Genomic DNA, 45483 nt, shown 5'->3' on the forward strand with positions numbered 1-45483 from the left:
GCGCACTGATGGACGCTTCCGCCGCATCCTCAACCGAGTTCACCTACGAGCTGGCATCAGACGGCCTGGTCAAGTCGTACGCCGGTCGTCGCGTCGTGAACGGCGTCTGCATCGGCATGAACGCGGGTGAGGTCGTGGGCCTCCTCGGGCCGAACGGGGCCGGAAAGACCACCACCTTCTATATGATGGTGGGGCTCGTGAAGCCAGAGGAAGGTCGGGTGCTGCTGCGGGGGCACGATCTCTCTCAGGCCCCCTTGCATGAGCGCTCTCGCGAGGGCATCGGATATCTGCCGCAGGAGCCGTCGACCTTTCGTCGTCTCTCGGTGGAGGAGAACCTGCAGCTCATCTGGCAGATGCTGGGCCTCGACGAGGCCGAGATCGAGCGCCGCGTCTCGCGCCTGCTCGGCGATTTCGGGCTCGATGCGCTGCGCCGCCAGAACGTGGTCTCGCTCTCCGGCGGTGAGCGGCGGCGTCTCGAGATCGCCCGTGCCATGGCGACTGAACCCCGCTATCTCCTGCTCGACGAGCCCTTCACCGGTGTCGATCCCCTTCACGTGAGCGAGATCCAGGAAATCGTCCGCGAGCTCCAGCGCAAGGGCATCGGCATTCTCATCACCGACCACAATGCGTCGGCGCTGCTCGAGATCGTGCACCGGGTCTACATCATCAGCGAGGGGCAGATCCTCGTGCACGGCACACCCACCGAGGTGGTGGCGAATCCGCTCGCGCGCAAGTACTACCTGGGGGAGCGCTTCTACTTCCGCAACGAGGCCGACCCCGCGGCCCAGGCCCAGGAAGAGGAGCGGGCGGTGTCGTGAGGATTCTCGACCGCTACGTGGTCTCCGAGATGGCGGGGCCGTTCCTGTTCGGCGTGTGCACCTTCACGCTGCTCTTCATGTCGGTCGACACCTTCATGCGAGCCGCTCGCATGTTCTCCGATGGCACGCAGGGCCTCAAGGTTGCCGCCGTGTTCGTGCTGGCCAGCATTCCCGGCGTCCTGGCCTACGCCTTTCCGATGTCGTCGCTTCTCGCGTGCCTGATGGCGTTCGGACGCCTCTCGGCGGACTCCGAGGTCGTGGCGATGAAGGCGGGGGGCATCAGTCTCTACCGCATCGCCCGACCGGGTCTTGCGCTCACCGTCGTGCTCTCCATCGTGGCCTTCTACCTGATCGACCAGATCGCGCCTGAGGCCAACTACCAGGCCCACAACCTCGTGGCGAAGCAGCTCGTGGCGGAGAGCGGTCAGATGCAGAACCTCAAGGTGCAGGAGGTGGCGGCCGATGGCACCGACCGCGTGGTGCTGGCCCGCAGCTTCGATCTCGATCGCGGTCTTCTCTCGCAGCTGACGATCTTGTTCTACCGCAGCAATCTGCGCGTGCGCGTCATGTACGCCGAGGACGCGGTGTGGGAGAAGCAGTCTGACGGTCTGTACGGCTGGGTCATGCACAAGGTCAAGACCCAGGATCTCGACGCCAACCAGAGCGTCACCTACGACACGTTCTCCGAGCAGATGGTGGCCCCCATCGCCTCCACGCCGGCTCAGCTCGCCGTGAGGCCGCGCGGGCGCGACGAGATGACACGCGACATGCTGCTCGACAAGATTCGCTACGAGCGCTATATGGCCCAGATCGAGGCCGAAGAGGCCAGGGTCGCCGAGAGCAAGGGGCTCAAGAAGGGCGAGAACAAGGGCCTCAAAAAGGCCTGGTCGTACACGGTGGAGTATTACTCGCGTATCGCCATCCCATTCTCTTGTCTCGTCTTCGGGCTGTTCGGCATCCCGCTGGGATTGCAGCCGCACCGTACGAGCAAGTCCATCGGGCTGGGTCTGAGCATCATCTTCATCTTCATCTACTACCTGCTGATGACCACGAGCCGCTCCCTCGGAGAGAGCGGCATCCTTCCGCCGTTCGTGGCCGCCTGGTTGCCGAACGCGCTGTTCGCTGCCGTCGGCATGGTGCTCTTGGTGAGGGCCGGCAAGGTTTAGGAGCGCTGTGCGGTGGCTGTAGCCCTGCGAATCTTTCTCATCGTGGTCGTGGGCGCCGCCCTGAGTGGTCTGGTGGCGTATCTCGGCAATCAGCTCGGGCGCCAGGTGGGCCGTCGCAAGATGACGCTTGCGGGGCTTCGTCCGCGCTACACCTCGAACATCATCACCGTGGCCACGGGCGCGGTCATCTACCTCCTCACGCTGGGCATCCTCTCGGTGGCCTCGTCTGACGTGCGGCAGTTGCTCGTCGGCCTGCGCGAGCTCGAAGAGCAGCGATCGCAGCTCCAGCACCAGGTGAAGGGGCTCGATGAGAAGGTCAAGGCGGGTCCGGTCTCCTTGCCTTTCCAGCCTCTGGCCGTGGGCGTGATTCAGTGCGGGCTGTCTGCGGACGACATGCGGGCCCAGATCGACACGCTCCTGCAGCTAGCCAATGACAACTTCGTCGCGCGCAACAATCAGCTTGCGTCGAAGTGCGGTCTCGCGCCCTTGCCAGATGAGAAGAAGCTGGTGAAGTACGTGGCCGCCGACAAGGAGGGGATTCTCGACACCCTCCGCAAGGCCCCGAAGGGCTCCACGGTGGTATGCATCGTGCTCTCCGGCAAGGTCACGGCCTACTACGACGATGAGACCGTGGCGCAGTTCCTGTTCCGCCCGAACCCGGTGGTGTTCCGCAAGGATCAGGTCATCACCTCGGGGGTCATCGACGGCCGGGCCACCTCAGCGCAGGTGTACAAGCAGGTGTACGAGTTCATCTTCAAGGATCTCAACTACACGTGTCTCGAGCAGTATCACATGGTGCGCAATCCCCTCACGAACAAGCTCGATACCAGTATCGACGGCTTCATGATGCGACAGGCGGCCGATCAGATCGCGCGCATGAACAAGCCCATGCGCCTTCAGGTGGTGGCCAACAGCGAGATCCATCCGCTTGGACCGCTCGACGCGCGGCTGCTCGTGGTCAATCAGTGAGCACGCCGTCTGGCCCGGTGCTGGCCATCGATCCCGGGCGGGACAAGTGCGGCCTGGCCGTGGTCGACGCACGGGGAGCGCTGGTGTTTCGCGAGGTGTCTGCCACGCCAGAGCTGGAAGCCCGGGTCGAGGAGGCGCTTCGGAGGTTCTCTCCCGCGCGGGTCCTTATGGGCGACGGAACAAAGTCACGCGATCTGCGACCAAAGGTCATCGATGTGGTGGAACGGATTCAGGCGGGAACCGGGGTTGAGCTGGTGAGCGAGCGACACACGACGGAGCGTGCGCGCCTCGCCTACTGGCGCGACAACCCACCTCGTGGGCTCCTGCGGTGGCTGCCGCAGGGAATGCGGGTGCCACCCGAGCCGTATGACGACTATGCGGCCTGGTGCCTCGCGCTCGCCTGGATGGGTCTCGAGGCCCCGGATCGCTGAGGGCGATGGCGCTGGCCTTTACGTCAGGCAGGAAGCCGACTATCATGGAGGCGACGCGGTCGCGCGCCCAGACGAGAGATGGAGTGAGAGCATGCGCAACGCCCGATGGATGATGGTTCGCAGCCTTCTGCTGGCGCTCATGATGCTGGCGGGAGCCAGCGCAGGGGCGAGAGCGGCAAACATTCCCGTACTGGGATCCGTGGTCGAGCCGAACTCGGCACAAGGCGCCGTGGGGGTTCTTCCGGCCGAGGGCGTTACGGTGACCGTGGTGGGCACATCGCTCAGCGACACCACTGACGCGCGCGGCGCCTTCCAGTTCAAGGCGGTGCCGGAGGGCGAGATCACCCTCATGGCCTTCAAGCCCGGGTTCCAGCCGACCATCAAGAAGGTCACGTTGCGCGGCCCCATGCCCGGCCAGGTGCTCCTCTATCTGCTACCGGGAGGCAGCGTGAACATGGGAGGGCAGGAGCACATCGTGAAGGCCGACACGGTGTACGTGGCGTTCTCGGCGCCCGTGCCGACGGGGTCAAACGGCTCGACCGTGAACTCTCCCTTGTCCGGCTCGGCCACCACCAGCATCAGCTACATGGGCGCTGTCGCCAACGGTGCCGACCCGTTCACCTTTGGCGGCAACGTGCCCAACATGCCGACCGGTCCCAACCAGTTCTCCACCAACGTCAGCGTTGCGCCGAACCAGCTCATGGTCCTCGATCCGGAGAAGCCGCAGCAGACCGACTACGTCGAATCGGCGAGCCGGCTGTTCTGGCTGGCCTTCAGCGCCAGCGGCAACAAGCTCTTCGCCGCGTCAGATCAGAACGTCATCAACGTCTTCGACACCTCGAAGAACAACATCTTGCTGCAGCAGATCCCGGCCGGTGGTGTGGTCAACGATCTCGTACGCAGCGGCAACTTCGTGTACGCGTCGATCATGCGCGCCAACGGTGATGGCATCATGGTCATCGACCCCAGCCGCAACGCACCCACCCGCATCCTGCCCGTTCCCCCGCTGCCCACCGGAGGCATCGCCCACGCGTGGTCGGTTGCCGCCAGCAGCGACGGCAGCCGCATCTACGCGGCCATCGGGAACGAGCGTGACGGAGAGGTGGCCGCCATCGATTTCATCACCACCCATCCGGTGGCGGTGACCCGCGTGGGCGCCAACCCCATGGGCATCGCGCTCACCCCGGACAATCGCTATGTGCTCGTCGCCAACAGCAAGGCGGCCACGGTCACCGTTCTCGACGCCGCCACCCTGCAGCCGGTGGCGAACATCCCGGTGGGCATCACGCCTTTTCACATCGCTGTTCGGCCCGACTCCACGAAGGCCTACGTCACCTGCAGGGGCAGCAATGCCGTGCACGTCATCCATCTCTCGACCCTGCAGCCGGGGCCGGTGATTCCTGTGGGAACCAACCCGATGGGCATCGCGGTGACGGGCACGGGGAATCATGTGTACGTGGCCAATCAGGGGAGCGCCACGGTCTCGATCATCGATGGCGACACCGACACGTTCCTGCGCAACACCACCCCTCTGCCACGCAGCCGCCCCTACGGCATCGCCGTGAAGCCCTGAGAACAGGGGCTTCCTCGACCTGCCGGGCTCCGCTTCGCGCGGCGTCGCTCCAACAATAGGGAGCGCAGAGGAGACTTCAGGGTCGCGGAAAGAGGGAACGGCCCCTGCACTGCGAAAGGTGTTCGGCCGCTTCCCGCCCGATTCGCATTGCGTGGGAGCGGTCTCCGAGCGTCGACGGGTGGCTTTGCGGCCGTGCCTTTCGAACAAGGACAGGATGCGCGACGTCTCCCATGCGAGCGGCCGTCCCACCGGGCGCTCATCAACTCAGGCAAGGCAGGTAACCTTCCCGTGTCTCTACTCGCCGCGGTACGCAGCCTCTTCGACAGCAACGCCAAAGAGATCAAGAAGATCGAGAAGATCGTCAAGCAGATCAATGGCCATGAAGAGGCCATCAAGCGACTCACCGATGAGGGGCTGAAGGCAAAGACCGACGAGTTCCGCGGGCGCCTGCAGAAGGAGAGCGATCTCGAGGTCATCCTGCCGGAAGCGTTTGCGGTGGTGCGCGAGGCGTCTCTGCGGGCTATCGGGCTGCGTCACTACGACGTGCAGATGATCGGCGGCATCGTGTTGCACCAGGGGCGTATCTCCGAGATGCGCACGGGAGAGGGCAAGACCCTCGTGGGAACGTCACCCACCTACCTGAACGCGTTGCTGGGCAAGGGCGTGCACGTGGTCACGGTCAACGACTACCTGGCCAAGCGAGACGCCCGCTGGATGGGGCCCATCTATCACTTCCTCGGCCTCACGGTGGGGGTCATCCAGCACGACACGGCCTACCTCTACGACCCCGAGTGGGAGGTCGATGACGAGACGGTCAACCATCTTCGTCCCGTGCATCGGCGTGAGGCCTACGCGGCAGACATCACGTACGGCACCAACAACGAGTTCGGGTTCGACTACCTGCGCGACAACATGGTCATGCGTCTCGAGGATTGCGTGCAGCGGCCGCTCTGGTACGCCATCGTCGACGAGGTCGACTCCATTCTCATCGACGAGGCGCGTACGCCCCTCATCATCTCTGGCATGGGACGCAAGTCCACCGACCTGTACGATAAGTTCTCCAAGATCGCCCTCAAGCTCAAGGCCGAGGTCGATTACGAGGTTGACGAGAAGGCGCACAGCGTGCCGCTCACCGAGGCGGGTGTGGCCCACGTCGAGGAGATCCTCGGCATCCAGAAGCCCGACTCCCTGTACGATGACGACAACATCGAGTTCGTGCACCACGTAAACCAGGCGCTGCGCGCCAAGGAGCTCTACAAGCTCGACGACGAGTACGTCATCAAAGAGGGTGAGATCGTCATCGTCGACGAGTTCACCGGCCGTCTCATGTTCGGACGTCGCTATTCTGATGGCCTGCATCAGGCCATCGAGGCCAAGGAAGGCGTGAAGGTCCGCCAGGAAGACCAGACCCTGGCCACCATCACGTTCCAGAACTACTTCCGCCTCTACCACAAGCTTGCCGGCATGACCGGCACGGCGGCCACCGAGGAGCGCGAGTTCCGCGACATCTACAACCTCGACGTGGTGATCATTCCGACGAATCGCAGCATCAGCCGAAAAGATCTTCCAGATCAGGTCTACAAGAACCAGCAGGCCAAGCTCAATGCGGTCATCGCAGACATCGAGGAGTGTCACAAGCGGGGGCAGCCCGTTCTCGTGGGAACGCGCTCCATCGAGAAATCCGAGGAGCTCGGGCTGCATCTCAAGCGTCGCGGCATCCCGCACAACGTCCTGAACGCGAAGTACCACGAGAAGGAAGCCACCATCATCGCGCAGGCGGGGCACAAAGGCGGGCGGGCCGCGGCGTCGACATCATCCTCGGTGGAAACCCGCCGGATCAAGCAGAGGCCGTGGAGGTCCGTACCGCGGGAGGGCTGCACATCATCGGCACCGAGCGTCACGAGTCGCGTCGCATCGACAACCAGCTGCGCGGTCGTGCCGGGCGACAGGGCGATCCGGGAACAACGCGCTTCTACATCGCACTCGATGACGAGCTCATGCGCCTCTTCGGCTCAGACCGCATTGCGGGCTGGATGGATCGTCTCGGGGTCGAGGAGGACGTGCCCATCGAGCACGGCCTGATCACGCGGGGCATCGAGAATGCCCAGAGCAAGGTCGAGTCGCGTCACTACGACATGCGCAAGAGCGTTCTCGAGTATGATGACGTGATGAACAAGCAGCGCGAGGTCATCTACACCGAGCGCCTGCGCATCTTGAAGGGGGAAGACCTGCGCCCGCACGTCGAGGAGATGCTCGACGAGCTGTTCGCGGAGCTGGTCGACACCTACGCACCAGAAAACGCGGGGCGCGACGAGTACGACATCGAGGGCCTGGCCCGCGCTGTGCGCGAGTTCTTCCCGCTCGAGGCGGAAGACGTCGAAGAGCTGCGTGACCTCGATCGCGAGGCGCTGCGCGAGACCGTTGTCGACTGGGCGCACGAGGCCTATGAGCAGCGCGAGGAAGAGCTCGGGGGCGACCTCCTGCGCGAGCTCGAGCGCATGGCGCTACTGCACACCATCGATGACAAGTGGATCGACCATCTGCAGTCGATGGACATGCTGCGCGAAGGCATCGGGCTTCGCGCGTATGGCCAGAAAGATCCTCGCCTCGAGTACATCGCCGAGGCGTTCAACGAGTTCGAGGGCCTCAAGCAGCGCATCCGGGAAGACACCATCAACTTCCTCTTCCGGGTGCGCGTTCACGAGGGCGCCGAGGCGCCTCAGATGCACGCCCCCCAGGTCCAGATCACCGGAACCAACCGAGATGATGAAAGCGGCGCTACCCCTGTGCGTCGTCCGAACTCGAAGGTGGGCCGAAACGACGCGTGCCCGTGTGGCAGCGGCAAGAAGTTCAAGAAGTGCCACGGCAGGGCCTGACCTGCGGCGTCCGGCAGATGGCGTGCGGCACCCGACCCAGATTCACACCCTTGGAGGCAGGTCATGATCACGGCGAACGATGTGGAACGAATGCACGAGCAGCTCAAGGCGCGGCTGGTCCGCGTCAAGGAGTATCTTTGACCTGACGGCACTCGCGCAGCGGGCCGATCAGCTCGAGCAGCAGATGGGCGCGCCCGATCTGTGGGACAACCCGGATCGAGCCCGCACGCTCACCAAGGAGCTCGATACCACGCGCCAGACATTGAAGCGCTGGCGCTCGCTCGATGACCGGCTTGATGATCTGCAGGCCTACGCTGAGCTGCTCGGGGAGGGGGAGGCCATCGATCAGGCCGAGCTCGACGAGCACGTACGTCTGCTCGAGGCCGATGTCGACGCGGCTGAGGTGTCGACATTGCTCACCGAGCAGTACGACAATCACGACGCGATCCTCTCCATCCATGCTGGCGCCGGTGGCACCGACGCGCAGGACTGGGCGCAGATGCTCATGCGCATGTACCTGCGGTGGCTCGAGCGCGGCGGATTCACCGCGGAGGTCGTCGATGAGTCGGAGGGCGAGGAGGCCGGCATCAAGTCGGCCACCATCATGGTGAGCGGTGGGGTCTCTTCATTCGGCTACCTGAAGTCAGAGAAGGGCGTGCATCGCCTGGTCAGGCTCTCGCCGTTCGATTCGGCCCACCGGCGCCACACCGCGTTTGCCCAGGTCGACGTGATGCCCGACATCGATGACACCATCAAGGTCGAGATCTCTCCGGATGACCTGAAGGTCGATGTGTATCGATCGAGCGGCGCGGGGGGGCAGCACGTGAACAAGACCGAGTCTGCGGTGCGCCTCACCCACCTGCCCACGGGGATCATCGTGGCCTGTCAGAACGAGCGCAGCCAGCATGCCAACAGAGATACGGCCATGCGCATCCTGAAGGCGCGCCTGTTCGAGCACGAGCGACAGGAGCAGGAGAAGAAGCTGGCCGCCATCCGAGGCGAGCATCGTGACATCGCGTTTGGCAGCCAGATCCGGTCGTACGTCCTGCACCCCTACTCGTTGGTGAAGGACCTGCGATCCGGGTACGAGACCGGGAACGTGCAGGCGGTTCTCGACGGTGACCTCGACCCCATCATCAAATCCTATCTAGAGGCTCGGGTTCTGCAGAAGATGGCGGGCGACGCCACCGATGTCGCGTGAGGCGCCGGCGATTCGGCGCGAGAAAGGCTGTGGTTCGATGACCTCAGAGACCCATCCCCTGGTGAGGCCGTGCATCCTCGACTGCCGCCCGTATGTGGCGGGGCGTCCGCGCAAGAGCGTGCAGGAGATGCTCGGGCGTGATGACGTCATCAAGCTGGCCTCCAACGAGAATCCACTGGGGCCCTCACCGCTGGCGCTCGAGGCCGTCACGCGCGCTGCGCGCGAGATGCACTACTACCCGGACGACGCCAGCACCGAGCTGCGCGAGCGCCTCTCGACGTACTGGGGCCTACCCCCCCAGAGCTTCCTCGTGGGGAACGGATCGATGCAGATACTCGAGCTGATCTGCAAGACCTTCGTGAACGATGGCGAGGAGGTCATCTCCGGACACCCTTCCTTCCGGGTGTTCGATGGCCTGGTGCGGGCGGCCGGAGGGCACTGGCGGGGCGTGCCGCTGCGTGACCACGTCCACGATCTCGAGGCGATGTCGGCAGCCATCGGGCACGCCACTAAGATCGTCATCGTGTGCAATCCGAACAATCCCACCGGCACGGTCGTCGCGCCGTCGGCGCTGCGCGATTTCGTGGCGGGGTTCCCGTCTGATCGCCTGCTCGTGCTCGACGAGGCCTACGCAGAGTACTGCGAGGAAGGGGCCATTCCCGACTTCCGCGAGCTGCTCGAGATGTGTCCGAACCTCCTCGTGCTGCGCAGCTTCTCGAAGGCATATGGTCTCGCGGGGGCACGCTGCGGATACGCAGTGGGTTCGATTGCCCTCATCAATCTGCTCGAGCGGGCGCGCATGCCGTTCGTGGCGAACGCGCTGGCACTTGCTGGCGCCCAGGCCGCGCTCGACGACGTCGACTTCCTCGAGCGCTCGCGCAGGAACAACCAGGAAGGCCTTGCCCGTATGCGCGATGGGCTGCGCGCACTCGGCCTCCAGGCGCTCGAGACCCAGACGAACTTCCTGGCCGTGCGGGTGGGATCCAATGATCTTCGCTACTTCGAGGAGATGCTGCAGGAAGGTGTCATCGTCTTCCCTGGCACGAACACCGATTTCCGAGGGTGGGTTCGCGTGACCGTGGGAACACCGCCCCAGGTTGAGCGCTTCCTTCAGGCCACTGCCCGGGTTCTCGAGCGGGCGCGCCACGAGATCGAAGCCGAGCCCGCCCTCCAGGGCTGAGCAGCCAGATCTGGGCACGGTCGGCAGGTTTTTCGACAGCCCCCTTGCGCCGGAAGTTGGAAACGATTACAATGGGGCGACTGTTCGAGTCAGGTGTCTGATGGTGGCTCTGAAATGCCTCTGCACACCTGTTCACATCTGAGCAACAAAAATCCGGTGCATCCATGAAGGAACCGGTTTTCTTGCGAAGAAGGAGTTCGAACAGGTGTAGAAAAATTCAATCTTTCCGGCCGAGACTGAATGGTGCGACGGCACCTCACAGTCGAACGCCGAGGGCGACGGGTCGCAGATGCGCCGTCGACCCAGCTCCAGGGGTGAACGTCTTCTTCAACAACGTGGTGGCTTGAAAGAGAACAGCGAGGCGTCGGGCGCAGAGCGTGCCTGAGGCCTCTTGATGCTTCTCTGTCCACGTGAGAGGCCGTGAAACACCGGAAGGTTCCCAAGGGTTACAGAGTCCTGAGGTTTGTCGGTGCCGTGTGGTGCCGGCAGGAGAGGAGGTAGATACAGATGTGCAATCGGTTCGTTGAGGAAACAAGCATGCTCTGCGGGTCCCGCGCGCACGGACGGTCGACCTCTCCTCCACATCAAGGCCCTGCCTGTCAGGGCCAAAAAAACGGAGGAAGAACATGAGACGCATCTCATGGCTGGTGCTTGCACTGGCAATGGTCGTTTCCATGTTCCGTCCCGCCATGTCCGCACCCATGTTTCCGGATGTTCCGGATATGTGGGCGAAGGACGCAGTAGCTGCGCTCGCGGCGAAGGGTATCCTCGAGGGATATCCGGACGGCACCTTCAAGGGTGACCGTGCGGCCACCCGATACGAGGTTGCCATGATCGTTGCGCGCCTGCTGGCGAAGATGGAGCAGGAGCACGCCACATTCGCAACCAAGGCAGATCTCGACGAGCTTCGTCGTCTCGTCAACCAGCTCAAGGATGAGCTCGATGCGCTGGGCGTTCGCGTCCAGAACCTCGAAGACAACGTTGCGCGCCTCGATAAGCGCGTGACCGAGCTCGAGCGCATCACCTTCTACGGCAGCCTCGACACCCGCTTCGTGTCGATGCGCATGCAGAACAACGGCATCTCCACCGGAACCAACGGTTCCGTTGGTGGCGTGACCGTTGCCACGCCCGGCGGCGTCGCGTTCACCGCGGGCGCTGGCGGTGTGGTCAGCAGCCCTCTCGCTTCCGCGGCGACCGCGGGTCAGAGCACCACGTTCAGCAACCTCGCGAGCAACCTCGTTCCCGCGGGCTTCATCGTGAACGGTGGCTCTGGTCTCCCGGCCAACCCGCTGGGTCCTGGCGCGACGGCTCCCCCGAACACCCTGGCTGTGCCTCCGGTGTCGACGGGTCTGCCCAGCGTCGTCATGACGGGCGTCGGCTCCCCCGCCGCCTTCATCGCTGGTAATGCCCCTGGTCTGCCTGCGCGCGTCGCTGGCCGCCCCGTGGTCATCAACCAGTTCGCCCCGAACACGGGCAGCTTCAACAACAGCGTCAACCCCAGCTACAACGTTGTGGTCGGCTCTGCCCTCGGTCTCGGCACTTCCAACCCGTTCACCGGCACCACCGGTGCGGCTGGCGTGCTGCCGACCGTTCCCTCTGTGCTCCCCACGTTCGAGTTCCGCACGGGCCGTCCGTGGACCCAGGGCACTGGCTACAGCGGCCAGGGCATCCTCGGCGTGCGCATCAAGCTGAACCCCGACATGGACGCGGGCGCTGAGTTCGCCTCGTACGTGAGCGCGGGTGACGCGATTGTCGACGCGTTCTATGGCGTGTCGGCCGCTCGTCAGATGAACGTGTTCGCAAGCAACCAGTCTCTCGCCGGTCTCGATGCTGGCCAGGGTGCGGCTCACACCCCCTGGACCCGCATGGTCATCGACAACTTCTGGTTCCTGCACAAGCCCAGCAACATCAAGGTGCAGCTCGGCTCGTTTGGCGATACCCACATGGATGGCATCGTCTACACGCCTGAGTTCAACCCGAACTACTTCGGACCGCGCAACCTTGACAACTACGGCTTCCGCGTTTCGGGCCGCCACCACCTCCTCGCTCCTTTCGAGTGGGAAGTGTTCGGCTCGCAGGTCGCCGACGGCAACCAGCTCACCACCGCCTTCCCTGGCGTCGTGGCTGCCACAGGTGCCACCCCCTACCGCCCCTTCCTCTGGGGTGTTGACGGCAAGTGGACTTTCGGCCAGGAGGGCAACCAGGGCCGCTTCAAGTTCAACCTGCTCCGCATCTGGGACGACAGCGCTGCTGGCGCCGCCACCACCGTTGGCTCCATCGTGGGCGTGAACGGTGTGACCCTCGACTGGGCCAACCCGAACGGCTACTTCGCCGCTCAGGTCTCGCCCCAGTTCACCAACAACGCCACCGGCGTTACCCTCAACCCGAATGGCAGCCGCGTGGCTGGCATCGGCTCCACCTCTGACGTGCGTCCCATCATCCCGATCATCGCGGGCAATGGTGGCGGCCTCGCCAACGGTACCGGCCAGGTGACCCTGCCGGTGTACGGCATCGACACCACCGCCTCTGGCGTGTTCGGTGCGACGCAGGTGCCTGTCGTCAGCGCTCTCAACACCGCCGCCAACGGTGGTGCCGCGGGTGCTGCCATCGGTGGTCTCCCCGCGTCCAGCTTCGGACCGCAGTCCATGTTCACCTGGGGTCTCTCGGGTGGCTGGGACTACACCTGGAACAACGACGTGAAGATGCGCTTCGGCGTGGAGTATGGCAACTCGAGCTACAAGCCGAGCGCCAACTCGCCCTACAACGCTCCGAACGGTTCGGCCTACCGCATCGGTCTCGGCTTCACGCTGTTCAGCGACTTCGACGTTGACACCGAGTACATCGATGTCAACCCGTACTACAACCCGTACGTTCTGCAGTACCCGAACGTGAACGGCGTGAGCCAGGCCTTCTGGCGCCTGCCGAGCCTGTCGTGGTTCCCGCAGATGTACCCGGTCAGTGACAAGGACCAGTTCCCGAACAACCGCATGGGCGTCCGCCTGAACTTCAAGTGGAACCCGGTTGATCCGAAGGACGGCAAGCACAAGACCGTGTTCTACGGTGAGTACGGCAACATGGCCCAGGATCAGACCTCGCTCCAGCAGGTTCGCTACAGCCCCGGCAGCATTGCCATGGGTAGCCTCCTGCCTGGTTCCGGCCCTGGCACTGGCGTCCCCTCGATCTATGACCCGAACGGTACGATCCCGAACGGCTTCGTGCTGGGTCAGAACCCTGGTTACATCGACACCGTCTTCACGGGCTACCACCCGACTTCGTTCGCTGGTTACACGGGCAGCCTTGCGCCGTCCACCGTCAACCAGTTCGCGACGCCGCTGGAGAACGTCCGTGGCCGTGTCACCAACTGGGGCATCGGTGCGAACTACCGGTTCGACAACCTGGGTGGCCTGGGCATCCACGCCGCCTACAAGGACTGGCAGTTCACCCGCCCCTCGGGCCTGACGCCTCAGTTCGGCGGTTCCGAGAACAACATCGACCTCCACAACAGCGGCGGTCTCGTTGCTCTGAACTACCCGATCAACGAGCGCTTCAGCGTCAAGGGCGGTTACTCGTGGGCTACCGTGAAGGGTCACTACGATCCGACCGGTATCTACCGTAACTTCGCTCTCGACACCGCAAGCACCACGTTCCAGACGCTCAACACCGATCAGACGAGCCCGTTCATCGGCTTCGACTATGACGTGGCCAAGAACGTCAACTGGAACATGACTGCGAAGTGGCTCGACAACCACGACAACCTGGGCACCTTCAGCACGCCCACCTTCTTCATGGCTCGCAACCCCTTCAGCTGGACTGGCTTCATGCTCACGTCCCAGGTGAAGGTCAGCTTCTAAACCAGAAGCAGGCCTGAAGGCGGGGCCCCCGGCGCAAGCCGGGGGCCCTTTGCATTTGCCGGGAAAGATCTCCGTGCGCGAAACTTTTTTCACGCACGGAGGACCAATTCCAGCATGACATCGATGCAGCTCGCCATCACACAAGGGGTCAGCCCATTCCCTCTTGAATCCCTCCCCGTCAGACCCCACGCCGCGAAGCCCAGGCTCGAGGCGGTGGCGCCCATACAGGGGAGGCGACCCGTGGACGAAGACCTGGCGCTGGTCGAGCGCTTCAAGATGGGTGAATCAGCCGCGTTCGAGCAACTTGTCAGCAAGTATCAGCGAAGCGTCTTGAACCTGGTCTACCGCTTCACCGGAGATGCCTCTCGGGCGGAAGATCTCGCGCAAGAGGTCTTTGTTCGCCTGTACCGGGCACTCGACGGGTTCGAGGCCAAGGCGCGCTTCTTCACCTACCTGTACAAGATCACGCTGAATCTCTGCCTCAAGGACCGTGAGCGGGAGCAGCGGCGGAGAACCCAGAGCCTCGATGAACGCGGCGGAGATGACCTGCAGCGCGTGCGCGAGGTGGCAGATCCCAAGGGGTCGGCGGAAGATCTGGCCGAGCGTCGCGACACCGCGCGCATCGTGCGAGAAGCCGTGCAGTCGCTGCCCGATGAGCAGCGCACGGCGGTCATCCTGCATCGCTTTCATGGGTTGTCGTACGAAGAGCTGGCCGATGTGCTCGAGATCTCCCTGCCCGCTGTGAAGTCGCGTCTCCATCGCGCAAAGCTGGCCCTCAAGGAGAGGCTTGCGAGCTATGTTACTGGTGAAGGTGAAGTGAGTCGTCATGCGCTGTGAGGAAGCCCTCGAGCATCTGCTCGAGGAAGAACGGCTGGTTTCAGCTGATGCGACGGGGGCGCTCGCCGCCCATCTCGATGCGTGTGCGCAGTGCCGTCAGGCGCGACAAGAGATCGAAGGGGCGTGGTCGTTGCTTGGTGCGTGGTCTGCGCCCGAGCCACAGGCTGGGTTTGCCGACCGCGTCATGGCGCGGGTTCGTGATGAAGATGTCTGTGCGGCTGTGCAAGAAGCGCTGATCGAGCGCAACGGTGACCTCGTTGATCTCGCGCACCGCGACCATCTCGAGGCGTGCGCGGAATGTCAGGGAGAGGCCAGCGCGATGCGCGCCACCTGGCAGTCTCTGGGGGAGTGGGCTGATGTTGCGCCCTCTCCTGATTTTGTGAGGTCGGTGATCACCCGTGCCCGGGGGGGTGATGTGCCGCGGCAAGGTCAGCGCGCATTGCGGCCCTGGCACCGCGCGCGTGCCGTTGCCAGCATTGCGGCGTTGCTTGCCATCGTGCTGGGGGTCTTCGCCTGGCTGGGACCCGCGCACCGCGATCGCGGAATGTCGACGTCGGCTGGACGAGGCTCGGGGGCCGTGGCAGCGGTCGATTCCCCAGACCTCACCTCGGAGGGCGATGATCTACTAGAGGCGTTGCGACCGCCCGCGCCCAGCGGGGAAGCCGACGACGCGATTGAAGAGGTGCTCTCCGCCTCGTTCGTGGCGGCGCGCTGAACGTCAGCGTCTTTGGTGCTGTGCGTCGTCTGTGCTGACGCCAACCCCTTTGATCAAGGGCCAGTAAAGACGTCTACCGGCGTGACCCCCAGATCGAGTGCTGGCTTCTCCTCGAGCCCAGGCAGGCTGCGTATCCCCAGCTTGTTGTCGCCCTCGAGGGCGATATAGAGCTTGCTCTGGTCGGGTGAGAGTGCGAGGCCATAGGGGCGCGCCCCCACCGGGGTGGCGAGCGGCTCCGCGCTCAGATCGTCGCGCGAGAAGGTGACCACCGAGCTGTCCTCGACACAGGCAACGTAGACCTTCCCACTCTCTGCTGCAACCACGTCGTAGGCACCGTCTCCGACCTTGACCGTGGAGACCAGGGCGAGGGTGGTGGCATCGAGCACCGAGACGTCGTTGCCGTCGAATGAGCTGACATACAGAAATCGGCCACCCGGATCGACTGCAAGGCCGAAGGCCCCGGGGGGGACCTGGGCGCGCGCAGCTTCCTGGCCGCTGTCCGGCGCGCAGGCAATCACCAAGTTGTCCTTGTGGGCCAGCACGTACAGCCGCTTCTCGTCGCATGAGAGAGCCACGAGGGCAGGCTGATGGCCGGAGGGAAACGTGACCACGGTCTTGCGGCTCTCGAGATCGAGAACGGTGACGCTGTCGCTGCCCTTGTTGGCCACATAGAGGCGCTTCCCATCGCGGCTCATGACCATTCCCGCGGGCTCACGCCCGGTGTTCAGCCGACCCACCGGGATACCGGTGGTCTGGAAGACCCGAACGTAGTCCTGGGTCTTCGCTGAAGCGTAGAGATAGAGCCCATCAGGAGAGAGGGCGACGCCGCCGGCCCCGTGCTCGACGGGGAACTTTTCGGCAGGCGTGTCATCACTGGTGCGGATGGCTACCACGTAGCTGTCCTTGTCGCTGACGTACACGCGCGGACCCTCCGGGCGTGCGGGTCTCTCCCCTGTCGGTGCCGGTGAGGGGGGAGCCATGCTCTGCTGCAACCACTGGCAGCCGCTGCTGCCCAACGCCATCAGGAGGGAGAGAACGAGAAGAGGGAACCTCGACATGAGGTTCCCCCTTACGACGCACTGCAGGTGATCCCTGCGCCCTGTTCGGGTGTGTGGCTCAGCGGATGATGAACTCGTCATTTCCGCCGAGCGCCATGCCCGGTGAGAACGACGGTGGCGCAGCGGTGTTGGTGTTGGCGGTCTCGAGCGTCACCTGCACCTTGATGTGGTTCTTGATCGAGACATCTTGCGCCACGATCTGGGAGTTCGTCTCCACCTCGGACCGAACGAGGCGGCCTTCCTTGTAGGCGAAGTACGTGGTTCCCGTAGCCGAGATGCGCTGCTCCACCTTGTCTTGCAGCGGGATGCTCGACTCCGGGCAGGAGACCTTGATCTCGGCGCACTCGTAACCGTTGGTGCGCGTGAATCCCCACAGCGAGTAGTGGTAGGTGAGCTTGACCTCCTTGTGGCCCGTCACCTTGCCATCGGCGTCGGTGATGGGGACGGGGATCGCGCTGTCACCCGTCCAGGTCTCTCCCTGCTTCACGGGCTTGGTGGGGAAGGGAGGCTGGGAGAACGGGAGGTCCATGTTGGTCTGGATGACCTCACCGCTTCGCTTCATCCTCATCGACACGGTCTTGCCCGTGGGGTCTTGCCCGGGCTCGAAGGGCACATTCTCCTGATCACGCTTCAGAGAGACAGACTGGATTGTGACGTCGACAGCCGTGGTGCCGTCTGGGCTCACCTCGGTGGCCTTCTGCAGCATCACCATCTCCATGAGCGAGGAACCGCTGGCGGTCTGCTCGCCTTCGCGGAGCATCTGCTCTGATTCGACGACCGTGCGGTACTGCAGCTGCTCACCCGGCTGCATCTTGTACTCGAGTGTGATGGCGTCTCCCGAGGCCATGAAGGTGATCCTCCTCAACCTGCACGTCTCGTGTTGGGCGTGCTACCGATAGGAGGCCGTTCTTCTAAGCCCTTGCGATTCCTCCTGCCAGTCAGCAGCGGCCGCGCTCTCGCCCCTGTCAGGCAGGGAGGAGAAAGCGCCGCGACGGCACGAACACGAGGAGACGCGGCCGCCGGTGGCATCGGAGGCCCAGCAGGGAAGAAGGCGGTCCATGCTCGGAACCCGTTACATCGGGCGGTACAAGGTCATCGAGGAGATTGGCCGTGGTGGCATGGGCATCGTCTACCGGGGGGAAGATCCTCGGCTCGAGCGCCCCGTCGCCATCAAGGTGCTTCCGCCTCGAAAGACCTCCGGCAAAGCCCTCGAGCGCTTCAAGCGCGAGGCACGCGTCTGCGCCCGCCTCGACCATCCGTATGTCCTCAAGATCTACGACTACGGCGAAGAAGAGCAGACCTATCACATTGTGATGGAGTTCGTCGAGGGCGTCACGCTTCGTGACGTCATCGGCGATGAGCCGGTCGTCGCAGACATCGATCTGGTTGAGATGTCACGCATCTTCGGGCAGATCTGTCAGGCACTCGAATACGCCCACGCGCTCGGCATCACGCACCGCGACATCAAGCCCGAGAACATCATGGTGACCACGACCACCGGGCGCTGGGAGCCGGCAACGTCGAAGGTCAAGGTCATGGACTTCGGGCTCGCTGTGCTCGAGGGGCGTCACGACCTCACCGACCCTGACGCCATCATGGGAACCATTGCGTATTTCTCTCCTGAGCAGGCCAAGGGCGAGGTCGCCGACCATCGCGCCGACATCTACAGCCTCGGCTGCATGTTCTTCGAGATGCTGACCGGCCAGCTTCCCTTCGAGGCCACGAACCCGGCCGAGATGATCCGCTGTCATCAGGAGACGCCCCCCCCGTCGCCACGCAGCATAAACCCTCGCGTCTCTCCGACGCTCGAGCGCATCGCGCTGCGCTGCCTGCGCAAGTCACCCGATGATCGGTATCCGTCCGTGCGCGAGATCCGCGATGATCTCGACGCCTTTCGCGCCGAGCTGAACATCCCACCCCAGGCCTTCTGGGGGGTGATGGGAATTCCGTCTGACCCAGGCCCGTCACCAGGACGGCGACAGGGCGACATCATGATGACGGCGGCCGATGCATCTCCCGACCCCTTTGCGCGCCGTCGCTTGCCAGGCCACGCCCCCTCCGCGCCGACGCCCGACGAGCCTTCCTCCGACGATTCTCTGCACGCCGATCAGGAACCCGACGACGCAGGGACGGCCCGTCGCCTCCAAGAGATGTGGCGACAGGGGCAGGCGGCCACCGCGCGTTCCCCTCAGGCGCCGATTGACGTGCCTCCCCTGGCGAGTCCCTTCACGGTGGGCATGCCGTCAGATCTGGCCAGTCGGTTGCGCTCCCCGGCCAGTCCCAACCCCGCTGCCGAGAAGACAGACGCGGGACGGCCGCCAGCGCAGGGGTGGGTTCCTCCGCTCTCCGGCAGTCCTCCCGGGCGAATGGCGCCATCGTTCCCATCTCCCGCCAACCCGGTCGAGGGGGCACGCGTCATCGCCGGGCCTGTTTCTGGTGCTGGGCCGCTGGCAAGTCCAGAGTGGATGAGCGAGGCGCAGCGCTCGCCCGATGCGGCATTGAACCGCTACGAGCAGTACATGGCGCGACTTCGTCACGATGACGACGGCACCACGGGAAGACCGGGCGACCTGCCCCCGAGCATCTGCGCCTGTGGGATGGAGAATCCCGGAGACAAGAAGTACTGCGGCGAGTGCGGCAGCCTTCTGGCCCCCTCGAAGTTCCTGCAGTCGCGAGAGGCACGCGCGCACATCGAGCTCGGGTTGCGTCATCTCGAGCACGGTCAGCTCCAGGAGGCCTATCAGGAGTTCTCGGAGGCGCTGGCGCGAGATCCCAATCACGCCGACGCGCACAAGCACCTGGGGCGGACCTGGGCTCGCATGGGCGATCCGGTGCGGGCTGAGGAAGAGCTCCGCCTCGCCGCGTCGCTGAATCCGCGCGACGCCGACATCCAGATCGAGCTCGCCCACGTCCTGCGTCTTGCGGGCCGCAAGAGCGACGCGGTCGAGGCGCTCCAGGAAGCCGTGCGCCTTCGCCCTTCCGACGCAGGCGCACGCTGCCAGCTTGCCTTCCTGCACGCGCATCGCGGAAACCTCGTGAAGGCCATCGAGGAGTATCGCACCGCTCTTGCCTACGATGAGAGCAATGTCGAGGCGCGCCTGCAGCTCGGCATCATCTACGGAGCCCAGAACTACGTCAAGGAGGCCATCGCGGAGTTCGAGTGGGTCGTGCATCTCGACGCGGAGAACGCGAGCGCCTGGCAGTGGCTGGGAAAGCTGTACGCCCGCGTCAATCGCGTCGGCGAGGCCGAGAAGGCCTTTCAGGCGGCCCTCGGCATCTCTCCCGACGATGCCGACGTGCACGCCGATCTGGGGGTTCTCTACGAGAGCACGCGGCGCGAGCAGCTCGCGGTGCAGGAGCTGCGGCAGGCCATTGCCCTCGAACAGGGGCACAACGGCGCGCGCCAGCGGCTTGCGCAGCTCTACATTCGCAGACAGCAGCCCCAGCAGGCCATCAAGGAGCTCGAGGAGCTCGCGGCCTATCATCCAACCGACAGCCGGGTGCATCAGCAGCTGGGAGAGCTCTATCTCGAGCAGGGCGATCTGAATCGGGCACTCAGCCACTTCGAACGAACCGTCTCGCTCGACCCGGCCAGTGCCGAGATGCACAACCGGCTCGGCCAGCTGTACTTCAAGAAGGACTACAACACGCTCACCGTTCAGGAATATCGTCGCGCGGTGGAGCTCGATCCCTACAATCCGTCGTATCACGAAGATCTCGGCATGGCCTACTACGTGAACGGCAATCGCGAGCTCGCAATCCAGGAGATCAAGAAGGCGTCGATCCTCGACGCGCGCAACGTCGACTACTTCAAGGCTCTCGGTCTCCTCAGCGTCGAGGAGGGGCGTTTCGACGAAGCCATACAGGCCCTCAAGCGCGCTCTCGAGCTCAACCCCAGGGACGCGCAGACCCACGTGCTGCTGGGGCGTGTCTACGGGCAGCAGAAGCTGCTCAACTGGGCGCTCCTCGAGTTCCAGAAGGCCATCGAGTACGAGCCGGGCAACCTCCTGATGCACGTCTACCTTGCCCGCACCTATTCCGGTCTGGGACGCGCCGATGACGCCGTGCACGCGTTCCGCAAAGCCATCTCGCTCATGCACCAGGAGAACGAGACCCCGGAGAGCCGACGCGCGCTGGGGCGTTCGTACCAGGATCTGGGGAAGGCCTACCTCGATTCAGGCAACGTGCAGGCAGCTCGCGAGATGCTCGAGTCAGCCCTGCTGCTGCTGCCGGCAGACGCACGGGGCATGCATCTGATGGGCATGGCGATGGCCGCGCAGAAGAGCTGGAAGCGCGCGCTCGAGCATCTTTCCGACGCACTCGAGCGTGAACCGCACAATCCGGACATCTTGTCTGACATCGGACAGGTCTATGAGCAGATCGGGGAGCCGGAGAAGGCGTTGAAGGCCCTCCGCTCCGCGGTCAGCCTGTCTCCGCGGAAGGCCTCGCTGTATGAGCGAATGAGCAGCGTGCTCAGCGGTCAAGGGCGCTACGACGAGGCGCGTGACGTGATTCGCAAGGCCATGCTGCTCGACGCGCGCAGAACCGATGTCTACCACAACCTGCTCGGCCGCGTGTATGCGCGAGAGGGACAGTGGCAGAAGGCGGCCGCCGAGAACGAGCAGGCCAGGGCATCCAACCCCTATGTGGCCGCGTACACCCTCGACCTGGCGCGCGCGCTGTCGCAGCTGGGGCGTGCGAGCGACGCCGTGAACGAGCTTCGACGCGCGCTCTCGACGCTGTCGCTCTCTGATGCGGAGGCAAAGGAGCTTCAGGGCGAGCTCGACCGGCTGCGTACCGTCGGCTGACCGTCGATGACGTCAGCCTCAACTTCCGACGTCTATGCCGACGTCGTTGTCACCGTACCCAGCCGCGGCGTTGATCGGGCCTTCACCTACCGTGTCCCGGCGTCGCTCTCCACCCAGGTCGTCAGCGGGGTCATCGTGCGGGTGCCGTTTCACGGGCGCGAGCTGAGCGGCTGGGTGGTGGCGGTGCATGCGTTCCCACCGCCCGCGCTGGAGGCCAGCAGCATTCGTGACATCGTCGGGGTTACGGGAGGGCAGGGCTTGCTGCCGCCCGATCTCCAGGATGTGGCCCAGTGGATGCAGTCGTTCTACGGTTGCCTGCTCGTGGAGGCCTTTCAGGCCATGGTGCCCGAGCCGGTGCGTGCGGCGCTAGGAGCGAAGCGCGCCCGCGGAGAGGCAGGGCGGATACGGGTGGCTACCCTCGCTCCGAACTTTGCGATCTCGGCATTTGAGCAGCTGGCGCAGCGCCTGGGAGGGGACGAGCGACAGGCCCGTCGCCTCGTCGAGACCCTTCAGGCGCGGGGGGCTGTCCCGCCTGCGGAGCTGCTGGCGCTTGCGCACGCGCGGCGCGAGATCTTGAAGCGCCTGCACGATGAAGGGTTCGTTCGCTGGCGCGTTCAGCCCCCTCCATCGCCCGGAGACGATCGGCGCAGCGCTGCTGCGACGCTGGGGGGCGCCGCCGTGGAGACGCTCAGTCCGCATCAGTGCAAGGCCGTGGAGACCATCGTTGGCCAGGCCGAGACGGGGCGCGCGCGGGTCGTACTTCTGCACGGTGTGACGGGCAGCGGCAAGACCGAGGTGTATCTGAACGTTCTGGAATCCGTCATCGCGCGGGGGCGACAGGGCCTGGTGCTGGTGCCAGAGATCTCCCTGACGCCGCAGGCGGTCGATCGCTATCGTCGCCGTCTGGGCGATCGGGTTGCGGTCATGCACTCCGGCCTCACGCCCTCCGAGCGGGTTGAGGCGTGGTGGAGCCTCAAGGAGGGTCGCATGGCCGTGGGGCTCGGCGCGCGATCGTGTGTGTTCGCGCCCATGTCTGATCTGGGCGTGGTCATCGTTGACGAGGAGCATGAGGCGTCGTACAAGCAAGAGCAGTCGCCTCGCTACCATGCCCGTCAGGTGGCCATACGACGGGCCATCGCGAGTGGCGCGACCGTGGTTCTCGGGAGCGCGACCCCCTCGCTCGAATCGTACTACTGGGCGGAGCAGGGCAAGTACGCGCTGGTCGAGATGCCGACGCGTGTAGAGGAGCGTCCGCTGCCCACAGTCGAGGTGGTGAGCCTGCAGCGTCGCAGGCGCGATGGCAGCGTGCGGGCACTTGGGTACGTGCTGCGCGAGCGCATGGCCGAGACCCTGGCCCGTGGCGAGCAGGTGATGCTGCTGCACAACCGGCGGGGGTTTGCATCGTTCCTGATCTGCACGGCCTGCGGCCATCTCCCGCGGTGCCCGCGATGCGAGATCAGCTTCACGTTCCATGCCTCCCCCGCGCGGATGGTCTGCCACTACTGCCTCTACGAGACATCGCCACCGTCATCGTGCCAGGGGTGTGGGGGCTTTGAGATGACCCATCAGGGGGCCGGAACCCAGCGGGTCGAGGAGGAGGTGATGGAGGCGTTTCCTGGGGTCCCCCTGCTGCGCATGGATCGGGACACCACGCGTCAGATGTCTGATCATCGCCGCCTGCTCGAGCAGTTCGCGAACCGTGAGGCGCAGATCCTCATCGGTACGCAGATGATTGCCAAGGGGCACGACTTCCCGGACGTCACGCTTGTGGGCGTCGTGCTTGCCGACACCGGTCTTGCGCTTCCGGACTTTCGCGCCGCGGAGCGCACGTTCAGCCTCCTGACGCAGGTCGCGGGCAGAGCGGGACGTGGTCGTGTGCCAGGGCGGGTGGTGATCCAGACCTACAATCCGGAGCACTATGCCATCCGCCACGCGGCGGCCCAGGGATACGGCGGGTTCTACGCAGAGGAGCTGGCCGCTCGCAAGGAGCTCGAGTACCCCCCGTTCACGCATCTCATCAACGTGATCTTGAGCGGGGAGAGCGGCGCCGACGTGGAGCGGGCCGCCCAGGCCATGGGATCACGGATGCGCGCCCAGGTCGCCGCAATGCCCTGCGTGCTGCTCGGCCCGGCCCCGTGCGCGCTCCCGCGGATTCACCGCAAATCACGGTGGCATCTGGTGTTCAAGTGCCGTCAGGTGCAGGAGATCATGCCGCTCATTCGAACCTATCTCCGAGAAAATGCGTCGGCAGGCGTCTCTGCGGCCGTCGACGCCGACCCCATGTCGATGCTTTGAACGCTGATGCGTCAGCCCGCCTTTCGTGTAGCGCTGCGCCCGACTCATCGACCATGGCGTCCACGGAAGGAGACATCATGCGGAACGGTTTTCGTCTGGGGGTATGCGCGTTCGCGCTCTTGATGCTGACGGCCGGGAGTGCGCCCAGGCCGGCGTTGGCGCAGTCGACGACATTGTTTGTTCGCAAGGCCGAGCTACAGAGCGTCGTGCGCGCAGGCAAGCTCTATGCGCCGGCAGCCGATCTGCTGCGTGCCATGGGCCTTCAGTGGACGGTTGACGGAACCACCGTGCGGCTGTCGGCCGGCAAGGCGGGGGGAGCGGCGCTGAGCGCCAAGGCGACCTCGTTCACATTTGCGTTCCCGAGCGGGAAGGTGCTCACCTCTGAGGTTGTGGCCATCAAAGGAGAGGCCTGGGTGCCGGTTCGCTCCCTGGCCGAGATGGCGGGTGGAACCTATGTGGCTGCTCCAGGGGCCGGCATCGTGCAGGTGGTGCTCACGAACAGTGCCATCAGCCAGAAAGATCTCGATCGAGCGGTTCGTGACTCGAAGTCGCAGCCGGGCGTGAGCGCGCCTTCGCTCGTACCCACAGGCAGCGGATCGACGTCCGGAAAGGGCGACGCCGCAGACAGCAAGGCCGAGGGCGGTGCAAAGACCGCCGATGCCGGCGCCAAGAAGTCTGACGGGAGCGCGGAAGACGAGAAAGACCCCATCGAGGTTGTGAGCGTCGACTACATGAACCCCATCATCCCCGGCAGCAAGGTGCCCGCTGAGGTGCGGGGTTCGGCGACCATCAAGAACTCTGCTGACAAGCGCGTCACCAACGTGAAGTTCACCGTGGAGATCCGCGACCTCGGAGACAACCCCGTGGTGAGCCTTCCCACGAAGTACATCTCGGCGCTCGAGCCAGGCGAGACTGCATCGCAAGACTTCATGTGGTATAATTACTACAACCAGCAGATCAACGTCAAAGCCAAGGTGGAGCACGATCCGCTGCCCAAGAAGAAAGAGCAGAAGGCAGACGCCAAGACGGGCGCCGACGCAAGGTCCGGCGGCGACGCCAGGTCCGGCGGCGACGCCAAGTCCGGCGGCGACGCCAAGACCGGCGGCGACGCCAAGACCGGTGGCGACGCCAAGTCCGGCGGCGACGCCAAGAACGGCGGCGACGCCAAGACCGGCGGCGCCAGGTCAGGCACCACCACGGGCCAGTAGCGGCAGGCTGCTCCAGAGAGGACCCCATCGAACATGGCCAGACTCCCCCTCACCTACGACGGCAACCCCGTCCTGCGCAAGAAGGCGGCTCCGGTGCGCGTCGTAGATTCGCTCCTGGCGCAGCTGCTCGACGACATGGTGGAGACCATGCACGCCAACAACGGTGTGGGTCTCGCGGCCCCTCAGGTGGGCATCTCGAAGCGCGTCATCGTGGCCGACATCTACGATGGCGATCCGCCGCTCAAGCTCGTCAACCCCCGCATCGTCGAGCGCTCTGGTCACATCAACGGCCTCGAGGGCTGCCTGAGCATCCCCAACGTCTATGGCGATGTCGAGCGCGCCGAGAAGGTCACCGTGAAGGCGGTCAACGAGAAGGGGAAGTCGGTGACCATCGAGGCAAGTGGGCTGCTGGCCCGGGTCTTCCAGCACGAGATCGATCACCTCGATGGCAAGCTGTTCACCGATTTCGCCACGAACATCCGAGAGGTCACGCCAGAGGAGCTCGAAGAGGCCGAGGCCGAGGGGCGTTACGAACCGGCGCTCGACGGCATCTAGCCGATGCGGGTTGTCTTCATGGGGTCGGCACCCATTGCCGTCCCCTCCCTCGTGCATCTGCATCAGCACCACGATCTGAGGGCTGTGGTCACCCAGCCCGACAAGCCCAAGGGCCGCAAGCGAGAGCTCACCCCCACGGCTGTCAAGCAGGAGGCCCTGGCGCGCGGCCTTGAGGTTCTCGAGCCGCGCAAGCTGCGCGCCCCGGAGTTCGTTGATCGCCTGCGCGCCCTCGATCCAGAGGTCATCGTGGTGATGGCCTACGGGCGACTCGTCCCGCCTGAGGTTCTGTATCTGCCGCCCCACGGCTGCATCAATCTGCACGGGTCCATCCTTCCGGAGCATCGAGGCCCATGCCCCATCGAGCGCGGGCTCTTGCGAGGAGATCCGGAGACCGGCATCACCACCTTCTACATGGCCGAAGGGTTCGACACCGGCGACATCATCCTGACCCGTCCGATGCCCATCGGTGAGGACGACACGGGGGGGGCGCTGCGAGAGAAGCTCGCGCTGCTCGCGGCGGAGGTTCTCGAAGACACCCTGCGGGGCATCTCCGCGGGCACGGCGCCGCGGATACCGCAAGATCTGACGCAGGGGTGTCACGCCCCCATCATCACCCGTGACGAGGCTCGCATCGACTGGTCGGCCACGGCTTCGTTCATCGATAGACTTGTACGCGCGTGCGAGCCCGAGCCTGGCGCCCACACGGTCTTTCGGGGGCAGCCCCTCAAGGTGCGGCGGGCCCGTCCGCTCGCGTGTGCTGTCACCGCGCCGCCAGGAACCGTGGTGACCGCAGATCGCGAGCATGGCCTTCAGGTTGCGGTTGGACAGGGTGGCGCTGTCGCGCTGCTCGAGGTCCAGCCGTCCGGAAAGCGTTGGATGAGCGGTCCAGAGTTCGTCGCGGGCTATCGTCCTCAAACAGGTGAACGGATGGGTGAAGTGGTTCCCACCGTTGAGACGGGAGTGCAAACATGACAGTCCATCCCTCGATCCTGCGGGTCCTCTGCCTGGGAGGTGTGGCGATGATGCTGGCCGTCGTGCCCGCCGCGTCGGCAGCGCCTGCTTCACCTTCTTCACCCTCCCCCGCGTCGGGGGCTTCCGCCAAGGCGGTGAAGGCCAGCGCCAGCGATGTCAAAGCCGCCACCGGCGTCATCACAGAGCTCTACAACGCCTATGTGTCGCGCGATCTCGATCGCATCATGGCGCTCGAACGCGAGAGCATTGAGGCTTCGGCGCGCGCGTACGAGAGCAAGGGCAAGGGAAAGGCCGAAGATGTGCGCGATGCCTTGCGAGGGGTCACTGAGGAGGTCATCAAGCACAAGGACTTCAAGATGAAGCCTCTCAACCTCACCGATGCCGAGTTCGAGCGCGTGGGCGATGCAGTCGTGGTGAGCAGCGTCATTCCCATCATCGCGTCGGAGCTGGTGGAGGTCGGTGAGCCTGGCGCGGGCAAGAAGGCGCGCCTGCGAATCGGGAAGTTCGTCTTTCGGCAGATGGACACCCACTGGACCATCGTGCGGATGGATCTGTTCTGATGCTGCCAGCAGGCAAGGCGAATCTCAAGGATCTCCTGCCCGCGGAGCTGGAGGCCTGGTTTGAGTCTCTGGGCGAGAAGCCGTTTCGTGCCCGCCAGATCGTGAAGTGGCTCTACCAGAAATACGAGCACGACTTCCTGTCCATGACCGACCTGTCGAGGGCGTTGCGCGAACGTCTCACCGAGCTTGCCTTCGTGCCCCAGCTCGAGCTCGTCTCGTATCAGCGCGCCGCGGCGGGCGACACCGAGAAGTTCCTCTTCCGCCTGCCCGATGGAAACGCCGTGGAGAGCGTGCTCATGCACTTCGATGAGCATCTGGGGCCCGGCAGGGCCACGTTGTGCATCTCCACGCAGGTAGGCTGCGCCATGGGATGCGTCTTCTGCGCGTCCGGTCAGGCGGGGGTGCTGCGCAACCTCGCGACCTGGGAGATCGTCGATCAGGTGCTGCAGGTGCAGAAGTTCATCGCCCCTCGTGATGAGCGCATTGCCAACCTCGTGTACATGGGCATCGGTGAACCGCTCGCAAACTACACCGCGACGCTGCGCAGCCTCAAGCTGGTCAATCACGAGGAAGGCCTCCAGATCGGCATGCGCCACATCGCCGTCTCCACGTCGGGGCTGGTTCCCGGCATCGATCGGCTGGCGCGTGAGAAGCTGCCCATCCGCCTCGCCATCTCCCTTCACTCGCCCCACGAGTCGCTGCGCTCCGAGCTCATGCCCATCAACGAGGTCTATCCGCTGGCTTCGCTCATGGCGTCGTGCCGAGCCTATCAAGAGGCCACGAAACGGCGCATCACGTTCGAGTACTGCCTCATCAGGGACGTCAACGATTCTGACGAAGACGCCCACGCAGTAGGCGCGCTCCTCGACGGCATCCACAGCCTGGTGAACATCATCCCGCTTAACCCGGTCGACGGCTACGAGGGCAAGCGCCCAGGCGCGATGCGCGTCGCGTCGTTCCAGCGCATCGTCGAGGGCTACGGCATCAAGACCACGGTGCGTCAGACCATGGGCGATGACATCGACGCCGCCTGTGGCCAGCTGCGGCGCACGGCCTCGACGGTGCTATCGGGACGCACGCTGTCGGCGGCGCGTCGCAAGCCGCTTCGGGCCAGAGGCGACGTGGCGGCGTCTCCCTCGTCTACGGCGCTCCAGCCATGAGCGAGGACGCCATCGCGGCCCGTCTCGCACGCGGCCACGAGAAGGGGCGCGCGATGCTGGGGCATCGCTGGGAGCGCGTGGTCGAGGCGCTCGAGGCGGCCAGTCCCGATCTGGCGCGCTACGTCGTGGAGTTCGCCTACGGTGAGGTGTACCCGAGGCCAGGCCTCGACATCCGATCGCGCGAGATGGTGTCGATCACGTGCCTCACGTTGCAGGGTCTGCGGCCGCAGCTCAAGACCCATCTCATTGCCGCACTCGAATCCGGAGTGAGCGAAGCCGAGCTTGTGGAGCTCTTCATCCACCTCGCCCTCTATGCCGGCTTTCCCACCGCGCTCTTCGGCATGCAGACCGCCCGAGAGGTGTTCGAGGAGCGCCGCGGTCGCGCCTGAAGGGGCGTGATCAGCCCTGTGCGCCGCTCGCGGGGCGCAGCGTTGCCGCGAACACGCGCATGAGCTCGTCCGGGCGGGTGGCCCGCGCGGCGGCGATCTCCGCCTTCTGCGCGCCGGCGTTCACGCGAAGGAACAGCTCGAGGCGGTCTTGCGCAAAGAGCTTGGTGGAGATCCAGTAGTTCGCAAGCGACAGGTCGAGAGAGCCCGGGATGATGTCGGGGCTCTCGTTGCGCACGTAGGTCTTGAGCTCGAGGAAGCCGGTGTCCGATCCTTCGATGGCTGTGCCGGGAATCGCGCCGCCCAGGGCTTTCGAGAGCCGGCCGAGCAGGCGCTCGGCATTGGCGCCTTCGCAGCGCTCGACGAAGGCGGCGCTGTAGGCCTCGACGTGCTGCACCGGCAGGAGGAGCCCGAGCTGCATGGTGTCATCGTCATCGGTGGTCAGGCGGAAGATGGTCCAGGCGGCGGGTACGGGAGAGTCCCACTGGGCTTCGGAGAGCGGGCGTCTCTCGAGAAGCTCGGCCCGCAGCGAGAGCACAGGCAGGGCGGGGCGCGAGAAGGCGGATTCGAGGGTCTCTTCGGTGGGCTCGGTGGACGGTGGAGGCGTGCCCTGCGGCCGCAGGCGGGAACGTGAGCGGGTGCGGCGCTGGAGCACTGTGGCGATGGCGCCGACGATCATGAGCGCGAGGGCAATCCCCAGCACGGTGAGGATGCGCCAGTCGACGCCGATACGAGCCAGTTCGAGTGTGAGACGGTCTGCTTCCACCGCGCGAGCCTCCGTGACGGGATTCGTCTACCCCCTGAGCAGCGGGCCGAGATGCGCCGCAGCAGGCGTGAGGCGAAAAAAATCTCGACGCGGGGGAGGAATTCCGACCGCATTCGTCTTATTCTACTCGCCATTGCCTGGACGGGGGCGGCGCCCGATCAGTGTTCCCATCCCGCCAGCAACACTCCTTCCCACCCACGCGCGCGTGAAACGGAAAGGTCGACAAGCGTAGCGCCGACAGCGCCACAGAACGGCCTCCCCCCCAGAGCGCAGCACGGTGGAGATCTCCTGGAGGAAAACCTCTTGAGCCAGTCCAGAAATTTCTACTTCACGTCGGAATCCGTGACAGAAGGGCATCCGGACAAGGTCGCCGACCAGATCTCAGATGCCATCCTCGACGCCATCCTCGAGCAAGACCCGCGCGGGCGCGTCGCCTGCGAGGTTCTCGTGCACACGGGCTGCATCCACGTCGCGGGGCAGATCACCACGAACTGCTACGTCGACCTCGCCCGCGTGGCCCGCAAGACGGTGCGCGAGATCGGCTACACCAGCACGAACTACGGCCTCGAGGCCGATACCTGCGCCGTTCTCGTCTCCATCGACGAGCAGTCGGCTGACATCGCGATGGGCGTCGATCGCGCCCTCGAGTCGCGGTCGGCCAAGATGACCGACGCCGAGGTCGAGGCGCTGGGCGCTGGCGACCAGGGAATGATGTTCGGCTACGCGTGCAACGAGACCGAGGAGATGATGCCGATGCCCATCACCCTCGCGCAGCGTCTCGCCCGTCGCCTCGCCGAGGTGCGTCACAACGCCACGCTGCCGTACCTGCGTCCCGACGGCAAGAGCCAGGTGACCGTGAAGTACGAGAACGGCAAGCCCGTTGCCATCGAGAACATCGTCATCAGCACCCAGCACTCCGAAGACTGGACGCTGGAACAGATCCGCGCCGACATCCTCGAGCACGTGATCAAGCCCGTCGTTCCGCAGGGCATGCTCCCGGCCGATGACAAGATCTACGTGAACCCCACCGGCCGCTTCGTGGTGGGTGGTCCGCAGGGTGACAGCGGTCTCACCGGTCGCAAGATCATCGTCGACACCTACGGCGGCATGGCCCGTCATGGTGGCGGCGCCTTCTCCGGCAAGGATCCCACAAAGGTCGACCGCAGCGCAGCCTACGCGGCTCGCTACGTCGCCAAGAACATCGTGGCCGCTGGGCTCGCCGAGCGCTGCGAGATCGCACTGGCGTACGCCATCGGCGTGGCGCAGCCGCTCAACATCGAGGTGGAGACCTTTGGCACCGCCAAGGTCGACGAGGCCCGCATCGTCGAGCTCGTGCGCAAGAACTTCGACCTGCGTCCGGGCGCCATCATCCGCGACCTCGATCTGCGTCGTCCGATCTACAAGGCCACCGCGGCCTACGGTCACTTCGGCCGTCTCGACCTCGACCTCCCGTGGGAGCGCACCGACCGCGCCGAGACCCTGCGCCAGCAGGCGGGCGTGGCCCACAGCCTCGCGCACTGACGGCGAGGCGAACGCCTCCCCCCGGGTGCGCTCTGGTCCTCGCGGTGCCCAGATCAATTGGCTTCGAGGGGTCTGGTCGGGCCATCACGCATGGCACGTCCAGGCCGTCTTGAAGCCACTGGCATGAAGGCATCGCGAGGACTTTTTCTTTGCCCTACGAGACCGTAGAGATTCCCCGGCCGACAGAGGTCGACGACCACGAGGTCATGCGCGCCGTCGACCGCATGGCGGTCTTCGGCTACCTGGGGCAGATGGTGAACGTGGGCATCCCCCTCGCGCGCGCGCTCGACTCCATCGCCGAGCAGTACCCAGACGGGCATACCCGCGCCGTGCTCTCGCGCCTCGGCCTCGAGCTCCGACACGGGGCGGCGCTCTCCACCGCGATGCGCCGCTTCCCCGGCTCGTTCTCTGCGCTTCACGTCGGCGTCATCGCCGCGGGGGAGACGAGCGGTCGACTGGCGCCCTGCCTGCAACGGCTCGCGCGTCATGAAGAGCGCTGGTTCTCGCTGACGCGACAGGTTCGCGCGATGATGGTGTACCCGCTCTTCGTCTTCGGTGCCGCCCTGGTTCTGATCACCGGTCTGGCTCAGGTTCTGGTGAGCGGTGTGGCGCCCATCGTGGCTGACGCGAAGATCAAGATGAACCCGCTCTCGAGGCTGGTGTTCTGGGTTGCAGGGGGGCTTCGAAATCCAGCGGCGTGGGCGCTCGTTCTTGCAGGAGGGATTGTTCTGGGGGTTGCGCTCGCGCGATGGCGTCGAAGTCCGGGAGGACAGCGCGCACTGGAGCGGCTGGTTCTGCGTCTCCCGCTGGTGGGCGAGATCACGCGCAAGATCGAGGCCGCCCGGGTGTGTGAGTCGCTGGCCACCTTGCACGAGAGCGGCGTGGCCATCTCGCGGGCGCTCATCATGACCGCGAACGCCTGCGAGACAGAGGCGTGTCGCCAGGCGCTGCTCGACGTGGAGAGCCGCGTGGTGAACGGGATGACTCTCTCGGAGGCGTTTGAGCGAAGTGGATTCTTCCACATCTCCGTGGCGCACATGGTGGCGGTGGGAGAGACTTCGGGCAAGCTCACGTCGATGCTGATCCGCTCCGCGGGCTACCACGATCTCGAGGTGCGGACGGCTCTCGAGCAGTTTGCCGCGGCGCTCGAGCCCATGATGATCTCAGGACTGGGCGTTCTCGTGGCCGTCATCATCCTGCTTGCGTTTGCGCCCCTCTATCAGCTCGTGTCTGGTCTCAGCTGAGCATAGAGGGCCAGTCGGGCTCTCTGGCAAACATGTGCAATCTGAGAGGGAGGCCCCCATGACAGACCGGAGAGCCGACCATGAGCTGCTTGCAGAGCTCGACTCGGGTGAGATCACGGTTCAGTCGGCGCCACCTGTGTCGCAGAGCAGTGAGCAGCGCCTCACCGCACTCGTCCAGCTGGGGCGCATCATCAATTCCATTCTCGATCTCGATCAGATCCTCGAGATCCTCATCGACCAGCTCGTCACGCTGCTGAACGCGGAACGCGGCTTCATCATGCTGGTCGACCCTGACAGTCGCGGCTTGAGCTTTCGCGCGGCGCGCAACGTCGACCGCTTCACCCTCGACGAGCCCGAGTTCCAGATCAGCCGCAGCATCGTCGACCAGGTCTATGCCACGCAACGCCCGGTGCTCTCGTTCAACGCCGCCGACGATCCACGATATTGCAACAGCCCGAGCATCGCCGTCTTCGGGTTGCGCGCCGTGATCTGTGCGCCCGTGCGGGTCAAAGCGCGGGTCATCGGGGTCATCTACCTCGACAACCGTCTCAAGAACGGGGCTTTTCTCGAGGGTGACCTCGATTTTGTCACCGCCTTTGCAGACCAGGCTGCCATTGCGATCGACAACGCGAATCTCGACGCCGAGAAGCGTCGCATCCGTGATCTCTTCGAAGGATATGTCTCCCGACAGGTTCTCGACGACATCTTGAAGCGAAACGATGTCGAGCTGGCGGGGCAGCGCTGTGTGGTCACCGTGATGTTCTGTGATATCAGGGGGTTCACCACGCTGGCAGAGGTTCTCGGCCCCGCGGCCCTCGTGTCGCGTCTCAACCAGTTCTACCAGGAGATGGGCGAGATCATCTTCAAGCACGGCGGCATTCTCTTCACCTACATGGGAGACGCCATCATGGCGGTGTTCGGCGCGCCAACCCGTCACGACGACGACGCCCTGCACGCCATCAAAGCGGCGCTCGACATGTGCAAGCGCATGGATCAGCTTGCGGCGCAGTGGAAGGCAAAGGGGGAGCCCTCGTTCCAGATCGGCATCGGGCTGTGCACGGGTGAGGTCATCGCGGGTGACGTGGGCTTCGCCAAGAAGCGGGAGTACACGGTCATCGGAGACACGGTGAACGTTGCGGCGCGCATGGAGAAGCTGAACAAGGAGTTCGGCTCGCGCATCGTCATGAGCACCTCGACGCAGGAGGCCGTGGGGCACGGCCTTCCTGTCGAGCTCCTGGGGCGGGTCGAGGTGCGGGGCAAGGCCGAGCCGATGGATGTCTGGAGCGTGCCGGGCTTCGGCGCGCGCACGAGGCGCTAGGCGCGCGGCATCAGCGCACCTCGTCCCAGGCGGTGCACACGGCGCTGCCGTAGCCGTGCACCGATTTCATGTAGGTGGCGTCGTAGATCATGTGCACTGAGCGCAGCACGAGGCTCCCCTTGTCTTGATTGCCACAGATGACACCGCCTCGTATGGTGAGCCCGGAAGCGCTGGCCTCGTTGTGGTCGGCGTTCTTGTCGCTGATGATGGTGAGGCTGTTCTTGGCGATGATCAGGCCGCGATAGTCTCCTCGGGCGCGGAGAACCACGTCTCGCGCGAGAATCACCATGCCCTGGTCGCGGGCGTCGAGATGCCCGCCAGAGAGCGAGAGCACGCCATTCACCACGAGCACCGAGTTGCTGCCCTCGATGGAGGCCGTCTTGTCGGTCGACAGATCGCTTGCGAGATCGAGGTCGCCGTTGACGTACAACATGGCGTTGCGCAGCTGTATCGCGCCTTTGGTCTGGACGACGCCGTAGCGCTGAGGGGATGGTGTTGGCGCAGGGCTTCCGGCCGTGACACTGGGAGAGGTCGGTATCCCTGAGCTGCTGCGCTGCGCGTCGTTCAGCTTGAAGACCTGACGGTTGCCGAGGCTGCCGTAGTAGACATAGCGCGTGCCTCCTCCATACTGCAGCGGGGGAGACGAGGGCTGATCCGGGGACAGGGAGAGCGTACCGCAGAGAAACCCGAAGGTGCTCACCTCGGCGTGCGCCTGGGTGCCTTGCGTGCCGAACCGATTCTCGAGGCCGTTCTCTCCCCCCATCTCCTTGAGCACCTCGGGCGGGATCTTCAGGGGCTTGATCGCAGTGAAGCCAGCCGGCGGCTCGAGGGCCAGGAGATCTGCAAGTGGCGCGGAGAGCGCCGGCGGGGGGAGATCGCCGAACGTGGCGTCGTCGGCCGGATTATGGGTCTCATCGAGCCCCGGCGGCATGGCCGTCTGGGTCTCTCCCTGATAGATGTTTCCGCTGTAGACGTTCACCCCCATGTTGGGCTTCGTGCTGCCATCAGAGGGTGTTCCTGTCCAGATGACGCTGCCGCCCAGGCTCTTCAGCATGTCTACGTACGCCGCGGGGAGGTACACATCTCCCTTGAGCGTGTTGCCCGTCTCGCTCACCGGTGTTGCGGCGCCCTGCGGAGCGCCGCCTGCGGCGGGTGAGGCGTCTGACGAGATCGTTGTCTGGCCCACGCTGATGCTGGCCTCACCGGAGCTCGAGGAAGGTCCAGCCCCCCCGAGTCCTGGGAGCCCTCCAGAAGAGGTCGGGCCCCCGCCCGAGGACCTGGCCGTCGATAGCGGGGGGCCAACACTGATCGGGGACATGACCGTGGCGTTGCACTCCGGCTCGGCACGCAGGATAGCCAGAATCGGGCTCAGGGCCTTCTCGATCTCGGCGTTCGTTCCGGTGCCCAGCAGCATCTGCGCAGCAGGCGCCTTGGGAAGACGTCGGCCCCCGCTGACGTCGACGCGGGTCAGCCCAAAGCCACCGCCTCCCTCCTGTGTCGAGCCGAGGGTTCCGATTGCGCCCTCGACTGTCGAGGGGTTCACGACGGTGGCGTCGCCTTCCGGGCTGCCACAGATCACGATGGCGCCGCGCGGCGTGAATGCCGCGAAGGGCCACAGGCGCGAGATGATTGCGCGGTAGTGGCGCTCGATGCCATCGACGTTCACCGTCATCAGCAGCTCCACGCTGAACGGCGGCACTGACCGCTTGGAGGTGCTGCGATCGAGCCAGCCCGCCTTGGGGTACTCGCTCAACGAGTTGTCGGTGGAGTGCCACGGTCTCCCCGCGTCGAACGTGACCGTCACCTTTCCCTTCATCTCAGGGGACTCGGTGTTCGGAATGCCCTCACCGCTCTCGTACAGCGAGGTGAGGTCGAGGTTGGTGCCCTCGTTTCGCGAGAGGTCGAGGCCGCTCCCTCGCGATTTTGCGCTGGCCAGATCGAAGGCGACCATGAAGTGCTGGGTTGCCGCCTGCGCCAGCATGCCCGCGCGGCTTGTCCCCAGGTAGCCCCGGGACATGTTCAGGCTCACCACGCAGAGGTCACCCAGGGCAAACCCTATCACCACCAGCAGCGCGAGCACCAGCAAGACCAGGAGCAACGCCCCTCCCCGGGGCGTGCGTGGGCGGCGTGGTGTGCGGGAGCGATGCGAGACAAGGATGCGGAGGCGTGCGATCATGGCGAAGCCCCTGCTGCCGGCGCGGTCGGACTGGCCTGTGGGCTGGGAGAGGCGCTGGCCGTGCTGGGATCGAGCGCGTCGAGCACGGGGGTCACCGTGGTCTCGAGCGCGCAGCGCATCGACGTGTCGCTGACCGTGACCGCGATGTGGTAGCCCTTCGAGAGTCGCTCGACGCGCAGCGAGGAGACGTTGCGCCCGATGCGTCGCTGCTCTCCCAGCCAGGTCGGCATTGCGGTACCCCCCTCGAGCGCGGCGGTGACCGTCGGGGGGAGTATCGGACTGCCTGCGGAGGCGGCTTCGCCGCTCCCGCCGAGGGCGGGTGCGTCGGCTTTGAAACGGGCCTGCCAGAGCTCGTGACGGGTCTCGTCGATGAAGTAGGCAACGGCTGAGGGGCCTTCGGCCGGCGCGCCAGAGGGCCCTGGCGCGGGGGGGCTTCCCGTGGTGTCTGCGGTCTCGATGACGGCCAGGCCGTCGATGGGGATCTCCGCGCCGTCGTCGGTGCGATGCACCCGCGGGAAGATCACGATGCCTCGCGAGCGCCCACGCGAGATGCTGTGAGAGAGGGCGTGCATCGAGAGAAGCGCGTTCCCCTGCAGGTCGCCCTTGACCTGGCTGCGTCGCCAGGCGGCCAGACCCGGCCGCAGGGCCATGGCGACGATGGCGGTGAGCAGGCCGAGAATGGAGCAGGTCACGAGAACCTCGATGAGCGTCATGCCGCGCCTCATCGCTTGCGCGCGTCCGGCATGCGTGTGGCGAGACGCACGGGAGCGGGTTGCCCACGCCACTCGACGGTGACGATCACGTCGTGCAGGCGGCCGTCGGTCTGTGGAGCAACCTGGGTCTCGCGTAGAACCGTGAACTCGGTGTCGTTGAGCGTCACGGTGAACCTGTCGAGGAACGCGGTCTGCTCGAGGCCGTTTCGACTCGTCTCCATGACTTCGAGGGCGTAGGCCGTGGCGGTCTGCAGGTCTTCGGCTTTCTTCAGGCTGAGCACGCCAGATGGGATGAGGCTCACAACGACGAGCAGCCCCGCCACGAGAAGGGCGGTGGAGATGATGACCTCGATGAGCGTGAAGCCTCTCGGCCGCGCGTGCTCTCTTCCTCTCGGCATCGGCCGCGAGCCTACTCCGGGTCGTTCTTCAATGCGGTCTGTCCTCCGCTCAGCTCTGCCAGGTAGTCGTCTGTGCTGTCGATGATCTCGGCGATCATGCCCGCGATGACCAGGAAGAGCTCTTGAGGGACCTCGGTGGACAGCCAGTCGTAGCGATAGACGATGCGGTCGTCTTCCAGGCCGAACGAGCCGAGCAGAAGGCTCGAGTTGGCTTTGAGAAGGGCATCGCTGATGAGTCGCGGGTCTTCGAGCGAGGTGACGACGTTGCTGCGGAAGCGGATGATGTGGATGGGCGCGCGGCCGAGCTGGAGCTCTTCATTGATGATGAGGATGAGTGCGCTGCCCTTTGAGAAGCACGGGATGCCGCGCACCACGTCTGCTTTGTAGCCAGCGTCCTTGAGCCATTGGATGAAGGTTCGGGTGAAGGCGCGGGCCTGTGGTGACTTCTCGGTGAGAACTTCTGTGCAGTGCCGGCAGTACACGGAGTCTGGCGAGTTCATGGTCTTGCACGTGGCGCAGGTCACAAGCGCCAGCTCGGGCAGCGGTGTACCGCACTTCCGGCACGTGGGTGCGTTGAGATCGAGGGCAGCGTCACAGATGGGGCAGCAGCACGACTCGTTCTGGTGCGCGGACACGTGGCGGGCCTCCTGCGCAGGGTGGGGTGGAGGAAGATTCGCGCCACCTGGAGCCTCTCCCTGTGTGCGCGCAGATGTTGCTTGCGTGCGTTCCAGCGGCGCGCCGGGGGTCAGGGACGGCGGGTCGAGACGCCATCGCCTCGGCCCCGGGAAGCGGGGAACTTCAGCGCAAGGGCGTCTGCGAGATTGTCGGCGATCTTCTGTCGCACAGTTGGATCGGCAAGCTTCTGGGCCTCGGCCGTGTTGCTGATGAAGGCCGTCTCGACCAACACGGCGGGCATGGTGGTGTGGCGCAGCACGTAGAACCGGTTTCGGATCAGGCCGTGGTTGGAGAACCCGGTTCCGTTCTGCAGGGAGCCCTCCAGCGCGTGGGCGAGGATGAGATCAGCGGTCTTGAACCAGTGGTACGACGTGCCCGTGCGGGCAGAGGTGGGGGCTGAGTTGCAGTGTATGCTCACGAAGAGGTCGGCGTTTCGGCTGTTTGCAACGGCGACCCGCGCGCCGAGCTCAACGCCGTCTGGGGAGTGCGCGTAGGAGACATCGCGGTCATCGTCTCGGGTCATGGCCACACGAAATCCCCGTCGCTCGAGGGCGGCCTTGAGGCGCAGCGAGATGTCGAGCGTCACGTCCTTCTCTTGCAGTTGCAGGGAGCGATTGATCGCGCCGGGATCGGAGATGAGCCCCTGGCCGGTGGGAACCTCGGTGAGATCACCGCCGCAGGTGGCGGTCAGGGGAAGGAGCGCGACGGGCGCAACGCGCACCGCAAGACGTGTCTCGTCTCCGCCGATCTCGAACCCCGTTCCGTCTCTCAGCGTGACGCGGATGCGGGCAAAGGGGAAGGTGCTCGTGCGCAGGTCTTCGGTCTCGACGCTGGCGATCTGGCTGTCGAGGCGCACACTCGATGCGCCCACGGCGGCGTTCGGCACGTCGATGGTGAGCAGCCGGTGCTCCGCGTCGAAGCGCCAGACCTTGCGCACGGGGGCAGACGCGTCGAGCATGACGTAGAGGTCGCCCACGCCCTTGAAGTGCCGGATGTTTGTGAGCGTGACGGGCGCCTGGTTGGCGGGCGCCGTGAATGCGGGAACCACCCGCACCGACATCTGGTTCGGGAGGATGCGCCCGCTGCACTCCGTCTTCCACTGCTCGGGCACGGTGACCGAGACCGTCAGGGGGTCTGACGTCGTGCCGGTCCCCGAGGCGCATACAGAGATGTCGCCGAAGTCGAACGTTCGCTTATCGAGGCCCCACTCCACGTCTGTCATCGAGATGACCGTGGTGCGACCGGTGGTTTCCACCCGCGTGCTGTCGAGGGGGCCGCTGGCCTTCAGATGGACCTCGCGATCGGCGACGCTGCTCAGGTCGACCTTGCCGAGGCGGGCCACGAAGCGGTAGCCGCTCCCATTGTCGAGCGCCCGCAGGCGGAACGACAGCAGCTCGGCCAGGGCACGCAGGGAGATGGCGTTCACGGCGTCGCGGACGACCAGGATGGGCAGGTGCCAGCGCGTCTCCTGGCCGTCGACAAGCCCCTGGCGCGAACCGAGCGCCCAGTGGATGTAGCGGCCGTTTCCATAGATCGTGGCCTTGCGCGGGGACTCATCGGTCCAGCGGATGGTGAGGCCCTGTAGCGTCATGAACTGGTTCAGCCCGGGATCATCGAGACTGACATAGCACTCGCCGTCAGCCGCGTCGATGACAACGAGCTCGAACCGCTGTCCCGCGTACTCGAGGGGGAGATGGCCGTTTGCCGACGGCTGCAGCGGTCCCTGGGATGGCTGCGTCGAAGTGGCTTCTGGACGCGCGTGGGCGCACAGGGGCGGTAGCAGCATCATCGCGAGCATCACGAAGACGGCGAGGCGGAGGGGGTGCTTGCGTCTCACGGGCATCTCTCCTTGCTCCCAGGGGAATGGGCTGTGCGCGTCTCGCAGGGGGCGATCTTGAGAATTCTTCACACTGCCCCTCCCTCTCCTCTTGGCGCACGGCCGCTGACATCGAGGCCGTTGACCTGCACCGGCCTCACTCCACGCGATCGGCGTCTCCTCGAACTGCGAGGAGCTTTGTCACGAACGCGTCGGAGGTGAAGATCTCGACGAGCTCGGGGTTGAAGTGGGTCCCCGATTCCTCTCGCATGATCTCGATGCACTTCTCGATGGGCATCGCCGGCTTGTACGGGCGCGCCTTGCTCAGCGCGTCGTAGAAGTCGCAGATGGAGACGACCTGCGCCTTTTGCGGGATCTCGCGTCCCTTCTTGCCGAACGGGTATCCGCTCCCGTTCCACTTCTCGTGGTGGTATTGAACGATGTCGAGCACCTTCCAGGGCAGATCGATGTCCTTGAGGATGTCGTATCCGAGGGTGGGATGCTGCTCGATGACCCATCGCTCCTCTTCGTTGAGCTTGCCTGGCTTGTTGAGGACATAGTCGGGAACCGCGATCTTGCCGATGTCGTGCAGCATGCCTCCCATGTGGACGGTGTCGACGTCATCGGCGCTCAGCCCGAGATGCGTGGCGAAGGTTCGCGCGAAATCAGAGACGCGCATGGAGTGATGGCGGGTCATGGTGTCTCTTGCGTCGACAGCCGTTGCCAGCGCTTTGATGGTCTTGGCGTATACCTGCTTGAGGTGGGCTTCCGCGTGACGCAGGCGCTCTGACTTGGCGGCGTGCTCGATGCCGATGGCCGCCAGCAGCTGCATCGTCGAGAACAAGGCGAGATCACTCTCGCTGGTGGCGTTCATCTTCGAGGATGCCTTGTTGTACTCGCTCACCGCCTGCTCGTAGTCGCCGGTGCGCGAGTAGGCCGCGCCGAGGGCGAAGTTCGCGTAGGGGCTGTCGGGCTGGTACGACGCAACACGGCCATACTCTTCGATGGCGCGGTCGAGGTTCTGTGCTTTGAAGAGCGCCGCGCCGAGGAAGTAGTGGGCCTCGGAATCGCGGGGGTTGGCCGCCAGGATGGTCTCGAACTCGGTGATGGCGTCGTCTAGGTCGCCGCTCTGGAACAGGGCGACCCCGAGAGCGTTGCGGGTGCGACTGTCCCGGGGGTCTCGCTGCAGCGCTTCGCGATACGCGTCGATGGCGTCGTAGACGCGGCCCAGCTTCATGCATGCCTGCCCCAGGGCATATCCGGCATAGGCGTGGTTCGGGCTCGCCTTCAGCGCCTGCGAATGGCTGACCGCTGCCTCTTCGTACTGGCCACGCTGGTAGTCGATGAGCCCCTTGTAGTAGTAGGCTTCGGCATCGAGGGGGTCGAGGTCGATGGCCGCGGCAAACGAGCGCTGCGCGGCTTCGAGCCGGCCGAGGGTCTTCTGCATCAGGCCCAGATGGAACCAGGCCTCCCGATATCTCGGATGGGCCTGGGCGGCTCGCTCATAGGCCGCCTGGGCCTCTTCCATGCGGTACTGCTTCTCGCGGATCTGCCCCAGCTGGAAGAGCGCCTCGGCATAGCCGGGGCGCACGTCCAGCGCCCGCTCGAGCTGGACCACGGCCTCCTCCCACTGCGACTGCGAGGCATGGATGAGCGCGAGATGGAACAGGGCCTTCACGTGACGGGGCTTGAGCGCGAGGGTCTTCTGCAGGTGCGCCACGGCCTGTGCGCGGTTGCCCTGACGCAAGGTGGCCAGCCCCAGCTGATACCAGGCGTTGGCGAAGGTGGGGCGCAGCTCGAGCTCACGCGTGAGGTAGCCGATGACGGCGTCAGCGCGCGCCTTGCGCCGCCAGATGAGAGCCAGGAAGTAGTAGGCCCCCTCGAAGCGCGGGTTGAGCGTGAGCGTGCGCTCGAATGCGTGGACGGCTTCGTCGCCTCTTCCCAGGACCAGCAGGGCGCGGCCGAGGTTGAAGTGGGTGACGGCGTTGTCCGGACTCATCTCGCGGTAGCGGTCCCAGAGGCTGCCCGCCACGTGCAGGGTCGACTGGCGGCTGTGGTCTATGCCATCGAGGCTGAAGTCGCCGTCTTCGTCGACCAGGCGATCCCATGAGGTGAGAGCGTTGTCGTAGGCTTGCATGCGCGTGTAGACGATGCCCAGCTCGAACAGGGCGGGGAGGTGGCCCGGATGCAGCTGCAGCGCCTTCTCGAGCTCGCGGATGGCGCGTTCGTACAGGCCTTCCTCTTCGAGCAGCCTTCCCAGCTCGTAGCGCGCCTGCAGGTTGGTGGGCGTTTCGACCAGGCTCTTCTCGAGCTGGCGGATGAGAAAATCGTTCTTCATCTGGCTTCCATGAAGGATTGGCCGTGCGAGCGGTGTTGCCCTCTGCCTCGCTCGGCAACGCCGCTGTGAAAAGATTGTTAAAACTGTTGCTTTTTTGTGAACACCTCTAGACAGATCGCACGAGGAGTGGGAAGAGAGGGGCAAGAAAGATACGTTGGAGGTAATCGCTGTGGGTCGTGTAGTGAGCAGTATCGGTCATGCCATCGGCAGCGCGGTGAGCGGTGTCGCGAAGGCGGTGGGCTCGGTCGTCAGTGGGATCGGCAAGGCTGCCGGTGCCGTTTTCGGTGGAATCGCCAGCGTTGCGGGCAAGATTCTCGGCAACCCGATGATCACGGGGCTTCTCGGCACGGTGCTCGGCGGCGTCGCGGGCTTCTGCCTCGGCGGCCCGATGGGCGCGATGCTCGGCGCGCAGCTGGGCGGCACTCTCGGAAGCTACGTCGGTTGCGCGTTCCAGCAGCACGAGATGCAGAAGCAGTGCGACGCGATGAACCAGCAGATCCAGGCCCAGCAGATGCAGTCGTGGGCGCAGAACTCCCAGATGATGCAGATGATGGGCGGCGGCGGCATGGGAATGGGCATGCCTGGAATGGGAATGCCTGGAATGGGAATGCCGGGGGCGGGCTTCAACTCCAACCCGATCTTCGCCCAGAACCAGCAGATGCTCGCAATGCTCGGCGCGGGTCCGGGCGGCATGATGGGCTACCCGAACGGCGTCATGGCGGGTGGCTGCTACGGCGGTGGGTACCCGGGTGGCGGCTTCCCTGGTGGTCAGGGCGGTCCGCAGAACGGTGCGGCGATGTTCGGCCTCCCCAACGGCGGCTTCTTCGGCATCGTTCCGCCTCCGCAGACCGGCGTCTTCGGCGGAACGCCTCCTCACCACGGCCACCACGGTCACCATCACGGCCATCACCACCACTGCCCTCGCACCTACCTCGCGTAGGGGCGCCGCGGTTCGCTCGGATCGCGTTCGGCATACGTCTGAAGAGGGTTCGGGCACCGCAGGTGCTCGGGCCCTTTTCGCTTTCGCCGGCCCGGGGCGTCGAAGGACTTTGGGCCCGTCACGGGAAAGTCCCGCGAGAATCCTGCGAGAGGCCGTGAACGATGATCTCCGAGCGCCAGAAGCCTACACGATCGGAGCAGACGAACCAGCTCCTCGCCCTCTGCCAGGGCGCCGCCGAAGGCGCGGTCGAGGAGGGGGTGGCACGTGAGGCCCTCGAATCGCGCGAGGCCGCTCTCGAGACCGCGCGCCGTCAGTTCGTAGAGGGCGTCGAGGTCGAGCTCGAGAGCAATCCGGCCGCACGGCAGTGGGAGGTCTTCTCCCGCGTCGTCATCGTGGCCTTCGATGAGCAGAGAAAGGCGCTCGCCGTGCTGAAGGGCGCATTGCGCCACAAGGGCAAGGCGCTCGATGACGCCCTTGCGGGGCTCATCACCGCGACCCAGCGGCTCTTTGTGGCCACCGAGGCCTACGAGGCACGTCTCGTCAACGAAGGGTCGTCTGCGCACCCGCTCCAGAACTACATCGTGAACATGACCGAGGCATACAAGCGCGGAGATCTGGCTCGAGAGTCCTACGACGATATCCTTCGTCACGGGCGCGGGTACTTCCAGCGGTGCATCGGAGAGATGCGGAACGCACCGCCCGAGGAGCCCAGAGAAGCCATCTCCGCCCTCGAGGAAGCCTTCACGCGATGCGATGAGGGTCTTGCATCGCTCGAGTCGTGGGCGGCGTCTGGCGACAACGCTCGGCTCGATAGCGGTCTTGCGGCGTTCGAGGAAGGCCAGGCAGCGGTTCAGGAGGGGTTTGCCCTGCACCGCAGGCTGCGCTATGAGTCGGGGCCCACGTCCTCTCCCATTGCGAACACATTCATCAATGCTGCTCGCCTCGTCACACAGGGTCAGTACCCGCTCGAGACCTTCAAGAACGATCTGGCGGTGCTCCGCGAGCATCTCGTGCGCCTCCGCAGAGGGTTTGAGGGGGCCTGCCAGGCGTCCACGAACTCGTCCATCATCCAGGACGAGATCCCGCGGGCCATGGAGGCGCTCGACCTCCACGAGGAGGCGGTAGAAGCCTACGAGCGCTACTGCACCACCCGCAACCCCGCCGACATCGAGACGGGAACCACGCAGCTCGTCGAGGCCATCAAGCGCCTCGAGCAGTCGAAGCTCATCTTCGATCAGGCGAGCGAGCGCGAGGGGAAGGTCGCCTGTCCTCGCTGCGGCGCTCTCAACGGGGGAGGGCATCGGGTCTGTGGCGCCTGCAACGCTGCCCTTCCCTGGGTCGCATCTGGTGCCACCACCTCCTTCGCCATACAAGAAGGGGGCGAGGTCGATTCCGCCGCGGGCGATCTCGTCATGACAGAGAACATGTATCGTGTCATCAACGACACCAACCGCGTGGCGGCGGGTGAGATCACGGGCGAGCAGTACGCGGAGACCCTTGACTGGATGGCCGGCATCGTCGCCGAAGGCCGAGCCGCGCTTCAATCCACCCCGGACCTCACGGTCGACAGCTTTCCCGAAGAAGAGCGCGAGCAGGCAAAGCTGGAGAAGGGTCTCATCGACGAGACACGTGAGTCTCTCGCGCAGGCCATGCAGTCCATCCTCGATTCGCTCGAAGAGCTGCGCTGCTTCATCGATGACGGTGATCAGCAGCACCTGATGAAGGGGCTCGTCGAGTTCTGGGAGGCCTCGCAGCAGGTGCATCGGGTGCAGCGCATCGGTGAGATGGCGGCGCGCGCGGCCGAGTCGTCAGCGCCTGCGTCGCCGCCCGTGGCAGAGGCGGGTGAGGCGCCGTCAGACCAGGAGACCCTCCCGTCGGTGAGCATTCAGGGCGAGTCGTTCGAGTCGACCGGCTCTGCCGACGACGGGCTCGCCGACCGGTGAGCACGGGCGCCTCGGCGCGAGACGGCGGGCGACGGATGAGAGGATGCGCCCGCTGCCCTCGATGACAGAGACAGTCGCGATCCGGCGCGTCAAGGGGCGGTACCAGATCAAGCGTCTCCTCGCGTCAGGAGGGCAGTGTCGGGTCTATCTCGCCCTCGATGAGGCCCACGCGGGACGTCGTGTCGTTCTCAAGAACCTCAAGATCCGCTCGTCAGCCAGTGCTGACGCACAGAGCGAGGTCAGCCTCTTCCGGCAGGAAGGCCTCATCCTCTCAAGGGTAGCCCACCCTTCGCTGCCCGCGTTCGTCGATGCCTTTGAAGATGAGGGCGGCCACTATGTCGTCGAGGAGTTCGTCGGTGACGTAACCCTCGAGTCGCGATTGCGGCGAACCGCGCGGGGGCTCGATGCGAAGGAGGTCGCGTGGGTCGGGCACCGCCTTCTCGATCTCCTGGTCGCCCTCCACGGTCAGCATCCGGCCATTCTCCTGCGAGACATCAAGCCGAGCAACATCATGTGTCTCATCGATGGTCATGGGGTGGTTCGCCGCGATGCGGAGGTCTGGTTCATCGACCTCACCATCGCCCAGGAGTACGTTCCCAACCGCGCCGACGAGGTGAAGATGGGGACGCCGGGGTATGCTCCTCCAGAGCAGTACCGTGGCCGGACACAGCCGAGCAGCGACCTCTACGCACTGGGGGTCACGATGTTCGCGGCCCTCACCGGGCACGAGCCCGCGAAGACCCCCTTTCGTCTGCCGCCTCTCTCAACGCTCCGAGACGATCTCTCGCAGGGCTGGGAGGACTTCTTCGCCAGGGCCTGTGCCCTCGACCCCGCATCGCGCTTTGCCACAGCGAGGGAGATGCGTGCCGCTCTCGAGCGGCTCATGGCTCCAGCCGCCTGCGCCGGTCCGATCGACATGGGTCGACGAGCGGCCCGACGCGGCAGGCGTCTCATGCCCAGCGGCTCGTTTGGCCTGTTGATCACGGTGGCGGCCCTGGTGGTGCTCATCGCTGTCG

Annotated in this window: 33 protein-coding genes and 1 pseudogene; 25 read left to right on the top strand and 9 right to left on the bottom strand. The window is 65.1% G+C overall.

The genetic code is table 11. The annotated features are described in order from the left end of the window. Window positions 1-8: 8 nt before the first annotated feature. The 11 genes and pseudogenes from lptB (at window position 9) to EB084_00275 (ending at window position 15617) form a co-directional block, all read left to right on the top strand. Complete coding sequence (lptB, locus tag EB084_00225) at window positions 9-818, top strand: LPS export ABC transporter ATP-binding protein (protein ID NDD26680.1); 810 nt, start codon at window positions 9-11, stop codon at window positions 816-818. After that, window positions 815-1984, top strand: a complete 1170-nt coding sequence (locus EB084_00230) for a YjgP/YjgQ family permease (GenBank protein ID NDD26681.1) — start codon at window positions 815-817, stop codon at window positions 1982-1984. The genes lptB and EB084_00230 overlap by 4 nt, the downstream gene beginning before the upstream one ends. A gap of 12 nt (window positions 1985-1996) precedes the next feature. Beyond that, the gene (locus EB084_00235) at window positions 1997-2953 is read left to right on the top strand and encodes a DUF3084 domain-containing protein (protein NDD26682.1); all 957 of its coding nucleotides are present in this window, start codon (window positions 1997-1999) and stop codon (window positions 2951-2953) included. Further along, window positions 2950-3384 carry a hypothetical protein gene (locus tag EB084_00240; GenBank protein ID NDD26683.1) on the top strand — a complete coding sequence of 145 codons (435 nt, stop codon included), beginning with the start codon at window positions 2950-2952 and terminating at the stop codon, window positions 3382-3384. The genes EB084_00235 and EB084_00240 overlap by 4 nt, the downstream gene beginning before the upstream one ends. After that, window positions 3320-4957: a hypothetical protein gene (locus EB084_00245; GenBank protein ID NDD26684.1), complete on the top strand. Its 1638-nt coding sequence runs from the start codon at window positions 3320-3322 to the stop codon at window positions 4955-4957. Before EB084_00240 ends, EB084_00245 begins: the two co-directional genes overlap by 65 nt. A gap of 288 nt (window positions 4958-5245) precedes the next feature. Then, window positions 5246-7833: pseudogene (gene secA / locus EB084_00250) on the top strand (preprotein translocase subunit SecA). 63 nt (window positions 7834-7896) lie between these two features. Next, a protein-coding gene (gene prfB / locus EB084_00255; GenBank protein ID NDD26685.1) for a peptide chain release factor 2 occupies window positions 7897-9034 on the top strand; the annotation gives its coding sequence in 2 pieces (ribosomal slippage) (window positions 7897-7959 and window positions 7961-9034; 1137 coding nt in all). Then, a complete protein-coding gene (hisC, locus tag EB084_00260; protein ID NDD26686.1) occupies window positions 9024-10214 on the top strand; it encodes a histidinol-phosphate transaminase in 1191 nt (396 codons plus the stop codon). The genes prfB and hisC overlap by 11 nt, the downstream gene beginning before the upstream one ends. Window positions 10215-10840: 626 nt before the next feature. After that, a complete protein-coding gene (locus EB084_00265; protein NDD26687.1) occupies window positions 10841-14065 on the top strand; it encodes a hypothetical protein in 3225 nt (1074 codons plus the stop codon). Between the two features lie 114 nt (window positions 14066-14179). Then, window positions 14180-14902, top strand: a complete 723-nt coding sequence (locus tag EB084_00270) for a sigma-70 family RNA polymerase sigma factor (protein ID NDD26688.1) — start codon at window positions 14180-14182, stop codon at window positions 14900-14902. Then, window positions 14892-15617, top strand: coding sequence for a hypothetical protein (locus EB084_00275; GenBank protein NDD26689.1), 726 nt, complete (start codon window positions 14892-14894; stop codon window positions 15615-15617). Before EB084_00270 ends, EB084_00275 begins: the two co-directional genes overlap by 11 nt. 53 nt (window positions 15618-15670) lie before the next feature. Here EB084_00275 and EB084_00280 read toward each other — a convergent pair whose 3' ends face one another. Beyond that, window positions 15671-16756, bottom strand: a complete 1086-nt coding sequence (locus EB084_00280) for a YncE family protein (GenBank protein NDD26690.1) — start codon at window positions 16754-16756, stop codon at window positions 15671-15673. Continuing rightward, window positions 16734-17522, bottom strand: a complete 789-nt coding sequence (locus EB084_00285; protein ID NDD26691.1) for a hypothetical protein — start codon at window positions 17520-17522, stop codon at window positions 16734-16736. Before EB084_00285 ends, EB084_00280 begins: the two co-directional genes overlap by 23 nt. Before the next feature lie 211 nt (window positions 17523-17733). On the opposite strand from EB084_00285, the gene EB084_00290 reads away from it, so the two are divergent. The 8 genes from EB084_00290 (at window position 17734) to EB084_00325 (ending at window position 28622) form a co-directional block, all read left to right on the top strand. Beyond that, complete coding sequence (locus tag EB084_00290) at window positions 17734-21483, top strand: tetratricopeptide repeat protein (GenBank protein ID NDD26692.1); 3750 nt, start codon at window positions 17734-17736, stop codon at window positions 21481-21483. A 6-nt stretch (window positions 21484-21489) separates the two neighbouring features. Then, on the top strand, window positions 21490-23778 hold the full coding sequence (priA, locus tag EB084_00295; protein NDD26693.1) for a primosomal protein N': 2289 nt from the start codon (window positions 21490-21492) through the stop codon (window positions 23776-23778). A gap of 77 nt (window positions 23779-23855) precedes the next feature. Next, entirely contained in the window at window positions 23856-24986 is a 1131-nt protein-coding gene (locus EB084_00300; protein ID NDD26694.1) for a hypothetical protein, read from the top strand. 33 nt (window positions 24987-25019) lie between these two features. Then, on the top strand, window positions 25020-25541 hold the full coding sequence (def, locus tag EB084_00305; GenBank protein ID NDD26695.1) for a peptide deformylase: 522 nt from the start codon (window positions 25020-25022) through the stop codon (window positions 25539-25541). Window positions 25542-25544: 3 nt separating this feature from the next. Further along, complete coding sequence (locus EB084_00310) at window positions 25545-26513, top strand: methionyl-tRNA formyltransferase (GenBank protein NDD26696.1); 969 nt, start codon at window positions 25545-25547, stop codon at window positions 26511-26513. Window positions 26514-26560: 47 nt separating this feature from the next. Then, a complete protein-coding gene (locus EB084_00315; protein NDD26697.1) occupies window positions 26561-27073 on the top strand; it encodes a hypothetical protein in 513 nt (170 codons plus the stop codon). Continuing rightward, window positions 27073-28233 carry a 23S rRNA (adenine(2503)-C(2))-methyltransferase RlmN gene (rlmN, locus tag EB084_00320; GenBank protein NDD26698.1) on the top strand — a complete coding sequence of 387 codons (1161 nt, stop codon included), beginning with the start codon at window positions 27073-27075 and terminating at the stop codon, window positions 28231-28233. Before EB084_00315 ends, rlmN begins: the two co-directional genes overlap by 1 nt. Then, window positions 28230-28622: a carboxymuconolactone decarboxylase family protein gene (locus EB084_00325; protein NDD26699.1), complete on the top strand. Its 393-nt coding sequence runs from the start codon at window positions 28230-28232 to the stop codon at window positions 28620-28622. The genes rlmN and EB084_00325 overlap by 4 nt, the downstream gene beginning before the upstream one ends. A 10-nt stretch (window positions 28623-28632) precedes the next feature. Here EB084_00325 and EB084_00330 read toward each other — a convergent pair whose 3' ends face one another. After that, the gene (locus EB084_00330; protein NDD26700.1) at window positions 28633-29385 is read right to left on the bottom strand and encodes a hypothetical protein; all 753 of its coding nucleotides are present in this window, start codon (window positions 29383-29385) and stop codon (window positions 28633-28635) included. Window positions 29386-29688: 303 nt separating this feature from the next. Here EB084_00330 and EB084_00335 point away from each other — a divergent pair, with 303 nt between their 5' ends. The 3 genes from EB084_00335 (at window position 29689) to EB084_00345 (ending at window position 33468) form a co-directional block, all read left to right on the top strand. Next, window positions 29689-30906, top strand: coding sequence for a methionine adenosyltransferase (locus tag EB084_00335; protein NDD26701.1), 1218 nt, complete (start codon window positions 29689-29691; stop codon window positions 30904-30906). Window positions 30907-31055: 149 nt separating this feature from the next. Then, window positions 31056-32150 (top strand): type II secretion system F family protein, encoded by a 1095-nt coding sequence (locus tag EB084_00340; GenBank protein NDD26702.1) that lies wholly within the window; start codon window positions 31056-31058, stop codon window positions 32148-32150. Between the two features lie 58 nt (window positions 32151-32208). Further along, the gene (locus EB084_00345) at window positions 32209-33468 is read left to right on the top strand and encodes a GAF domain-containing protein (GenBank protein NDD26703.1); all 1260 of its coding nucleotides are present in this window, start codon (window positions 32209-32211) and stop codon (window positions 33466-33468) included. A 10-nt stretch (window positions 33469-33478) separates the two neighbouring features. Here the strand turns inward: EB084_00345 and EB084_00350 are convergent, their stop codons facing one another. From EB084_00350 to EB084_00375, 6 genes are all read right to left on the bottom strand, one after another. After that, window positions 33479-35566, bottom strand: a complete 2088-nt coding sequence (locus EB084_00350) for a hypothetical protein (GenBank protein NDD26704.1) — start codon at window positions 35564-35566, stop codon at window positions 33479-33481. Window positions 35567-35640: 74 nt separating this feature from the next. Continuing rightward, window positions 35641-36369: a prepilin-type N-terminal cleavage/methylation domain-containing protein gene (locus tag EB084_00355; GenBank protein ID NDD26705.1), complete on the bottom strand. Its 729-nt coding sequence runs from the start codon at window positions 36367-36369 to the stop codon at window positions 35641-35643. After that, window positions 36366-36755: a hypothetical protein gene (locus tag EB084_00360; protein ID NDD26706.1), complete on the bottom strand. Its 390-nt coding sequence runs from the start codon at window positions 36753-36755 to the stop codon at window positions 36366-36368. Before EB084_00360 ends, EB084_00355 begins: the two co-directional genes overlap by 4 nt. A gap of 11 nt (window positions 36756-36766) precedes the next feature. Next, a complete protein-coding gene (locus tag EB084_00365; GenBank protein NDD26707.1) occupies window positions 36767-37390 on the bottom strand; it encodes a hypothetical protein in 624 nt (207 codons plus the stop codon). 110 nt (window positions 37391-37500) lie between these two features. Beyond that, window positions 37501-39339 (bottom strand): N-acetylmuramoyl-L-alanine amidase, encoded by a 1839-nt coding sequence (locus tag EB084_00370; protein ID NDD26708.1) that lies wholly within the window; start codon window positions 39337-39339, stop codon window positions 37501-37503. 64 nt (window positions 39340-39403) lie between these two features. After that, window positions 39404-41584 carry a tetratricopeptide repeat protein gene (locus tag EB084_00375; protein ID NDD26709.1) on the bottom strand — a complete coding sequence of 727 codons (2181 nt, stop codon included), beginning with the start codon at window positions 41582-41584 and terminating at the stop codon, window positions 39404-39406. A gap of 181 nt (window positions 41585-41765) precedes the next feature. Here EB084_00375 and EB084_00380 point away from each other — a divergent pair, with 181 nt between their 5' ends. The 3 genes from EB084_00380 to EB084_00390 all read left to right on the top strand — a co-directional run. Further along, on the top strand, window positions 41766-42524 hold the full coding sequence (locus EB084_00380) for a hypothetical protein (GenBank protein NDD26710.1): 759 nt from the start codon (window positions 41766-41768) through the stop codon (window positions 42522-42524). A gap of 161 nt (window positions 42525-42685) precedes the next feature. After that, window positions 42686-44467, top strand: coding sequence for a hypothetical protein (locus tag EB084_00385; protein ID NDD26711.1), 1782 nt, complete (start codon window positions 42686-42688; stop codon window positions 44465-44467). A 61-nt stretch (window positions 44468-44528) separates the two neighbouring features. Further along, window positions 44529-45483, top strand: a 955-nt coding sequence (locus EB084_00390) for a serine/threonine protein kinase (protein ID NDD26712.1), incomplete at its 3' end; no start/stop codon positions are given.

Source organism: Pseudomonadota bacterium, assembly GCA_010028905.1.
Lineage (GTDB): Bacteria > Vulcanimicrobiota > Xenobia > RGZZ01 > RGZZ01 > RGZZ01.

Bases quoted from the DNA above. Each gene is read 5' to 3' on its own strand.
- def (NDD26695.1), top strand. From the start codon at position 25,020: ATGGCCAGACTCCCCCTCACCTACGACGGCAACCCCGTCCTGCGCAAG.
- EB084_00310 (NDD26696.1), top strand. From the start codon at position 25,545: ATGCGGGTTGTCTTCATGGGGTCGGCACCCATTGCCGTCCCCTCCCTC.
- EB084_00285 (NDD26691.1), bottom strand. From the start codon at position 17,522: ATGGCCTCGGGAGACGCCATCACACTCGAGTACAAGATGCAGCCGGGT.
- EB084_00385 (NDD26711.1), top strand. From the start codon at position 42,686: ATGATCTCCGAGCGCCAGAAGCCTACACGATCGGAGCAGACGAACCAG.
- EB084_00290 (NDD26692.1), top strand. From the start codon at position 17,734: ATGCTCGGAACCCGTTACATCGGGCGGTACAAGGTCATCGAGGAGATT.
- EB084_00345 (NDD26703.1), top strand. From the start codon at position 32,209: ATGACAGACCGGAGAGCCGACCATGAGCTGCTTGCAGAGCTCGACTCG.
- EB084_00270 (NDD26688.1), top strand. From the start codon at position 14,180: ATGACATCGATGCAGCTCGCCATCACACAAGGGGTCAGCCCATTCCCT.
- EB084_00325 (NDD26699.1), top strand. From the start codon at position 28,230: ATGAGCGAGGACGCCATCGCGGCCCGTCTCGCACGCGGCCACGAGAAG.
- EB084_00300 (NDD26694.1), top strand. From the start codon at position 23,856: ATGCGGAACGGTTTTCGTCTGGGGGTATGCGCGTTCGCGCTCTTGATG.
- EB084_00375 (NDD26709.1), bottom strand. From the start codon at position 41,584: ATGAAGAACGATTTTCTCATCCGCCAGCTCGAGAAGAGCCTGGTCGAA.
- EB084_00245 (NDD26684.1), top strand. From the start codon at position 3,320: ATGACGACTATGCGGCCTGGTGCCTCGCGCTCGCCTGGATGGGTCTCG.
- EB084_00280 (NDD26690.1), bottom strand. From the start codon at position 16,756: ATGACGAGTTCATCATCCGCTGAGCCACACACCCGAACAGGGCGCAGG.
- hisC (NDD26686.1), top strand. From the start codon at position 9,024: ATGTCGCGTGAGGCGCCGGCGATTCGGCGCGAGAAAGGCTGTGGTTCG.
- EB084_00360 (NDD26706.1), bottom strand. From the start codon at position 36,755: ATGCCGAGAGGAAGAGAGCACGCGCGGCCGAGAGGCTTCACGCTCATC.
- EB084_00265 (NDD26687.1), top strand. From the start codon at position 10,841: ATGAGACGCATCTCATGGCTGGTGCTTGCACTGGCAATGGTCGTTTCC.
- EB084_00315 (NDD26697.1), top strand. From the start codon at position 26,561: ATGATGCTGGCCGTCGTGCCCGCCGCGTCGGCAGCGCCTGCTTCACCT.
- priA (NDD26693.1), top strand. From the start codon at position 21,490: ATGACGTCAGCCTCAACTTCCGACGTCTATGCCGACGTCGTTGTCACC.
- lptB (NDD26680.1), top strand. From the start codon at position 9: ATGGACGCTTCCGCCGCATCCTCAACCGAGTTCACCTACGAGCTGGCA.
- rlmN (NDD26698.1), top strand. From the start codon at position 27,073: ATGCTGCCAGCAGGCAAGGCGAATCTCAAGGATCTCCTGCCCGCGGAG.
- EB084_00355 (NDD26705.1), bottom strand. From the start codon at position 36,369: ATGAGGCGCGGCATGACGCTCATCGAGGTTCTCGTGACCTGCTCCATT.
- EB084_00275 (NDD26689.1), top strand. From the start codon at position 14,892: ATGCGCTGTGAGGAAGCCCTCGAGCATCTGCTCGAGGAAGAACGGCTG.